Origin of the sequence: Halorussus amylolyticus (assembly GCF_004143485.2) — an archaeon.
Taxonomy (GTDB): Archaea; Halobacteriota; Halobacteria; order Halobacteriales; family Haladaptataceae; genus Halorussus; species Halorussus amylolyticus.
Genome location: NZ_ML974131.1, coordinates 566,348 through 621,311, shown reverse-complemented (window position 1 = coordinate 621,311; position 54,964 = coordinate 566,348). Strand labels below are relative to the sequence as shown.

Sequence of the window (54,964 nt, the reverse complement as noted above, 5' to 3'; positions counted from 1 at the left end):
CCTGTTTCTCCACACCGGCGGTTCGACGGGCGTCCCGAAGGAGACGGTCGTGACCCACGGCTCGATTCTCTGGAACTCCTTCAACACCATCACCGCGTGGGGGCTTCGGCCCGAGGACGCGACCCCGATGGTGTTCCCGATGTTCCACACCGGCGGGTGGAACGTCGTCACGGTGCCGCTCTTTCACCTCGGCGGAACCGTCGTCATCGCCCGCGAGTTCGAACCCGCGGAGGTCCTCGACCTCGTGGAATCCGAGCACGCGACCGTTCTCGTCGCGGTTCCGGCGGTCCTCCGGATGATGGCGGCCCACGACGACTGGGAGACTACGGACCTCTCCAGTCTGCGATTCGCCAAGTCGGGCGGCGGCCCTTGCAGGGAGGCGGTCATGGACGCGTGGTGGGACCGCGACGTTGACCTCTCGCAGGGCTACGGCCTGACCGAGTGCGGCCCGAACAACTTCACGATGCCCGACGGGTGGCCCCGCGAGAAGGCCGACAGCGTCGGCGTCCCGGCGATGCACGTCGATGCGCGCATCGTCTCGGAATCGGGCGACGAACTCCCGCCGGGCGAAATCGGCGAACTCGAACTCGCGAGTCCCCACGCCGCCGACCGCTACTGGCGCAACGAAGCCGAGACCGAGGAAACGTTCGGCGATTGGGTCTCGACCGGTGACCTCGCCCGCCGGGACGAGGAGGGCTACGTCTACATCGAGGGCCGGAAGAAGAACATGTACGTCTCTGGCGGCGAGAACGTCTACCCGCCCGCAGTCGAGGACCGCATCGCGGACCACCCGAAGGTCGATGAGGTCGTCGTGATTCCGGTCTCCGACGACCAGTGGGGACAAGTCGGTAAGGCGGTCGTGCAGGGCGACGAGTCGCTCACCCTCGACGAACTGACCGATTTCTTGGACGGCAGGCTCGCGCGGTTCAAGCGACCCCGACACCTCGCGTTCGTCGCCGAGATGCCGACCTCGGGACCGTCGAAAATCGACCGGCAGGCCGTCGAAGAGGAGTTCGGTGACGGGAACTGAGCGCGTGTGTCAGTCGTCGCCGGGCGCGGCGGATTCGGTCCCGTACTTCCCGGTGAGGTCGGCGTCGCGCCACGTTCCGCGCCGGAACCACAGATAGCCGATGACGCCGCCTACGACGTTCGAGATGGCGAACGCGACCCAGATACCGTTCGACCCCATCAGGTCCGCGCCGACCCACGCGATGGGGAACCGAATCACGCCGAGGGTCAGAATCGAGATGGCCGCGGCGATGAGCGTCTTTCCGGCCCCGCGGAAGCCGCCGCTGTACGCTCGGAGGACGCCGATGAAGCCGAACGTGAGCGCGGTGTAGCGCATGAACGTCGCGCCGATTTCGACCACCTCGGCGTCGGTCGTGAACACGCCGACCACGGGTTCGGCCACGAGGAACACGACTGCACCGAGACCGGTGAGACCGACGAGCATCACCTTCGCGCCGTAGTGGTTCGTGCGTTCGGCGCGGTCGATTTTCCCGGCACCGATGTTCTGGCCGGTCATGGTCTCGATGCCCTGCGAGAACGCGATGGCGGGCAGGAAGATGACCGAGAACACCCGAGTCCCGATGCCGAACGCCGCGATGACCGTCTCGGGGAACGCGGCCACGATGACGAGCATGAGGTTGACCGAGAGCGCGCGTCCGGTCCCTTCGACCGAGGCGGGCAGGCCGATGCCGACGAGTCGCCGGGCGTAGCCGAAGTCGGGGCGCATCTGCGAGAGCCGAATCCGGACCCCGCGATTCCCGCGGAACATGATGACGAGTCCGACCACGAGCGCGAGCGTCCGCGAGAGGACGGTGGCGATGGCCGCGCCCGCCATTCCCGAGCCGGTGTAGCCGGTGGCCGTGAGGAGTTGGCCTTCGAGTCCTCGCAGGCCGACGTAGCCGAACAGGGGGTTGCTCTCGAAGCCGAAGATTAAGAACGGGTCGAGGACGATGTTGAGGACGACCGACCCGAACATCACGACCATCGGCGTCACGGTGTCGCCGTACCCGCGCATCAGCGCGATGAACACCGCGAATCCGAACACCGACAGCAGGCCGAGCGAAAACACCTCCATGTAGACGGTCACGAGCGGGACGATGCTCTCGGACGCGCCCATCAGCGCGAGGAACTCCTCGATGAACAGGTAGCCGATGCCGCCGAGCAAAATCGACGCGACCACGGTGAACGAAATCGTCTGCGAGGCGGCGTACTCCGCCTGCTCCTCCTCGCCCGCGCCGACGTGCTGGGCGACGAGGACGCTCCCCGCGACCGACAGGCCGAGCGCGAGCGCGATGAGCAGGAACACCATCGGGAACGCGAAGCTGATGGCCGCGAGCGCGGTGGTGTCGTACTGGCCGAGCCAGAAGGTGTCCGCGAGATTGTACACCGTCTGGAACAGGTTCGTGATGACGATGGGAATCGAGAGGTAGACGAGCGGCTTCGCGATGCCGCCGGAGGTCAGGTCGAGGTCCTCGGGCGATTTGAACACCGCGCTGAGGTGGTCTCGGATGCTCACTCCGACACCACCCGGTCTGTGGCCGCGTCGGTGAGCAACTGCCGGGTGACGTAATCGGTGAGCGAGTCGCGTGCGCGCTCGACCGGGTGGCCGACCGAGACGTACCGGGTCTGCGCGCCATTGACCGCGGTCACGAAGAAGTCGGCGGTCTCGTCGGGGTCCACCTCGGCGCGGACGTCGCCGTCGCGCTGTCCGGCTTCGAGCAGCGATTCGAATCGGTCGTGGAGGAGTCGGTCGAACCGCAGAAGCTGTTCGCGAAACTGGTCGTCGTAGGGTCCTTGGGCCTTAATTTCGAGGAGCGCGGTCTGGAACCCTCGGTGGGTGTCCTCGTCGCGCGGAGTCAACACCACGTCCACCAGCGCGAGAAGTCGGTCTACCGGGCGTTCGCCGTCGAGGTCGTCGAGTCGCTCCGCGAAGCCGTCGTATAGGTAGTCGAGGAACGCCGAGAGGAGTTCGCGCTTGCTCTCGTAGTGGTAGTGGAGGGTGGCTTTGCTCTTCGAGGACTCGTCGGCAATGTCCTGCATTCGAAGTGAGGCGTACCCGCGCTTGCAGAGCGCGGTGTACGTCGCCCGCATGAGTTCGTTCGGTGTCTCGGTCATGGTGAGTGGTTGACTGACCGGTCAGTCAGTAGCTGTCGTAACTAACTGGCCGGTCAGTCAAATACGTTGCGAAGCCGGACGACTCCGTCCGGAGTCGTCCGGCGGGGAAAAAGTCCGATAAAAGGGGTTTCGGTAAAACGGTGACGAAACCGGGCTACTCGGCGAGTCGTTCGCGCGCGAACCGCATCAACAGCGGCACGTCGCTGAGGTGGAACAGCTTCGCGAGCGCCCGCTTGTCCCCGGCGTTCGCGTTGCTTAGGGTGTCGAAGCCCACGCGCTTCAGGTCGGACATCAGCTGGTCGTAGCGCTCGTTCGGCGCGAGATACAGGAGCTGAGTCATCAGGAGGCGCGTCCGCATCTTGGGCGCGACTCTGGTGTGCCAGAGTTCGTCGTACACCGACATGGCCTCGGCCGAGGTGTCGGGGTCGTCGGGCGTGAGACACCGGTCGGCGGTCGCGGCCGCGATGCGTCCCGACTGCATCCCCTTGTGGATGCCCTCGCCCCAGAGCGGGTCGATGGACGGCACGGTGTCGCCGACCGCCATGAAGTTGTCCGTGCTCATGTCGGTCGGCATCTGGATGTGAGCCGACCCCCGGTGGACCTTCCCCTCGATTCGCTCGGCGTTCTCGAATCGCGGGTCGGTGTCGAGCCAGTGGTGGAGGTAGTCGTCGATACCCATCCCGTCGCGGGCGTAGTCGCGGTGGGCCTCGTTCTGGATGTAGCAGAGGCCGACCTTCGCGGTGTCCCCGCCGGTGTGGAAAATCCACGAGTAGCCGCCCGGCGCGAGTTCGTGGTCGAGTCGGAGCATCATCGCGTCGTGGAGGTCGGCGTACCCCTCGCGGTCGATTTCGATGCCCTCCATCTCGTACTCGACGCCGATGGCCTGATGCTTCCGTTTTAAGTCACAGACGCCGAGTTTCTTCGCGAGCGGCGCGGCCGGACCGGTCGCATCGACCACGATGTCGGCGTACACCTCTTGGTTCCCGCCGTACCAGACACCGACGATGTCGCCGTCCTCCATAATCGGCTTCGAGACGCGGGCGTCGAACCTGAACTCCGCGCCCTTCTCGCGGGCGTCTTTCACTAGATACCGCTTGAAGTCGCCGAATTCGAGCACCGCGCCGGGTTGGTACTGGACGAAGTGCTCGTTCGGCGATTCGAGGACGACGTTTTCGGTGTACTGCATCACCACGTCCTCGGGAATCCCGAACGAGGTCATCATCGAGGGGAACGTCCCGGCCGTCGATTTGTTGCTCTGGCGCGGGAACTCGGCTTCCTCCTCGGCTTCGAGGACCACGACGTCGTAGCCCCGTCGAGCGATGTCGCGGGCGCACTGCGCGCCCGCCGGGCCAGCGCCAGCCACGATGACGTCGAAACGGTCGGTCATGGCGTCGCCTCGGGAGGGGTGGAGTCCGGCGTGTCCGTTCCTGTTTCGGCGGGTCGAATCGGCGGGTCGGTGGCGAACGAGCCGTCGCTCGTTCCGCGGCGTCGGTCGGCGTCGAAACCCGCAGTCGAAGGAGTCGTCGGGGTGAGGGGACCTCCCGCGTCTCTCCCGACGAGAATGTCATATTCGTCCGCAGTCATCTCTACCGCGACTAAACGCCACTCCCATAAAAAACGGACGCAAACGCGCTGGCTCGCCAATTATGTCGGACTGTCGCGGGCAAAACCAATCGGCGGTCGTTCGTGACTTTCGACACTCCCCGAACGCGGAGCTTTTTACCGCAGGCGGTTCGAACCTTGTCCATGACGGAAATTCACCCCCACCAGCGGGTTGCGGTCCTCGCCGACGCCCAAAACCTCTACCACACCGCTCAGAGCGTCTACAGTCGGAATATCGACTACTCCGCCCTCCTGGAAAAGTCCGCACAGGACCGTCAGCTCACGCGCGCCATCGCCTACGTGATTCAGGCCGACAGCCCGGACGAGGAGCGATTCTTCGAGGCGCTGGCCGACATCGGCTTCGAGACCAAAATAAAGGAGCTCAAGACGTTCGGCGACGGCTCGAAGAAGGCCGACTGGGACGTCGGGATGAGCCTCGACGCGGTGACGCTCGCCAACCACGTCGATACGGTCGTGCTGTGTACCGGAGACGGCGACTTCTCGCGGCTCTGTTCGCACCTCCGCCACGAGGGAGTCAGAACTGAAGTGGTGAGCTTCGAGGAATCGACGTCCGACGAGCTGATTCAGGCCGCCGACACGTTCGTGGACATGTCCGAGCGGCCCGAGACGTTTCTGCTGTAGACCGGCCCGATTACACCGGGCGGCCTTCTTCGCCAGCGGTACCGAGCAGGAGCGCGCCCGCCGCGAGGCCGAGGGTCGCCACGGCCGCGAGGGCGTTGTTCACGAGCGTCTGTTCGCCCGCGACGGCGAAGATGAGCACTCCCGCCGCCACGAGGAGGAACGCACCGAGTTTCGATTTCATCGTACCAGTCGGTAGTGGCTCAAGGAGCATAAATCGCACCGTCCCCGCCAGAGAGATTAATGATTAAACATTAAATAGACAGGACCTATCACGGTCAATGGTATCTCATAACGCGGGAGAGAGCGAAGCCTTTTCGCCGGGCGACCCGAACCCGGAGCCAATGACTGCGAGCGACGACGAGCGACGAGAGTCTCGAAGCGCGGACGGCCCGCGAGGTTCGGCGGCCGCGTCCGATTCGGCGGCCGGTCTCCCCGCGCTCCGGACGACCGCCGACTACCAGTTCGGCGCGGGCGCGGGCATCGCGCTGTTCCCCGAGAACGAATCGCTGGAGGTGAAGCGGTCGTCGTCGGGCCGTCCACAGCAGGTCATCGCCGACGAGGGTCGGGTCGTGACCTACGCCACCGACGGCCGGTTCACGCTCGGTCTCGCGGGCGGTCGGCGACTCTTGGAGGCGCTCGAATCGCCCGCTGGCCGGGTGGTGGTCGGCGACGAGAGCGAACCGTTCGTCCGCGACGGCAAGAACGTCTTCGCCAAGTTCGTCGCCGCGGTCGGTTCCGAAATCCGACCCGGCGACGAGGTCGCGGTGGTCCACGACGATGGCCGCCTGCTCGCGGTCGGCCGGGCGGAACTCTCCGCCGACGCGATGGCCGACTTCGACACCGGGATGGCGGTGATGGTCCGCGAGGGCGCGGGCGACGCCGAGTAGATTCACGCGCCGATTCGGCCTTCCACCGGGAAAGGGCTAATGGGTCAGCCCACCGTGGTTGGGACTGAAAGGGGCCGCCTGCTCGCGTGCAGTTCAGTCGCCTCAGCGACCCCTATTCGGCGCGGGCGGTGGTCACGCGAGCGGAGCGAGGGTGACCTCGGAAGACGCGGTTTGTCTTCCGGCGCGGAGAGCGCCGAATATGTCGGTGAGCGACCGCGAGCAGGCGGGGGCTTTCTGGCTGTTTTAGATTCCAGTGTTTGTGGTGCAAAGCGACCGGGCGGGAGTTTTCTAACCCAATATCGTACAAGCGGACGCGTTCGTGTATCCGAATTCGGACACGAGGTCCAACACGCTTATCCTCTCGGCTTCCGACGGTTCGAGTATGTTCGGAGGAGGCGGCGGCGGACTAGATCCGCGCAAGATGCAGCAGATGATGAAGCAGATGGGTATCGACGTGGACGAACTCGACGCCGAGGAAGTCGTCATCCGCACGAGCGACGGCGAGGAGTTGGTGTTCGACAGTCCCGACATCACCGTGATGGACGCTCGCGGCCAGCAGACGTACCAAGTCGTCGGCGACCCCGAGACTCGCGACTCGACCGCTGGCGCGGTCGAAAGCGGTGACGAGGAGGACGCGGGCGGGAGCGATATCCCCGACTCGGACGTCGAAATCGTCGCCGGGCGGACCGGCGCGAGCGAGGACGAAGCCCGAGACGCCCTCGAAGCGACCGACGGCGACCTCGCGGCCGCAGTCGAGCGCCTAGAGTGACGGTCCTGCTGGTCCACGGCGACCGGGAGTACCTCCGCGAACCCGGCGAGGAACTCCAGACCGACCTCGGCGTGCTGGACGTGCCCGAGGACGTGACGCCGGGCGAGACGCTGGAGACCCATCTGGGCGAACCGTTCGAGGTCCGGGGTCTCAGGGGTCCCGACCTGTTCAATCACTTCGAGCGCACCGGCGCGCCGATGATGCCCCGCGACGTGGGTCTCATCGTGGGCCACACCGGCGTCGCGGCGGGCGACCGCGTCCTCGACGCCGGAACCGGGACCGGCGTGCTGTCGGCGTACCTCGGTCGAATGGGCGCGCAGGTCACGACGTTCGAGCAGGACCCCGAATTCGCCGGTGTCGCGCGCGAGAACATGGAACTGGCCGACGTGGCCGACGCGGTGGACGTTCGCGCGGGCGACGTGCTCGACCACCTCGACGACCTCGGAGCGTTCGACGTGCTGACCCTCGACACCGCCGACGCGGCTGATGTGGTCGCGCGCGCGCCGGACCTGCTGGTGCCGGGCGGCTTCGTCGCGGTGTACTCGCCGTTCGTCGAGCAGACCCGCGAGACGGTCGAGGCCGCGCGCGAAGTCGGCCTGACGGACGTTCGAACCCTCGAAACCATCCAGCGCCGGATGGACTTCGACGAGCGAGGGTCGCGACCCTCGACTGCGGGCGTGGGTCACACGGGCTATCTGACGTTCGGGCGTCGAACGTAGCGCCGCTCCCGGTACGCTTCTCCCGGAAACGTGTCCGGAGACGGACGATAGGTTGCCCATAACAAAGGCCGCCCCGGCCGTTCGGGCGAACAGTTGCTGATTTCACCATGACGGCGACACAGCTACAGGTCGGTCTACTGGTCCGGGGGTTCGACGTTCCGGCGTGGCAGGCGCGCGCGGTCGAACGCATGGTCGCCCGAACGGGCGCGCGAGTCACTCACATCGTTGTCCAAGAGGGCGGAACGGGCGTCGGCGAACGCGACGCCAGCGACTACGTCCGGCGCGTCCAGGAGAATCCGCTCTGGTCGTCGGTGGGCGCGGCGCTCCGACTCGGCGGCCTGCCCGAGTACTTCCGACCCCGACAACTCGGTTCCATCGCGGGACTCGACGACCCCGAAGTCGTCCGATGCGAACCCGAACCCGCCTCGGACTTCGGCAACGTCCTCCCCGCCGAGGGCGTCGAGGCGCTCGAAGCGACCGACGTGGGGGTGCGGTTCGCGTTCGGCATCCTCAAGGGCGAAGCGCTCGACGCGCCCGAACACGGCGTCCTGAGCTTCCACCACGGCGACCTCCGGGAGTACCGCGGCCAGCCCTGCGGCTTCTGGGAGTTTCTCAACGACGAGGACACTGCGGGCGTCACGCTCCAGCGCCTCTCGGAGACGCTCGACGGCGGCGAAATCGTGGCCTACGAACCGGTGGACATCGCCGACGCCCGGACGTGGCCCGACGTTCGAAAACGGCTGTTCGAGGCGTCCGACGACCTGCTCGGGAAGGGCGTCGAGAACGTCGCGTCGGGGTTCGAACCGCGTTCGCCCGACGGATTAGGCGACCTCTACTCGATTCCCGAGGGCGAGGACGTGCTGAAGTACGTCCTGAAGGAGGGGAAGGGCCGGGCGCGAAAGGTCGTGGAGTGACCTCACACTCGTCGCTCGGCGACACCTTCCACGAAGGGACACCGCAATCCACCGCGACGACCGCAGGGAGGAGCGGACCAAGGAACCTTCGAAGGAAGAATGCGGCGGCTTCGCCGCCGCATTCTGACTGAGGAGGTGACGCCGTGTTTTTCATCAACGTTTTGCCAGCGAAGAAGCCCGAAGCCGACGGCTTCGGGCTTCTGAGTGCAGCAAAAGGTTGTTAGTTATCGTCCTCGCGCCACTTGTGACTGCACTCGGTGCAGATGAAGAATCGCGTCTCGCTCTCGTCGGCCGCGCGAATCTGTTGCATGTACCACCGGGCGCGGTCGTTGCCACACTCCGGACAGAACGCGTCGGTAGTGGGAAGCGGGCTGTTCTCTCCGTCGCCGGACTCGATGATTTCGCTGACCTCCTGGTCTTCGGTCACGACGTAGCTCGCGTCGGGGTCCTTCGGTTTCTTGGAGCCACAGCTCCCGCAGACCCACAGCTCCTCCTCGGCTTTCATCATCGAACCGCACTCGTCACAGAACTCCATTCGTGTCGCGCCGTAGCCGTCGTGGGCAGTTAAGCCCCCTGTTTCGTCGCTCGGTTCGCCCGAAACGGGCGAACCGAGCGCGTCTCAGTCACCCCTCGCCCTCCGACTGATAGGGTTCGCCCACCGCCTCGCGCGGCACGGTGTTGTTGATTTCGTCGCGCAACTCCTCGAACGACTCGTACTCGTCGGCCGGCGTCTCGGCGACGAGTTCTCCCAGATTGGCCTCCCCGTCGGAGAACGTCACGGTCACGTCCTCGAACTCGCGGGCCGCCGTCTCCCTGCTGGCGGGGTAGGAGAGTTCGGTCAGCACCGAATCGACGCGGCTGAGTTTGACCTCTCGTGCCATGCCACCGTCGTACGACGACCTGCTCCTTAGGTGTTGTCGCGACCCGGTCGCGCTATCGAAGCTTGAACTCGAAGCCGTCCACGCGGTTGCCGTCCTCGCCCACGAGCGCGCTCGCCACGCCCGCACCGAGCGCGTACGCGAGCGCCTGCGAGCCACCGCGGAGTCGCTCCATCACGTTCCGCTGGGGTTCGAACTCCCGGACTTCGACCTCGTCCTCGCCGATGTCGGCGGCGAGGCGGTCTTTCACCGCCTCCTTCGTTCCGAGTTCGTCCACGAGACCGATGCTCAGGGCGTCCTCGCCGAGGTAGACTCTGGCCTCGGTGTCCCGGACCTGCTCGTCGCTGAGTTCCCGGCCGTCGGTCACGCGCTCGACGAACTCCTCGTAGTAGCCGTCGATGATTCCCTGGAGGTACTCGCGCTCGTCGTCGGTCATCTCCTTCAGCGAACTCCCCGCGTCTTTGTAGTCGCCCGCGGCGAGTCGCTCGTACTCCAGACCGACCTTGTCGGCCAACTTCGCGGCGTTGACCTGCGACCCGATGACGCCGATGCTTCCGACGATGCTGCCGTCGCGGGCGTAGATGGCGTCACAGCCGCTGGCTATCCAGTAGCCGCCCGAGGCGCACACGTCGGTCGCGTAGGCGACGGTCGGGCCGTCGAACCGCTCGGCCGCGAGTCGGATGTCGTCGCTCGGCACGACTTCGCCGCCGGGGGTGTTGAGCCTCAGCAGGAGTGCGCGCGCCGACTCGTCCTCGTCCGCGTTCTCGATTTGCTCTACGATGTCGTCGGCGGGCGTCCCGCCGGGTCTGGCCGGGAGGCCGCGACCGCCGCCGTCGCGGGTGATGGGTCCCTCGACCGCGACCTCGGCCACGTCGTACTCGGCGAACCGACTCGCCGCGATTCGGCCCGCGAGTCGCGCGCCGACGACGCCCGTGAGAACTGCGAGTGTGACCCCGAGCAGGCGCGCGAGATTCCCGCCGGGCACGACGACGAACAGGAACCACCCGAGTCCGACCGCGAGCGCGACGCCGACGAGGACGACGACTACTTGGACACCCCGCGAGCTATCGGCCACCGCGTCCCACCTCGATACTCTGCATACGAGCGACTGTCACGCCGCGTCCCGTTAAGCCTTCGCTCGGATGCGGGGAGTGCGCCGAGCGGGCCGCTCGGCGCACTCGCCATCGTTCTGCACTGTCGTCCCGCTCGGTTCCGTACCGGCCGTTCGGCCGCGCCGGCGTCTCAGTCGCTCGGGACGCCAGTCGCGTTTTCGGGCGCGGCCTCCGTGCCGAACAGCCACGCGAACGTGACCGTCGAGACCACGATGAACCCCGCCGCGGTCCAGAACGCCACGAGGACCGAAGTGGCGTCCCAGATGGCCCCCACGAGGACCGGGCCGCCGACCTGTCCGACCTTCCACGCGATGGACCGGAGCGAGAGGCTCGACCCGACGGCGTCGAAGTACTCGCCCTCCTCGACGAACAGCGCCATGCTCGCCGGAAGCCGGAGGCTGTCGCCGATTCCGAGGACGGCATAGGCCGCAAAGAGGACGAAGAAGGCTCCGGGGAGCGCCATCTCCCGGCCGAAGGCGGCGAGGGTCACGCCCGGAACGTACCCCTCGGCGAACCCCGCCATCGGGATGAGCGCGGTCCCGAGCGCGTAGACGAGCGCGCCCGCGAGGATGAACCGGGATTTGTCGCCCACCCGGTCGGTCCAGTCGCCGACCCACCCCTGCGTGAGTCCCTTGGTGAGCTTTCCGCCCGCCATGATGCCGCCGATGAGGAAGGGATTGATGCCGAACCCGGTTCGGGCGTAGATGGGGAGGAAGATGATGACCGCCATCTTGCCGACGCTGAACGACCCGCGGAAGAACACGAGCGCCTGAATCGCCCGACGGTCGAGCAGGTCCCGAATCGTCTCGTAGCCCGACGCCTCCTCGGGGTCGGCGGTCCCGCCGGGATTGTCCCGGAGGAAGACGAACACCGAGACGAACGCGCCGACGGTGACGAGGCTGAGCGCTGCGTACGTCTCGTGGAAGCCGTAGACGAACAGCAGCGCCCCGCCGAACACGTCGCCGAACAGGCTGGAGAACGCGCCGACCTGATTGTACGAGCCTATCCACAGTCCTCGGGACTCTTCGGGGCTGATTTCGCCGACGACAGTCGTCCCGGTCAGCCAGAGGATGCTCGCGCCGAGTCCCTGCACCGCCCGGAGCAGGATGACGTGTTCGACCGTCGTGACGAACATGAACCCGACGAACACCGCGACGTTGAGCGCGAGGCCGACGAGGAGGAACTTCTTCGAGTCCTTGAGGTCGATGTACCGACCGAGCGGCAGGACGATGACCAACTGGACCGCCGCGAACGCCGTGCCAAAGAGGCCCTCGACGGTGCCGGAGGTCTGGAACATGTCGGCGTAAAGCGCCAGCGCGATGAGAATCGTGGAGTAGGCCTGACTCCGCGCGAACGAGGTGCTGGCGAGCGCGACGAACTCGCGGTTCCTGAACAGATGGAGAGTGCCACCGGTCGAGTCGGCCACTGTTACGATTCGAAATCGGGCGACTGACGCTAATAAATCCACTCGTACCGGAACGCGAACGCCGGGAAAGTGGTCGCATAGCGGTTACGACTGGCGGGCGCATCCGCTCGATAAATTTTGAGAGTAGAGCTTTCGAATCGCCGATTGAGGCGGTTTCGGCCGAGTCGGAGCCGTTCGGTTCTGGCCGATTCTGCGCGGCCGCGCCGCGCAGAATCGGCCCGGACCGTGTCGCGGCAGAGTTACGGAAGCCGAACCGGTCGGAAATTCCTCCGACGTTCGACCCGACCGCGATGCCACTCTCCGTGGGACGGCCTCCACAAAAAACGACGCCCGCGTATCGACTCAGTCTTCGAGCGCGTCGGCGATGCGCTGGAGCTGTCGGGTCGCGTCCCGAACTTCGTCGCGGAGTTGTCGGACCTCGCGGACCAGTTCCTCGTTACCGGCGCTCTCGCTCTCGCCGGGTCTGCCGCCGGGACCGCCCGGTGCCCCGCCGGGGCCGCCCGGTCCCGCTCCGGGACCGCCGCCCATCATGCCGCTCATCATCTGGGCAAAGGGGTTGCCGCCGCCCATCCCGCCGGGGCCGCCACCGCCGCCCATCATCTCTTCCATCTTCTCGCGGCGGTCGTCGTCGCCCTCGCCCTCCTCGGCGCGCTTCTCTCGAATCTCCTCGACGCGCTCGCGGAACGACTTCTCTTCCTCGCCGTTCTCGGACTCGGCTTCGGTGTCGTCGGTTGGTTCGTCGTCTGCCATGCGTCGGCGTTCGCGGTCCGGGTGGAAAAGCGTGGTGTCTCAGTCACGAGACGGAGTCGAGAGACCGGCGTTTCGAACTCGCGGGAGAGGTGACAAAGTTCCGAATTTTTCGAACCGGACACCTCGCCGACCATCTTGCGAGCGTCTGACGCAACGTTTACTTGTTGGGGCACTATGGCACGCACATGACAAGCCTCGCGGAGGCCTACGAGGAGAACGTCGGCGAGGTGGGGAGCCTTCCGCGACTCTATCTCGGAGTCGGCCTGTTCGTCGCCGGGGCGCTTCTCGTCGTGGTCGGCATCGTCGTCTCGACGACCGACGCGTACACCGCGTTCGGTCTCGAATGGTGGCAGGCCCGCGAAATCGCGGGGGTCCTCGCGGGTCTCGGCGTCCCCGCGGTATTCGTCGGCGTGTTCACCGTCCTGCCCGCGAGCCAGCGCGTGCGCGCTGCGGCCGCCATCGGCGCGGGCATCGCGGTCCTCGGGGTCGCGCTGTTCACCTACGCCTACCCGCAAGACTGGGCGGGCTACGGCGCGGACCTCACCGCGCAGGTCGCCGCGGTGTACTTCCTCGGCGTCCTCGTCACCTTCTGGTGTCTGTTCGTCGCGGTCGCCAACTTCAAGACGCGAAACGACCCCGGCGGGACGGTCACGCTCGAAATCACCCGCGAGGGCGAGGTCCGAACCCTCGAAGTCGGGAAAGACGAACTCGCCGACTTCGACCAGTTGGACGACCTCCGCGCGCTCCGGACCGAGTTGGCCGACGCCGCCCCCGGCGAGTCGGGCGGACAAACGACCGGACTCGGCGGCGTGGGCTTCTTCGGCGAGACCCCCGACGGCGAGACGCCGACGCAGACGAACGCGCCCGCCGACGCCGGTCCCGGCGCGACCCCGACCAGCGACGGCGGCACCGCGACGAACGACATCCGCTCGCCGCTCGACGACGCGCCCACCGACCCGCCCCGACAGCGCACCACCGACACCTACTGCGGTAACTGCCGGTACTTTGAGTACGTCCAGTCGAGCGAGGGGATGACTCCCCGGTGTGGCTACTTCGGCCGCACGATGGACGACATGGACGCCTGCGAGGAGTGGGAACCGAACAATTAGGCGCGGTTCGGGGCGCACGGATACAGATTTTTGACCCTCGGCCACCGAGTGAGAAGCGTGCAGGAGTACGAACGCAAGCAGTTAATCGAGCGCGTCGAGCGCGAGGGTGCGACCGTCGGCGCGGACATCCCCGAGACCATCGACGTGCAGGACGAGACGGTGAACCTCCGGGAGTTCGTCTTCGAAATCAAGCGCCGCGACACGGTTCCGTCGGGCGAGCGCGACCGGGTCGAGCAGGCGAAGCGAAACCTCCGGCGTGAGCGCATCCAGCGCAAGCAGCGCATCGAGGAGGCCGACATCTCCCGCGAGGAGGGCGAGGAACTGGTCCGGGCCATCGTGGGCATCGACCGGGCGCTCAACGCGCTCGAAAGCCTCGGGGAGACCGACCTCGAACGCGAAATCGCGGCCCAGGAGACCGCCGACCAGAAGCGGTGGATGTCGTTTCTCAAGCAGGCGCTCGGTCACGACGACGCGAGCAAGAGCCGTCGGGGCGGCTACTGACTCTCCCCGGAATTTCGAACCCGATGGGCCATTCGCCGAGATAACTCACCCTTGTGGGTCGTCAACCAACTCGTAGAGTCCACTCTCGTGTACCTTTTCTACATGCTCGGCTGCCACGAGAACGTTCAATCGGTTATGAATGGTTTGCTTGGATAGACCAGTCCAGTCAACGAGAGCGGCCGGTGTGCATCGACCGTCTCGGAGTTGCTCCAAAATTTTCTTGTCGCTCTCAATCAGCTCTTCCGCTTTCATTGTTGTTGTTTCTATGTCTGACTATAAACATAGGTATTCCGGATATGCTATTGTACATAATCTATAAATTCTACCACCTACATTAACTAGTAGTAAATTATAAGTCAACGACGACGACAGTAGGTAACGAGAAGCGCGGGACACCGGCCAAAAGGTGGCCGGGGCGTGTTAGAGCACGCCCGACCGTGCTTCGCCACGAGACGAAGCATGTCAACGAAGACATCCACCGGACTTCAGGATTCCGGCACAGCAAGAGAATCGGACACCGAAAACAGTGAGCCTAATTTCGCGCTCTTGAGACTAATCAAGGCACGCGACCGTACCTCGGAGGGGTTGTGATGCAGCGCCGTCAGTTCCTCACGACGGCTACCGCACTCGCCGCAGTCCCACAAACGACATCCACCGAGACGATTGACCCGGATACCGTCATCGAGGACCGGAACGTAACGAACGACGGGACGTACTCAGTCACCGACTGCGGGTCCGTTTCTGGCGGTCTCAACAACGTCAACATTACGGCGGACATGAACGACGGGCCACTCGAAGTCGAAGGCGTCTACGAGGAGAACGGTTGGAGTGGCGTCGGTCTCCAGTGGACATCTGGCCCGATAGAGGTTGGTACCGGCCTAAATCCCGAAAACGCCCGCGACTTAGCCGCCCGGCTTGTCGTCGCCGCTGATGCAGCCGAGGGAAAGTTCGATAACTGACAACGTCTGCGTCACGGCCCGCATCGTCCGCACGAAAGACGGCACCACTCTTTCGGAGAGACGAAGGTCGGGGCCGTCGCTCTGCTCGCCGAGGCCGTCGGTTTTGACGCACACAGGACCGCCGACCGACAACTGATAAGCCCGGATTCCGAAGTATCGACCATGAGACGGAACGCCGAGGTCGCGAGTCTGCTGGAGGAGTACGCCGACCTGCTCGAAGCCCAGGACGTGAGCTACAAGCCCAAGGCGTACCGGCGGGCGGCCGAGAGCGTCCGCGACCACCCCGTGGCCATCGAATCGCTCGCCGAGCGCGGGACCGACGCGATTCAGGAGATTCCCGACGTGGGGAGTTCCATCGCCGCGAAAGTCTCGGAGGCCGTCGAGCGCGGCACCTTCGAGCAGTTGGACGACGAGCGCGAGAACCTCCCGGTCGAAATCGCCGAACTCACGAGCGTCGAGGGCGTCGGCCCGAAGACGGTCGGCGACCTCTACCGCGAACTCGGCGTAGTGGACTTAGACGACCTCGAAAACGCCGCCCGCGAGGGCAAGATTCGGGATATCTCGGGCTACGGCGAGAAGAGCGAGCAGAACATCCTGAAGGGCATCTCGTTCGCCCGCCAATCGCAGGAGCGCGAACTCCTCGGCGACGCCAGACCGGTGGGCGAGGAGGCGCTCGAATTCTTCGAGACCATCCCCGAGGCGGGCCGGTGCGAACTCGCGGGGTCGCTCCGGCGCTGGAAGCCCACCATCGGCGACATCGACGTGCTGGTCGGGACCGACGACCGCCAAGCCGTCATCGACGCGTTCACCGAGTGGGACCGCGCCGACGAGACCATCGAGGCCGGGAGCGACAAGGCCAGCGTGCGCTCGAACGGCCAGCGCGTGGACCTCCGGGTCGTGGTGCCCGAGGAGTTCGGGAGCGCGCTCCAGTACTTCACCGGGAGCAAGGAGCACAACGTTCGCCTGCGGAACTACGCCATCGAGCGCGGCCTCAAGCTGAACGAGTACGGCGCGTTCGACGTTTCCGAGCTACGCTCGGACGGCTCGTCGGACGAGTCCGACGGCGTGTCGGACGTAGACGACCCGGACGCGGGTGAGGGAACCGACGGTTCGCGAACGTCGTCGGACGAGTCCGACGGAAGCCAGCGCATCGGCAAACGAGTCGCGGGCGACACCGAGGAGGGGATGTACGAAGCTCTCGACCTCCCCCTAATTGCGCCCGAGATGCGCGAGGACCGCGGGGAAATCGCGGCCGCCGCATCCGGAAATCTGCCCGACCTCCTCGAAGAGGGCGAAATTCGGGGCGACCTCCACCTCCACACCGAGTGGTCGGACGGCGACCTTTCCATCGAAGCGATGGCCGAGGCCGCCGCCGAGTTCGGCCACGAGTATATCTGCGTCTCCGACCACGCCACCGGGCCGGGGATGGTCGGCGGCGTGGGACTCGACGACGGCGAACTCCGCGAGCAGCTGGCCGAGATTCGAGAACTCGCCGACGGCCTCCCGCTCCGCGTGTTCGCGGGCGTCGAAGCCAACATCGACGCCGAGGGCGGAATCAGCGTGGCCGACGACCTGCTCGCGGAACTCGATTGCGTGGTCGCCTCGCCACACAGCGGTCTCGAAGGCGACGCGACCGACCGGCTACTCGCGGCCATCGAGCACCCGAGCGTGGACATCGTCGGTCACCCGAGCGGGCGCATCCTCAACGGTCGGCCCGGACTGGAGTTCGACGTGGACGAAGTCGCGGCGGCGGCCGCCGCCCACGACACCGCGCTCGAAATCAACAGCAATCCCCACCGCCTCGACCTCTGGGGAAGCGCGGTCAAGCAGGCGGTCGAAGCGGGCGCGACCGTCGCCATCGACACCGACGCCCACTCGCCCGCCGAGTTCCGCAACATTCGGTACGGCGTCCACACCGCCCGGCGTGGGTGGGCCGAGACCGACGATGTGCTCAACGCGCGGGACGCCGACCGCGTGGCCAAGTTCCTCCACTAATCGCCCGACACCTGCTGAATCCTGCCTCGTTTCCTATGACCCGTCGCGGACCGTCGCCTTCACCTCGTCGGCGTACGAGTCGGCCCGCCGAGTTGGTTCCGGAAGCTTGTAGCCCGCGCACAGGCGGCCCACGATGTCGGTCGCGGTCTCCGCGCTCACTCGGTGGCCGGGGCTGACGTACAGCGGATTGACGTGGCGCGTCTCGGGGTTCGGATACTGGCGCGACTGGTAGGCGTGGCCGATGACGGTCCCCTCGGGCGCGGTCACGCTCTCGTCGGCTTCGATGGCGACCCGCGCGCCCGCCGGAAGCGGGTCGGCGAGCGACTCGCGCGGGCGGCCGCAGAGCAGACTCTTCGCGACACCGACTGCTGGCAGGTCGAGCGTCACGCCGATGTGAGTCGCGATGCCCGCCTGTCGGAAGTGGATGCGACCGCTCCCGTCCACGACCGCGAGGTCGGGTTCGACCGACAGTTCCTCGAACACCGCCAGAATCGCGCCGCCCTCGCGGAACGAGAGCAGGCCCGGAATGTAGGGAATCTCGGTCGGCGCGACGGCGTGGACGCGCTCGATTACCTCACCGCCCTGCGAGACGACGATGGCGCTGACCGCGCGGTCGCCGACGAACGCTTGGTCCACGCCAGCGACGACCGGCGATTCGACCCGCCGGGTCGAATCGCCGGATTCGGTTCGGCCGTCGAGTTCGGTTTGACCGCCGGATTCGGTCCGGTCATCGAGTGTTGTCTGGCCGTCGAGCGCCGTCTGGCCGGGGTCGCGGGTCTCGGCCGCGACCGCTTCGGGGTCGAACGCGAAGTCGTCGGCGAAGACGGCCTCGTCGGCGATGTCGCGCTGGAGGCGCTCCATCTCCTCGCGCGAGAGCGATGCGTCGGGGACGAACTCGGGACGAACTGGAATCATGGTGGATGAACTGGCGTCGTGAAAATCGAAACCCGACCGGTCTCAGAACCGGCCGCCGGGGCCGCCGGGACCGCCCGGTCCGCGACCCGGCCCGCCCGGTCCGCCGCCCAACTGCAACTGCTGTGGGGCGCGCTCGCCGTCGCGCCTGAGCTTCTCGCCGTAGGCGAGACCGATGGCGACTCCCGCGAGGTGGGCCAACTGGGCGACCCCGCCCGCGCCGATGCCCCCGGCCGCGCTCACGAACGCCGAGTAGCCGACGAACAGCGTGGTCGCCAGCCAGAGTGGCATCGGGATGATGAAGTAGATGTAGATGGTGAGCTTGGGGTTCAGGACGGTCAGCACGCCCATCACGGCCGCGGCCGCGCCGCTCGCTCCGAGGACGCCCGACGACTCGCCCATCAGTAGCGCAACGCCGACCTGCGCGAGTCCGGCGGCCGCGCCCGCAATCAGGAACAGCGCGGCGAACTTCTTGCTCCCGATGCGGCGCTCGACCACGGGACCGAAGAAGTACAGCACGATGCTGTTGAACAGGATGTGGAAGAAGCTGGTCGGACTGTGACTGAAGATGGACGTGAACCACGTCCAGACGTGCGTAATTTGGTCGGACCGAAGCACGAACAGGAACTCGTGGAGCCCGGGCGCGACCAGCAGGACGACCCACTGGAGCGCGAACGTAATCCACATCAGCCCGAGGAACACGAACGTCATGTTCCCGCGGAAGTAGCCGAGCGGACCGCCAGCGCCGGTGTTGATACCGATTCGGTCGGTGATACCCGACGACCGGCCACCGTCGTTCACGCTGTCGTCGAAACCGCTGTCGAAGACGCCCTCGGGGTCGTTCCACTCGTTCAGCCCCGGACAGTTGTGGCTCTCCGGAAGCCGGTGCGCCGAGCAGTAGGTGCCGCCGCACCGCCGACACTTGTACGGCATGTTTTCGTGCTCGCCGCACGCGTCACACTTCGCCATTGGTGGCTCTTTGGGTCGGGTCTTGAAATGGATTTGGGTCTCGGGATTCGCGTTGCAGGTCTGGGGTCCGGGCGGTGGGATTTTTGAGAGCTGACGGATGGTCTCGGCATCGGACTGGGGATTTTAGAAGTAGTGCGAGTCGGATTCGGTGTGAGTCAGATTCGGTGTGAGTCCACGAGAAGCTAGCTACTTCCGGTACAAATGAGAACCGCACAGCACCGCAGGCCACGCCCTCCCCAACCGATTCGCTCACTTCGTTCGCTTCATCCCTCGCGCGAAAATGTCGGCCCACGAGGCACCGGCGGACACACCGCGTCCGCCGAGCCTGCGCTCACTTCGCTCGCGCAGAGGCCGACAGCGCGCGCCACATTTAAAATGCAAATTCGCGAAACCCCGTCCGTAGGTCACGGCGCGCGCTGGCGCGGGTCGTTGTTTGACCCGCGCCCAAAGCGTGCGAGGGATGAGCGAACGACCAACGGGAGTGAGCGAATCGGCTGGGGAGGCGTGTGGCTCCGGCGGTTGCGGTGCGGTCGCAGTGCGGTCTCATAGGTACCGGGAGTCGCTAGCGTCACGTCGTACCGTCGCGTCGTCGCATCACCTCGTACCGTCACCTCGTACCGTCACGTCGTCGCATCACCTCGTACCGTCACCTCGTACCGTCACGTCGTCGCATCACCTCGTACCGTCACATCGTACCGTCACCTCGTTCAAATTCGCACCCGCCGTCTTTCCCACACCAATCCACAACGCAGAACACCGATTACTCGGGCTTCTTCCCGCCGTAGACCGCGAAGTTGTAGTACTGCCAAATCGAAGTCACCGACTCGAAGCCCGCCTCCCGGAGCCACACCAGTTGGTCGGTCAGCGTCGAGGGGTCGTCGTAGTCGTCGCTGGCCTCCCAGATGTCCATGAACTCCTGTTCTTCCCACCCTTTCGAGCGCACCCAGTTCGCTATCATGTCGCTCGACAGGGCTTCGAGGTGGGGCGCGTCGAACCGAATCACGTCGCCGTTGAGAAACCACCCGCCGGGGACGAGCGCGTCGCCGATTGCGTCGAACAGCGCGCGCTTGTCGGCGGCGTCGAGGTGGTGGATAGCGAGCGACGAGACGACGAGGTCGTAGGCGTCCGACTCCTCGGGGTAGTCGTCGGGGAACGCCCCTTCCTCGATGGTCGCACGGTCGCCGAACGTCGCGAGCTTTCGGTCGGCTTCCGCGAGCATCCCCTCGCTGTGGTCCACCGCGACGACGGAACTCTCGGGGAATCGGGTGAGAAGCTTCGCCGTGAGTTCGCCGGTCCCCGCACCGAGTTCGAGTGCGCGAATCGACGCCCCGCGGTCGTGGGGCGGCGCGTTCAAGAGTGCGTCGTGGAGTTCGTCGTACCGCGGCACGATGGCCTCGATGCCGGGGTCGTAGACGCTCGCGTCCTCGAAGACCTCACCGGGCTTTTTCATGACGTGTCGTAGTCGGCCCACGCACCTATGCTTTTCACGGAGTCATACCCCGGCGAGAAGAATATGCGCGAAGGGTATCCGGTCGGCCGATTTCCCGGTCCTCCCCTCAAGTAGACAGGCGTTCCGAAGGGCGAAACACGTCCGCGAACTGTCCTGTTCCGGAGCGACGAAATTTAACTGTCCGCGCCGCGACAGTGCGAACGTGACAGAAACCGTTCTCATCACCGGCTGTTCGTCCGGCATCGGGCGAGAGACCGCGCTCGCGTTCCTCCAAGACGGCTGGGAGGTGTACGCCACCGCGCGCAACCCCGCCGACATCGAGGCGCTCGGCGAGAAAGGATGCAACATCGCGACGCTCGACGTGACCGACGAGGGCGACATCGAGCGCGTCGTCGAGCGCATGATAGACGAGGAGGGTCGCATCGACTGTCTGGTCAACAACGCGGGCTACGCCCAACTCGGCCCCGTCGAGGACGTGTCGCTCGAAAGCGTCGAAGACCAGTTCGACGTGAACGTCTTCGGTCCCCACCGACTCGCCCGCGCGGTCCTGCCCCACATGCGCGAGCGCCGGACCGGCCGCATCGTCAACGTCTCCAGCATCGCCGGACGGCTCTCGGTTCCGGGCATGGGAATCTACTCCGGGTCGAAGTTCGCGATGGAGGGCATCACCGACGCGCTCCGGCCCGAAGCCGCCGAGTACGGCATCGACGTAGTGTTGGTCGAACCCGGTCCTGTGAACACTGCGTTCGTCGAGCGCGCCGCCTCGGAAATCGAGGGTCTCGACCGGTCGGGTGCCTACGAGAAGCTCTACGGAATCCTCGACGACACGCAGGCCATCGGCGGCGGCGGTCCCGGCGCGATACACCCCCGCGAAGTCGGCGATACGATTCTCGACGCCGCGAACGTCACCGACCCGGCGGCCCGGTATCCCGTGGGACAGGTCGCGAAACTCTCGCTCCTCGCCGGGTTCGTGCCCGCGAAGATACGCGACAAACTCTACGGACTCGTCGTGTCGCTCGCGTCGAAGAATCCGCTGAGTCGCGGCGACGAGGACGATTAATCGAGGAGCGCTTGCGCCCGCCGATAAATCGGCGCTTCGAGCCAGTCCCGTCGATTCGCGATTCGCCGTAACTCCGACTTGGCGCGGTCCCGCGTGAGCACGTCGCGCCTGACCAGCGCTTCGAGGACGATGGGAGAGATTGCGACCTTCGACGCCGCGACTGTTTGGAGTTCGGGGAGCGCCCGAAGGTCGTCGGTCACGAGGAAGTCGGCGTCCAGTTCGTGCGTGAGAACTGCACAGCGGCCCTCCCCGCGGTCGATTCGCGACGATTCGAATTCGGACGCTTCGACTTCGTGAATCGTCATCTGGGCGAACTGGTCCAACACGGACTGTGCCGCCTCACCCGAAACGTCGTCGTACTCCGCGGTCGCCCGCAACTCCTCGGCCACCGCCTCGGTCGTGTGGCAGTCGAACTCCTCGCAAAGTATCGGAACGAGACCGACCGTGGCGAGCGAAACCAACGCGCTCGTATCAGCGACTATCACCGTCGGTCACCTCAGAGGTCGGCGAGGTCGGCGGCGAGGTCGTCGCCTTGGTCGAGGAGCGTCTTCGACGCCCTGACGGCTTCGGCGTCCTGTCGGCCCACGAACTCGCGGAGCGTCTCGAACTCGATTCGGTCGTCGAGGTAGAGTTCGACCACCGCCTCCCGAAACGCCTCGTCGTCTTCGACCGCTTCGAGGTACTCCCGAAGCGCCTCCTTGACGATTTCCGTTCGGTTCTTGTGGGTGATTTCGGCGGCGATATCCGCCCTATCGAGAAGCTCTTCCGGGATTCTGAAATTGACGCGAGTCGTTCCCATCACGGACCACTTCTGTGCAGACGTTGTACGTACACAGCCATAAACGCTTCCGTCGGTGCTACTCCAGACACGCCGCGACGAGTCGGAGCATCTCCTCGCCCCGAACCTCGTCGGCGAACAGCGGCACGCGCTTCACGTCGTGGCCGCGGAACACGTCTTGCGCCTCAGCAAGCGCGTCCTGTTGAACCTTCCACCGTCGCTGGCAGAACTCACACGAGTCGAGGTTCGGCGCGACGAACGCATCCGTGTCGGCCCCGGCCGCAACGTCGGCCAGATTCTCCATCACCTTGTTGACGACCACGGTGCCGACCGGAACCTCGAACTCCCGGAGTCGGGCGAGCAGGCGCTGGGACTCGAAGACGCTCATCTCCTCGGGCACCAGCACGACCCGGAAGTCGGTCTTGGTCGGGTCGCGCAACGTCGCTCGGAGTCGCTCGATGCGATTCGAGAGTTCTTCGAGGTCGTCGAGTCCCTGCTCGGGTTCAACGTCCTCGCCGCCGAACATCCCCTTCATCCCCTCTATCATGCCCTGAAACCGCTGTTTGAGCTTCATGATGCGGCCGACCATCGTGTCCATGAGTTCGGGGAGTTCGAGCAGGCGGAGGGTGTGGCCGGTCGGCGCGGTGTCCACGACGACGCGCTCGAATCGCTCGTCGTCCATGAATTCGAGTAGCTTCTGCATCGCGGCGGCCTCGTCGGACCCCGGCATCGGTCCGCCGAGCAGCGCCTCGGTGGGGTCGCCGCCAAGCAGACCGCCGAGACCGCCCATCGGGCCGCCCGTCTCGCCCGTCTCCGCGTCGGTCCCGAAGGGGTCGGTGTCGTCGCCCGCGAACCCCTCGTTCGCGTCTCCGCCCGCGCTCCCGCCTGCGCCCCCACCTGCGCCCCCACCTGCGCCCCCGAACAGTCCCTGCCCGTCATCCAGAGCGTCGTCGGGGTCGATTTCCGCGGCGTAGAGCGGGGCGTCCTCGCGGATTCGCTCGGGGTCGGCGGGAATCTCGGTCTCGAAGGTGTCGGACAGCGAGTGGGCGGGGTCGGTCGAGACGACCAGCGTGGGCGTGCCGTCGCGGGCGCTCGCGAGTCCCGTCGCGGCCGCCATCGTGGTCTTGCCGACGCCGCCTTTCCCCCCGTAGAGGACGTACTCGGGGGCATCGACCCCCACGGGCACGTCGGCCTCGTCGATTCGCTCGACAGCCTCAACGTCGAGTTCGGTCATGTGTCGTGGGTGGTGTCGGGGACTTGTGTACCCGTCGGTCTCTCTCAGCGGCTTTGGATCGTATATTCGTGGACGCACTTCGGTGAGTATCGCGACCCGCTTTTTCTGTCGGGCCGAAGCTAGCTACACCCGGTACCTATGAGACCGCATTGCAGTGCAATACAACGCATTGCACTGCGCCGCCACCGCACCGCGCCGCCCCGCGCCCCCGTGCCTCCCCGCGTGCGCTTGCGCCCTCGTGAGGGCGCAAGCGCGGCGCGTCCCGTAGTCTGCGTAGCCTCCGAAACGCCAGACTCGTCCGGGCTTCTGCGGTTGGATGCACCGCGCACCGCAGGTGCGCGCGTGGGGAGGTGTGGGGACCCTGGCGGATGAAGGGCGAAGGAGGCGCGAGCGACCGATAGGGAGCGAGCAACGACTGAGGGCTTCTTTCTCATAGGTACCGGGAGTAGCTAGCTTCGATGCTGTGGAGATGAATTTCAGCGTCGGTACTGTGGAGATGGATTTCCATACCGATACCGTCAAAACGTCGCTCGTTTGCTCACCAAATCCCTCACTCGTCACGAACAGCCAGAATATCCGCTTCAGACGCGCCCAAAACCTCGTCCGGCGAAAGCTCCACCGCGTTCCACGCCGGAAGCCGCTCGTCCTCGCCCGGCGGTTCGATGGCGTCCGAATACGTCTCGACCTGCTCGCGCTCGGCGGCCGAATCGTAGTCGAGTCCGTTGAATCCCGCGTCGGCGGCGTACTGCTCGACCAACTGGCTCGCCGCCTCGCGATACCGTCGGGGAAGGTCGTCGTAGTCGGGGGTCACGCCGTGGGCCTCCACCGCCCGGAGGAGGGCGTCGGCGACGTGTCGGCTCATGTCCGAGAGACCGGTCGGTCCCGAGACCGCGCGGTGGTCGTGTTCGTACCGGCCCAGGTCCACCTGCGCGGTGGCCTCGAACCCGGCGCGGGCGAACGCTTCGCCGAGTGTGCCGACCTCCAGCCCCCACCGGCGCTCGACCCTGATTTCGCGGGCGAAGTCGGCGGTCGCTCCGAACTCGCCAGCGAGCGCGTATCGGAAGGCGTCGAGGTAGTCGAGAATCGGCGCGTCCGGGTGGGCGTCGGCGAGCGCCCGGACCAGCGGCGCGTAGAACAGCCGACAGAGCCGCCCGTAGAGCTTGCCGTTCTCGACGCGGGCGTAGTACCCCTTCGAGAAGTCGTAGCCGCTCGCGAGGGGGTAGAGCAGGCGAGCCACGTCCGCACCCTCGTAGGTCTTGGCGTCGGCGTCGTGGACGACCACGTACTCGTGGGTCGCCGACGCGATGCCGAGCGCGAGCCACACGTCCCGGCCCTTGCCCGCCGCGCCGTCGAGACCGCTGTCGGCGAGCAGGTCGCGGACGCCGGGGCCGTTGCACCACACCACGTCGAGCAGGAGGTCGAAGCCCGCGAGCCAGTCGCAGAACGCCGCGACCTTCTCGGCCGGCGCGCGGAGCGGGACGACGACCCGACCGGGCGCGAGCGACTCCAGTTCCGAGAGGACGCGCTCGGCGGCGAGTCCGGCGTACTCGCGCTCGGTCATCGGCACGACCACCGCGGCGCGGTCGGCGGGCGCGTCCGGCACGCGCCCGGTCAAGTCGTGAAGCGTGGCGATTCGCTCCTGTCCGTACTCCATCGCGTTCGAATTGGGCGGGGAGATTGAAAAGCCGAGGGAATCGGCACGGCGGTCCGAGAGCAACGTTGTACTTCGCTTCGGAATACTCGGATTAGTACGGACAGATACACTGATAGGTCTCTATTCGTGTATATCAAATATGGACCCTCGTCACGCGACTGACCTCGCGAACGCTCTCGAATCCGACATCGGCGATGGCCTGCGGACCGTGGCGGTCGGAAACGTCTCCGAGCGCACCTACGACATCTTCTACATCCGCGACGACATCGACGAGATGTACACCGACGAGATGCGCGAGGAGATATTCGGTGAGATGGTCCTCGAAAACATCGCCGAAGCGCGCCAGAACGACCTGTTCCCGCCGCTCGGACGCCTCCGGTTCACCGCCCGCGTCTTCGAACACGGTATCAACGTCGTGGGATGGGACGAGAACGTGGCAGTGTTCGTGGGTCTCGACGGCGACGAGGAACTGATCTCGCAGGCGGTCGAAACGTGTCGTGAGACGCTCTAAATCGGGGGTCGATTAGTGGTTTCGGTCGAGAGGCACGAGACCGAGCGCGTCGTCTCGCAGTTTCCCGACGTGCCCGGCGACGACTGACCGGCGCGAAATCGGCGGTCCCTTTCTCACCTCTCGGTAGGAACGACGCTCAGTTCCCGGAAACCGAGGGGTCCTCGCCGCCCTTCGGGAGCGCGTCGGTCGCGTAGAGGACGACCAGCACCGCGAGAATCACGACGAGACCCCCGCTGAACGTCCGAAACACCGCGTCGTAGGCGTAGCCCGCCTCGATGAACGCGCCGAGGACCGAACTTCCCGACGCCTGCACTATCATCATCGACCCGCTGTAGAGCGCGTAGGCGCTGGCGCGGTTCTCGTCGGGGAGCGAATCGAGGAGGTAGGTGTCCATCGCGGGGAACAGAGAGTGGACGACGTAGCCCAGAATCGCGGTCACGACCGCGACGGCGACCACGCCCTGGACCGCGGTCAGCGCGAGCAACGACGCGATGAATCCCGCGAGAATGGCGAGCAAGAGGGGGACGTGGGGGACCCTGTCGGCGAGTCTGCCCGTAAAGAGGAACGCCGGGACGCCAGCGGCGAACACCACGGTCAGGAGGGTCCGCGCGGTCGCGGCGTCCACGCCCTTCGTCGCGGTGACGTAGGTGACGTAGAAATTGAAGAAGCCGTTCCAGACGAAGCTCGCCACGCCGAGGATGGCGACCCCGGTGACGATGATGGGCCACTGGCGGCGCGCGGCCGCGAGCAGGTCGCGGTCCGCGCTCCCGGCGTCGGGGAGGTCGGTCCGGCGAGCGGTCCGGTAGAAGACGGCCGTCGTAATCGCCGCGACGACCGCCATCGTGGCGAACACGGTCCGCCAGTGCGGCCCGGTCAGCAGCGCCGCGCCCACGAACAGCGGGGCGACCACCGCCGCCACCTGACTCGCCATGCCGTGGATGCCGATGGCGCGCCCGACCCGGTCGGGGTACAGTTCCGTGACCAGCGGGTTCGCGGCGATGAAGTACGCGCCGCTGGCCATCCCCATCAGGAACGCGCCGACCGCGAGCATGACCACCGAATCCGCGAGCGCGGTGAACGCCGACGCGGCGGTCAGCACGCCGCCGGTTCCGAGGATGACCCGGTGGCGCGGCACCCACGTCAGCAGATAGCCGGTCGGAATCCGAGGGAGCGCGCTCCCCAACCAGACGAGCGTGGCGATGAGACCTGCGGTGCCCTCGGTCAGCGCGAACTCGGCCGAGAGCGGGTCCAACAGCGGCGCGAACACCACTCGGGCGAGGTTGACCAGAAACACCATCGAACTCAACGAGACGAGGAGCCGACCACGTGACACGCGTGGGACTACTCGTACCCGATAGTCAAACCTTCCGAAACCGGCGCGACAGCCCCCATACTTTTCGTCCTCTGGCTACAAGCTCTATCGGGATGAAATCAATTCGCCGCGGACTCCGGGCAGGGGAGGTCGAGAAGGACACCTACGGCCGACTCTCGTGTGCCGAGTGCGGCCAATCGCTCTCGACGCGCGACGACGAGGACGTGGTCGGGAAAGTCAAATCGTGTCCCGGGTGTGGGAGCGAGTGGAAGGACCTGTAGGACCGAAACGGACGCCGACGGAGACGAAAGGCTCTACTCGAACACCGCGTCGAACGCGTCGGCCCCGAGCGGATCGAAGCGACCGGCCTCGACGTTCTCCTCGACGTGTTCGGGCCTGCTCGTTCCGACCAACGAGGAGGTCACGCCCGGCGCGCTCCGGGCGAAGTTGATGGCGCGCTGGACGGTGGTGTCGCCTTCCAGTCGGTCGGCAACGTCCTCGGGAATTCCCTCGGCGAGGTCGCCCTGCGCGATGCTCGCGCTGGTGAAGACGTTCAGGCCCGCCTCGTGGGCGAACCAGAGCGCGCTCTGCGGACCCTCGGGACCCTCGTGGGACTCGACGGTGAAGGCGTCGGCCATGAAGACGTTGAAGGGCAACTGAATCGCTCTGAGGTGGGTCGCGGTGTTCTCGGCGGCCTTCGCGGCCTTGCGAGCGCGCGAGACGACTTCCGGAAGCGAGAGGTACTGGTCGTCGCTCTCGGGCACCCGGAACGCGTTCCACGTCGCCACCCCGTAGTGTGAGATGTCGCCCGCGGCGGCGCGCTCTTCGAGTCGAGTGAAGGCGGCTTCGAGTTGGTCGTACACCGCCTCGCGCGACCGTTCGTGAAGTTGTGCTTCGGGATTGTGGACGTAGTAGCAGTCGATTTTGTCGAGTCCGAGATTGTCGAGCGACCGGTCCAACTGGGCGTCGAGGAAGTCGGGCGCGATGCAGTGGCTCCCGCGCGCGAGGCCCTCGCGCTCTACGAGTCCCGTCTCCAGAAACTCCCGGCGGACGTACTCGCCGGGGTCGTCGGGGCGCTCGCCGTCGAACGGCAGGAAGCCGCCCTTCGTGGAGACGAACACCGCCTCGCGGTCCACGTCGGCGTTCTCTATCGCGTCCCCGACCGCGCGCTCGCTCCGCTGACACCGGTAGTTTATCGCGGTGTCCACGACGTTGACCCCGGATTCGAGCGCGGTCGCGATGGCGTCGCGGTACCCGGCATCGACGGCGTCGGTCGGGTCGCCGAGGTACGTTCCGACCCCGAGCGAGGAAATCGCGAGGTCGCCGAACCGCCGGAAGTAGGTCCGGCCGAAGTTGTCGCCGTGTTGGAGTTTGTACTCGTACGTTCCGTCGGCACTCGCCATACTGGGAGGTAGCCCGGCTATCGGGATAAGCCCGCGGGAATTATCCGGCCTCGCGCCAACTTCCACGCATGGACGTGGCGATACTCGGATGCGGATACGTCGGTCTCGAGCTCGGTCGCCAGCTAACCGCGTCGGGCCACCGCGCAATCGGAGTCAGGCGCTCCGAATCCGGCCAGCACGAAATCGAGGAGGCGAGTTTCGAGGCGGTTCGGGCGGACGTGACCGACGCCGACGAACTCGCAAATATCCCCGACGTTGACGCCGTGGTGTTCGCGGCGAGTTCGGGTGGCCGGGACGCCGAGGCGGCCCGCGAGGTGTACGTCGAGGGACTCCGAAGCGCAATCGAGGCGTTCGGGTCGCGAGAGTCCCCGCCCGAGAGATTCGTCTACACCTCCAGCACGGGCGTCTACGGCGACCACGGCGGCGACTGGGTAGACGAGGAGACGCCGCTCGACCCGACGACCGAGAAAACCGAGGTCCTCGCGGAGGCCGAGCGCATCGCACGCGAACTCCCGAGCGAGTACGGCATCGCAGGCACGGTCGCCCGACTCGCCGGGATTTACGGCCCGGGCCGAACCCGAATCGAGCGGTATCTGGAGGGACCGGTCACCGAGGGCTACCTCAACATGGTCCACCGCGACGACATCGCGGACGGGATTCGGTTCCTGCTTGAGCAGGACCTCGCGCGCGACGACGTGGTGCTGTTCGTGGACGACGAACCGGTGTCGAAGTGGACGTTCGCCGATTGGCTCGCCGACGAGTGCGATGTCGAGCGTCCGGCCAAGCAGACCGTCGAGGAGCGACTCGCCGAGGACGACCTCTCCGAGCGCGCCACCCGACGGCTCACGACGAGCAAGCGGTGTTCGAACGCAAAGCTCCGGGAACTCGGCTACGAGTTCGCGTATCCGACGTATCGGGAAGGGTATCGCGACGAAATCGAGGCGCGCCGGGGTGAAACCGATGCACATCGGGGCGAAACCGAGTGAGACGCCCAGTTTCGCGTGTCGGGAAAATTTCTTGTCGGTCGGCGTAGTCATAGAGTGACATGGAACTGCCGGTCGTCCCGGAACCGCTGGTTCGGCAGGTCGCCGAAACCGCCGAAGCCTACGGTCTGGCCTCGCCCGAACTCGCGGGGGCCGCCGCCCTCGGCGCACTCGCGCTGGTGGCGTCGGTCTGGCTGGTCGTGCGCTGGATTCGCCGACCGATGGGCGCGCGACTCAAGCGCGCGCTCGCCAAGCGCGACGAGGTCGCGGTCCTGATGCACCCGAACCCCGACCCCGACGCGATGGCGTGCGCCATCGGCGTCGCCCACCTCGCAGCGGAAGCGGGTACGGACGCGACCCTCCAGTTCGCCGGACAGATACGCCACCAGCAGAACCGGGCGTTTCGCACGGTCCTCGACCTGAACCTCGGTAAAATCGACCACGAGAGCCAACTCGCCGCAGAAGACGTGATTTTAGTGGACCACAACACCCCGCGAGGGTTCCAGGGGGCCGAGTACGTCGAACCCTACGCCGTGGTGGACCACCACCCCGGAAACGGGACCGGCGAGGTGTTCACCGACCAGCGGACCGACTACGGGGCCTGCGCGACCATCGTGGCCGAGTATCTCGAAGACGTTGGCGGCGTTCCGGTCGGCCCCGACGACTCGGAGGCCGACGTAGACGACCTCGTCGTCCCCGCCGAAATCGCCACCGGCCTGCTGTACGGCGTCCAGTCGGACACCAAGCATCTCACGAACGGGTGTACCGAAGCCGAGTTCGAGGCCGCGGCGTACCTGTATCGAGGCGTAGACGAGGACCTGCTCGACCGCATTGCCAACCCCCAGGTCAGCGCCGAAGTGCTGGAAATCAAGTCTCGCGCCATCACGGGCCGAGACGTGCGCGGGTCGTTCGCGGTCAGCGACGTGGGTCGCATCGACAACGCCGACGCGGTGCCCCAGGCCGCCGACGAACTCCTCCAGTTGGAGGGGGTGACCGCGGTCGTCATCTGCGGCAGGCGCGACGACACCATCCACCTCTCCGGGCGGTCGCGCGACGACCGCGTCCACATGGGGAAGGCGCTCGAAGCCGCGGTCGAGGACATTCCCGGCGCGAGCGCGGGCGGCCACGCTCGGATGGGCGGCGGCCAAGTTCCGGTCGAGGGCGCGGCCTACGCGAGCGGGTCGGAAGCCCAGATGTGGTCGCAGGCCGAACTGACCGGCGACATCTTCGCCGCGCTCAACGGCGACGTGTGACCGCGCCGCGGTCACACGTCGCCGGGGGTTGGCGAATCAGGGTCTCAGCGTCGGGTATTGGCGAATCAGGGCCTCAGCGTTGCCGACTCGCGATGAACCGATTGAGCCGCGAGAACTCCGCGAGCGTCATCGGCGCTCGACCCTCGATTTTCTGCTGAATCTGCTTGGCGTCCATCCCGTCCATCTCGGCCGCGATGGTGTCCACGTCGAGGACCGCGGTCGTCATCCCCATCAGGAGGTGGTCGCGGGTCTCCAGCAGGATGGCGTCCTCGGGCGGCGTCTCGTCGTCCGTCGCCAAGATTGCGGCCGCGTCCGACACCTCGATAGTCGGTTCGTCGCCCGCCGCGATGGCGGCTATCGTCTCGCGGTCGATGTCGGTCGCGTCCGCGACCGCATCGACGCCGACCGCCTCGATGACCGCCGTGAGTTCCGAGAGGTACTCGGCCCGGAGTTCCTCGTCCGTGACCGATTCGGGGTCCGCGATGTCGTCGTAGAGCATACCCGAACGCACGCCCCGGCGGTTCAAAGGGGTTTCACTCCGGCTTCCATCCCGGCGAGCGCTCGTCGCGCGTCCCGTCGGTGTCGCCGACGCCCGAGGGGCCGGGCGGGACGGCCACCACGACGACCGTGTCGGTCTCGAACGAGAGACGCTCGTTCCGACCCAGTCGCTCGGTCGCACCGTCGCCGTCCACGTCGAGACGGACCGTGCGATTCTCCCGGAGGTACGTGACCGACCCGTGGCCCACCCCTGACGCTCCGGGCGACCCCTGCGGCGCTCGAACCGCGAACCGCTCGTACTGCCCACGAACCGACACGTCCCAGACGTTGAGCGTGGCGGACCAGTAGCCCGGAACCGGCGCGACCGGCAACCCCGCGGGCACCGACGAGAGCACTTCGCCGAACCACCGGTCTTTCACCCGCTCGCTCGCGTTCTCTGCGGCGTCCGAGAGCGCCTTCTCGGCCGCTTTGCGGGCCAGCTTCCGGGCGACCGTGGCGGTTTCGTTCACCGCCGATTGGGTCGGGTTCTCGGCCTCCGTCCGACTCGTTTCGAACGCGAGTTCGGTCCGGACCCTCACCCAGTCCTCGCGGTCGGCCCGCCGGAGCGGGGGGCGCTCGTCGCGTATCTCGGCCGCGACGGCGTCGGCCGCCGACCCGTTCGTCACCGCGAGCGCGCGCCCCGCGGTCGTGTTCCAGCGCGCGAGTCCGGCCCGGACCGCGCGAGTCCGCTCGGTCTCGGTGAGGTCGAACCGGGGCATCGCCAACTCCGCGACGAGGCTCCGGCGGACCGCTCGCATCGACGCCGACACCTCCGAGTGAAGCCGGTCGCGGCGCTCCGCGAGCGTGTCGTTCGCCCGAGCGTCGAGCGTCCGGTTCGCGGCCCGGAGCGCGAGCGCCGCTGTTCGGAGGTCGGTTGTCTCGGAATCGCCGCCCCCGTTGTCGAGAACCGACGCGACCGAATCGGCGGCGTCGCCGTACGGTACCGAGAAGACGTTCAGATTCCGGGCCGCGAGCGGATATCGGCTCTCGCCGTCGGGTATCGCGGAGACGTGTTCGCCGTCGAGTTCGGCGAGCGTGAGGTACGGCGGCCCGCCCGTGACGCGCAGATTTGCGGGTCTCCCCGGTCCGTCGGCGGGCATCGGTTCGGCTGGCGGGGTCGCGGGTCGCGACCGCTCGCGGAGGATTCGCCGAGCGCGGTCGAAGTCCACCCCGGCGTCGGCGAGCGCGTCGCCGACGCCCGCCCGCGTGTCGTTGGTCCGGTCGGCCCTGTCGCGAAGTCGGGCGACCACCCGGTCGAGGTACGCCGCGCGCGTCGCGACCCGCGCTCGGTCGGCCGCACCGTCGTAGCGGTCGGGCGCTCTGACCAGTTCGTCCCGACGGTTTTCGAGTTCGCGCGCGAGGTGGGTCGCCGGGGGAGCCTCGTCGGAGACCGCCGCCGTCGGCGACGCTTCGACCGAGACGTTCCGGACTCGTTCGCGGAGCGCCGCGAGGTCCCGGTAGGTCCACTCCCGGAGGTCGGCCGGGCGCTCTCCGGTGATGTCGTGCGAGCGCACATCGAGCGTTCCGTCGGCCGCCCGGCGAGCCACCGCGTCGAAGCCGCCGCGGTCGGCGACCAGTTCCTCGGTCGCAGTCTCCGGAACGTCCCGGAGGTTCGGGCCGTCGAGCGCGCCAGCGCGCTCGTGGACGCCCGCGACCGGTCGCGGCGGTGCGGTGACGGCGCTGGCGACGCCAGCGCCGTCACCGCTGTCGCTGCTATCGCCGAGGCGGTGGTCGCCAGCGACACCCACGCGCACGACGAACGTCTCGGTCCAGCGTTCGACGGTTCGCCGGGTCTCGTTGCCCTTCGACCAGGTCCCGACGAGCGAGTGAGTGTGCTGGACGCGCCGGGTCTCGTGTGCCAGCAGATGATACCCTGCGGGCGCGTCGGGCGGCGGGCCGGTCGCGTCCTCGACGCGGGCGTCGGTCTCGACTCGCCGTTCTTCGAGCGTCCAGTTCTCGCCCGGCGAATCGAGCGACGGGCGGGGTTCACTCTCGGTCTCGCGGACCGCGGAGACGAGTCGCGTCTCGACGCGATAGGCCGCTCGCAGGGTCGCGTCGAAGCCGGGGTCGCGCTCTCCCGCCACGAACTCTGCGAACGCCCTGTCGGCGGTTCGGTTCACGCCGACCGGTCGGGTCTCGGGGGCCTCGGCGAGGTCGGCGGCGACGCCGCCCGGCATCGGATTCTCGCCCTGATACCGCTCGTTCGCGGCTTTGAGGAGCTTCGTCCGCCTTGTTCCGCGCTGATTGTGGACGCCCGCGAGCAGGTCCGTGGCTCCCGTGCGGGCGGTCGCCCACGCCAGCGCGCCGCGACCGCCGGGGTCGGCGCTCCCGAACGTCTCACGCTGTTCGCGGAGCACCGCGCCGTTCGTCGCGAGTTCGACGTGGCGGTTCGCGACCACGTTCTCGATGGGCGCACCGCCGTACTGGGCGTAGCCGCGACCCCACGCGAGCGCGTAGAGTCGGGCGGTGAGTCGCCTGCCGAGTCCGGGTTCGAGCGGGGCGCGGTTCAGTCGCGATTCGAATCGCTCGGCGCGCTCGTGGAGCGCCAGAGCGGGGGTCGCGACGGTCAGGTCCGGTGAAATGTCGGCGCGCTCGACCGACCTCCCGTCTCGACTCGCGGTGACGGTGACGTTCTCGATTCGGACCGCGAGTCCCGCGCTTTCGGAGTCACCGGCGGGACTGATTTCGACGCGACGCTTGGCGGTCCGGAGCGCGCTCTCGTTCGGCGTCGCCGGGAGCGAGGCGGTCCCGCGCACGTCGCCCGAGCGTACCGCGACCCCGTCGAGCGCCGACCGAGCCGCGAGATAGATTCGGATCCGGAGGGCGTCGCGGTACGGCGTCGAGTCGTTCAGGACGCCCCCCACCGGTGTGTCGGCGGGTTCGACGACCGGCGCGCGGGCGGCGTCGCGTCCGGCGCTGGCGACCGCCCCGCGAAGGGCAGTGTTGGTCGCGGCGGTCGTTCGGTCGATGGCGGTGCCGACCGAGTCGTCGGTTCGCGGTTCCGGCCCGCCCGAGAGGTTCGCGGTGATGACCGCGCTCCCGACGAGCAGGACGACGCCCACGAGCGCGAAGGGGACTCGACCGCGGCGGTCCTCGGCCAGCCTCATTCGGACCACGCTCCGACTGTCACGCCGACCACGTCCTGACGGTCACGCGGACCCGCCCCACCGAGAGTTCTCGGGCGGCGTCGGTCGGCGTTCGAAACTCGGCTCTGAGGTCCGATTCGACCGCGGGCGCGAGTCCATCGGCGAGCGCCCGGTTCGCCTTCGTCGCGTTCTCGGCCCGGAGCGCCCGCCGGACGCCCGGTGCGCCGCCGAACGCTCGCGCAGTTTCCCGATATCGAGTCGCGGCGCGGTCGGCGCGCGCCGACCGCGCCGCGAGCGCCGTTCGGGTCTCGCCCGGCGGGAACAGTCCGCGAACGACGCCCTGCGCGACCACGCGGGCGACGCCCGCGAAGCCGTCTCGGCGGGCCGCCGAGACGGCTTCGCTCCGAACGGTCGGCAGGTCGCTCGAAACCGAGAGGGTCGCGGCGTGTACGTCGGCGTCAGGTGGCGGCGTCTCGCCCGCGACGACTTCGCCGCCGAGCGTCGAATCGGAGTGCGGTTCCCAGTCGGCGCGAACCTGCGCACTCGTCTCCGAGCGCCGCAGCGTCCGATTCACCCGGTCGGCGACTGCTCGCTCGAAAGCGCCCGCGTCGGCGATTCGCGAATCGCCGACGCGGGCGCTCGTCACCGCGACGGTCGCGAGCAATCCGGTCAGCGTGTCGTGGACGGTTCGGGACGCGACGCGGTCGCTACTCGCCGAATCGCCGACTTCGTACTCGACCTGCGCGGTGCTCGTCGCGAGCAGTTCCGCGGTCCGGTCGGCCGTGTCCGGGTCCGAACGCTGGTCCACCGGCGCGCTTGCGAGCGCGAGCGCGCTCGCGCTGACCAGTAGCACGCAAACGGAGGCGTCGAGGACCGTGCTGATTGCGCGGGTCACGACCACACCGCCACCCGGAGCCGTCCGGGTTGAACGCGTCCGGGACCGACGCGGACGCTCACGACGAACTCGGCGGTGTCGAGAGCGTCGGGAGCGTCGGCACGGTCCGGCACGGGCGGACCCTCGCGCCACGTCTCGCCGTCCGCGGCGAGGGTGAGGTTCAGCCGATAGCCGTCGGGTCCGGCGTGCAGACCATCTGCGAGTCGGTCTGGTTCGACCACTCCGGCGTCCGTGACCGCGCGCTCGACGCGCTGGCCCGTCGGTTCCGCCACATCTCGGTCGGGCGTCGGGAGCGCGGCGTCGAGGACTCCGGCGTAGGCCGACACCGCGAGTCCGACCGCGAACACCGCGACCAGCGCGGCCAGCGGTTCGACCTGCGCCCTACCCGACCAGCGTGACATCGACGCCCTCCCACGAAATCGTTCGGACCGTCAGTTCGTCGGTCGTTCGCCACTCGGGAGTGCGGTTCTCGGCGTTGGCGGCGGCCCGCCGGAGCGCCGCCGTGTCGCCGAACGCGGTTTCGGGCGGCGCGCCCCGGAGCACGTCCCAGAGCGCGGTTCCCCGGCGAACGGGCGTCACCGGTCCGTAGGTGACGGTCGCGTGGCCGGTCTCGCCGTCGTCTCGGAGCCAGATTCGGTACGAACCCACGCGAATCGCGTCGGCCGAGAGCGGGTGGACCGCGGTGGCGGGCCGGTCGCTCGCGGCGACCGAATCCACCGTGTCGGCGACGCTCGCGGCGTCCGGCGGCGGCGCGCGGGGGAGCGTCGTCGCGACGCCGAACGCCACGGTGCTCGCGACCGCGACACCGACCCAGAGATACCACGCATCGACTGGTGCGTCGAACATGGGCCGGGTTGGTCCCGGCTTCGGATTTAAATCTACGCCCGCGAAAGCCGGTCGTCCTGCAGGGCGTCAGTCGCGCTCGAAGCGGTCGATTTCGAAGGCGTCGATGGGGTGGTCGGTCGCTCTCTCGGTGGTGAGGTCGGCGAGAATCGACCCCACGACGCTCGAAAATTTGAAGCCGTGGCCCGAGAACCCCGCCGCAATCGCGACCTGCGGGTGGTCGGGATGGGTGTCGATGACGAATCGGCTGTCGGGCGTGTTCGTGAACAGGCACGTTTCGAGTCGCATCGTCGGCCCGGCGGCGTCCGCGAAGTACGCGTCGAGCGGGTCTCGGAGGACGCGCTCGTCGGTCGGCGTCGGCGTTCGGGACATCTCGTCGGGGTCCACCGCCTGCTTTCGGTGATTGTACTTGCCGATTTTGACGCCCGGCGTGTCGTGGACCGGGAAGCCGTAAATCTCGGTGTCGTCGGTGGCGACTACGAATACGGGGAACGAATCGGGCGCGAATCTATCGGGCGAATCCGGCTGAAACCACCCGACGACCTGACGCTCGGGCGTCAGCACCGGGTCGAGTTCGGGGACCATCGTCCCGGTCCACGCGCCGGCCGCGAGGACGAGCGAGTCGGCCTCGAATCGCTCGGTTTCGGTTTCGACCGCGACCCCGCCGTCGTCGAGGGGCGTCCAGTCGCGGACCGGCGTTCGGGCGCGAATCTCGGCTCCCCGAGCCTGCGCGCCCTCGACGTGGGCCACGATGCAGTCTTCCGGGACCAGGAAGCCGCCCTCGGGCTGGAACACCGCGCGATAGTCGGCTGGCACGTCGTAGCCGGGGAATCGCTCGTTGAGTTCCGAGGCCGACAGCACCTCGTGTTCGAGGTCGTGTTCCCGACACGACCGGCGCGCGCCCTCGAAAATCTCGTCGCCGGGCGGTCCCGCCGCGACCGACCCGGTCTCGTGGAGAAGCGTCCTCCCGGATTCGATTTCGAGCGCGTCCCACTCGTCGTAGGCCGACTGGAGTAGCGGGACGTACGACGGGTGTTCGTGGTACGCGAGTCGGATGATGCGCGACCCGCCGTGCGAGGACCCCTGTGCGTGTGGGATGTCGTACCGTTCGAGACCCAGTACGTCCAAACCCCGGTCGGCGAGGTGGTACGCCGCGGCGCTTCCCATCCCGCCGACGCCCACGACGATTGCATCGTATCTGTCATTGTTTGCTGTCGTCATACCTCGAATCTGAGTCGCCCGAACTATAACTCTACGCGAGAGCGAAGCGCGCTCGACGAGCGCGCTACACCGCGAATCCGGCCCCCGCGAACCCCGCGAGGAACGACCCGACGGCGGCGAGGAGCGCGAGACCCACCCGATAGCCGACGAGCGCGCGGTCGAACCCTCGCGCCAGCGCGGTCGCGAGCGCGGCCAGAATCGCCGCAAGCAGGATGACGTACCCGCCGACCGCGAGGCCGAGCGCGGCCGTGGGGAACGGTTCACCGAGCGACCCGCCCGCCATCGCGTCGGCGAGCGCGACGGTCGCGCCGCCGACAAGCGGGCCGAAAATCGCGGCGGTGTTCCGAAGCGTTCCGGTCACGCGCGCAAGCTCTCTTCCAGCCTCGCGCTCGACGCGCTGGAGGTCGTCTACGTGGTCTGCCATCGAGACGATTGCCCGTCCGGCGGGGCGGCCCTCGCGGGCGGCCAGCGCCAGCAGCGAGGCCACGCTCCGGGCCTGCGGACTCGGCACGTCGGCGAGCGCACCGTACTCGCCGAGAAACGCCTCTCGAACCCCGATTCGGAGTCGTCGCTGGACACTCGCGGTTTCGCCGAGCATCTCGCCGGTCCGTCCCGCAACTTCGGGGGCGGCGTCCTCGATAGCCGACTCGACGGCCTTCCCGTCGCTCACGCGTCGTCCGACGAGGTAGAGCGCGTCGGTCAAGTGGGCTTCGACAGCGCGGGCGTCGTCTCGGACCAGTTTGACCGGACGGAACCACGCGACCAACGTGGCACCGAGCGCGGCCCCCGGAACCCCGAGCCAGCGCGTCCACGCCGGAAGCGGAGCAGTTCCGGCGAGCGCGACGAGTCCGGCGACCGCACCCGCGACGAGAGCGGGCCAGCGTCGGTCGGGAACCGAAGGATGGCTCCGAGACACCTCCGGTGGGGGGAACGCGGCGGGCCGCCGGACCAACAGCCACGCGCCTGCGGCGACGAGCAGACCGGGCAGGAGCAGGTCGTAGACTGTCACCAGCACGGGAACCGAAATCGGGAACCCCGCGACTCGCGCCGCGGGAAGCACCGCGACCAGCGCGAGGGGGAGCAGGACGCCGAAGGCGTACAGCGCGGTCGTCGGACCCCGAACGCGCTCGGCGAACGTCGCCATCCGGTCGCGGGTGCCGTCGAGGATGGCGTCCATCGCTCGGTCGAGAGTCCGGTTTCGGTCACTCGCGGGGGCGTCGGCCGCCGCGGCCACGAGCAGGACCGCCCGCCGAAGCGGCGGATTCCAGTCGGCCCACGTCGAACCGAACGCCGCCAGTCCCGACTGCGGCGTGCCCGACGCTCGCCGGACGTGTTCGCGGAGGCTGGCCGCGAGCGGGCCGTGCGAGCGCGCGGCGAACGCCGCCGCGCGCTCGCTCACCGGTTCGATTCGCATCCGGAGGACGAGTCGAGCGACGAGCGCGGGCGCGGTCCCGAGCGCCGCGGTCCGTCGCGCTGTGGCCAGCGCGACGGGGCCGCGCCGGGCGGCGTATATCGCGCCGAGCGAGACCGACCCGACCACCGCCAGCACGAGGATTCCGCAGAGTCCGAGAAGCACGGCGGTCCCGTACCCCGCGCGAACGACGGTTTCGGCGGTCACACTCGCGCCGAGGTACGCCAGCGCGCGTTCGAGGTCGGCGTCGGTCTCGACCGGGAACGGGTAGAGCTGAGCCAACTGTCGGAGGGTCACGATTCGCTTCCCTCGCGGTGGGCCTCGCGCTCGGCGGACGCCCTCGTCACGTCCTCGGGGGTCGTCCGACCCTCGCGCGCCAGCGTTTCGAGTAGTTCCGCGCGGTCGGCGAGCGTCTCGCGGACGCCCGCGTAGCGTTCGTCCGGACGAGCGAGCGCGGCGACCAGCGGACTGTCGCCCCGGTCGATTCGGTCCGTCGATTCTACGGTCCCGTCCCGAACCTCGTACAGCGCCTCGAATCGGTCTCCGTCCACGACCTCCTCGATGCGCCGGACTCGACGACGCTTCCCGTCCGAAGTCCGAGTCGTTTCGAGCGTCACCACGAGGTCGGTGGCAGCGAACGACGACGCCGGGACGCCGAGGTCCGAGACGACGCGCTCGCGGACCGCCGCGCCGCCGTCGCCGTGGATGGTGCCGAGGACCGCGTCGCCGCTCGCGCCGACCCGCATCGCCTCGTAGAGGACTGCGGCCTCCTCGCCCCGAACCTCGCCGACGACCAGCGCCCCCTCGCCGAGTCGAAGCGCGGCCCGGAGCGCGTCCGCCGGGTCGAGTCCCGGCCCGTCGCCGGTCGTCGTTCGGAGCGCCTGCACGTCGCGCCCGCCGCCCTCGCGCTGGAGCGCCGCGACCGGGAGTTCGGGCGTGTCCTCGATGACTACCGTCCGAGTCGGCGCGGGAATCTCCCAGAGGAGCGCCGAGAGGAGCGTCGTCTTGCCAGCGCCGCGCGGCCCGGCCACGAGTCCGGCGGCCGCGCGCTCGACCGCGAGCGAGAGGAAGGCCGCGGCGTCGGCCGGAACGGTTCCGTTGGCGACCAGCGCGGGGAGCGTCCACGCCGTCTCGTCGTGCGCCCGGAAGGCGAACCCCGGCCCGTCGCTCACGGGGTCGGTGACGCCCGCGACCCGAACCGTGCCGCCCGCGGTTTCGGCGGTCGCGTCGAGGGTCGGGGCCGCCCGCGAGAACGCCCGACCGCTCGCGCGCCGGAACCGGGAAGCCAACGTCTCCGCGCCCTCGGGGGTCAGCCTGACGTTCGTCCGCATTCGCTCGCCGTCCACCGTCGCTCGGAGGGGGTTGTCGCCGACCGGCGCGGTCGCGAACACGTCTGACACCGCGGGGTCGGCGAAGAAGTCGGCCAACACGCCGTAGCCGCGGGTGTGCTTTTCGAGGACCGCGGAGAGGTCCGCGACCGGGACGTCGCGGTCGTCGCGGCTTTCGTCTCCGTGGCCGTCGGACACCCGGCGAACCGCTCGTCCGGGCGCGCGCTCGTGGTCGCCCGACACCGCCCCCTCCGCGAGCAGGCCGTGAGCGCGCGCCAAGAGTTCCAGCGCGGTCGCGTCGAACGTGTGTTCGACCGGTTCGAGGTGGTAGGTCCGGAGCGCGCGCCCGGACTCGGCGTAGATTCGAACCGTCGCGCCGGTCGAGAGGGTGCGAGTGGCCGAGAGTGCGGCGTCGGGCGGCGGACTCGCGGCGACCCGCGCCTTGGCTATCGGCGGGCCGACGAACGCCCGGAGCGCGTCGGCGTAGTCCTCGCCTCCGTTTCGGTGGGCGGCTTCCGCTATCCCCGTCTCGGCCGCGATGTCGCTCACCGGACCCGCGCGCCCGATTGCGGCGCGCGCGGCCCCGAGGGGGTCGCGCGCGGCGCGGTCGGCGAGCGCCGCGTCGTAGAACGCGGCGCGCTCGACGAACCGTCCGGCCGCGACGAGGAGCGCGGCGGAATCGCCTTCGTAGGCGCGTTCGAGCGCGCCGGTTCGGGTCACGACGGAATTGGCCTCGCGGTCGGCGAGCGCCCGGATTGCGGTCGCTCGGCAGTCCAGATGCGCGACGAGGTCGCCGCGGCCCGGACACCCCTCGGCGTCGAGCAGGAGGCGGTCGCCCTCGAAGACGGGGTCACAGGTGCAGGCGGCATCCTCGCGGTCACGAAATCGCGCCAGCAGGTCTCGCATGGGGCGAGGTGGTCCCGTCTTCGGATTTAAATCTCCGGGCGCTCGCGACCACGGTCGGTCGCCCGTCGATTCGGACGAGTCGGAGGACGACCCGGTGGGTCTCGCCACCTCGAAGGACGAGCGGTCCGTCGTCGGGAGCGAGTCGCCAACCGCGATTGTTCTCCGTCGGGACCGCCGCGCGCAGGTCGAACCCGACTCGGCGGACGCGATGGCGACCGCCGTCGATTCGGGAGGCGAACGCGTCGCGCTCGTCAGTGTCGGCCGCCGAATTTCCTCCGGGGATTCCGCCGAGCGCGACGAGCGCCACCGGGGCGGTCGTGAGCGACTCGCCCGGAAGCGAGACGGTCAGCGTGCGCCGAGGACCGGGAGTTCCGGGTTCGGCAGGACTCTCCTCGCTGACGAGACTCTCTGCGGCCGCTTCGATGCGGTCGAGTTCGGCTTCGGTGAGGCGCTCGCTTCGGGCGGTCCGGGCCGAATCGAGCGCGCTCGTCGCGGCCGCGACGAGCGCGACGGCGAGCGCGACCGCGAGAACCGTGCGGAGCACTACAGGAGATTCCCGACGCACGCGAGCAGGCCGTCGTCCCCGTCGTCTCGGCCGGGGTCGGTATCGGAATCTGAACCGTCCGAGACGGCAGGGCGGCGACGGGGACGTTCGTATCGACGCGCGGAGTCGCAGCGACAGTCGGAATCGCGCGGTTCGGCGTCCGTTTCGAACGGTGCGGCGTCCGTTTCGAGCGATTCGGCCTTCGCCAACGCGGCGTCGGCCCGTCGCTCGACCGCCTCGTTGACCGCGCGAACGTTGCCGACGTAGCCCCGGAGCGCCTGAGTCGCGGCGTCGAGGTCGTCGGCCCGATTCTCCAGTTCGTCGAGTCGCTCGGCGAGCGACTCGACTTCGCGCGCGAGGTTGGCGGCGTCCCGGAGGTCAGTCAAGTCGCGGTCGGCGTCGGTGAGCGCGCGCTCGACCGCGCGAAGTCGCTCGTCGAGCGCGTCGAGGTCGGACATGCGCCGAACTGGTCCCGGTTTGATACTTAAATGTACGCGTCGTGACCATCGCGCGTCGTCCCCACGCCGCAAAGTTGATTGTGCGTGAATGAAAGGAACCGTGCATGAAAGTCGTCCTGATTGGTGTCGGGCAGGCTGGCGGTAAATTAACCCAGAAGCTTGCCGAGTACGACCAGCGGATGGGGTTCGGGGCGGTCAAAGGTGCGCTCGCGGTCAACTCCGCGAAGGCCGACCTCCGGGAACTCGACCTCGAAACGGTGCTCATCGGGCAGTCGCAAGTGAAAGGCCACGGCGTCGGCGGCGACAACGAACTCGGCGCGGAGGTGATGCAGAGCGACGCGACCGAGGTGATGGACGCCCTAGATGGGCGCATCACCGCCGAAGCCGAGGCCATCTTCGTCGTCGCGGGTCTCGGCGGCGGCACCGGGTCGGGCGGCGCGCCGGTCCTCGCGCGCGAACTCAATCGCATCTACCAGATTCCGGTGTACGGTCTCGGCATCCTCCCCGGACAGGGCGAGGGTGCGATGTATCAGGCCAACGCCGGACGCTCGCTCATGACCCTCGTTCGGGAAGCCGACGCGACCCTCCTCATCGACAACGACGCGTGGCACACCTCGGGCGAGAGCGTGGGCGAGGCGTTCGACAAAATCAATCAGAACATCGCCCAGCGGGTCGGTTTGCTGTTCGCCTCGGGCGAGGCGGTCGAGGGCGTCGGCGAGAGCGTGGTGGATTCGAGCGAGGTCATCAACACCCTCCGGTCGGGCGGCATCGCCACGCTCGGGTTCGCCAGCGCAGAAGCCAGCGAGGACGCCGAGGAGAACATCAACACCGTGACCTCGATAACGCGGCGCGCGCTCCTCAGCAATCTCAGCCTCCCGAACGCCGTCGAAGCCGACTCGGGACTGCTCGTGGTAGCCGGGAAACCGGACGCGATTCCCCGGAAAGGCGTCGAGCGCGCCCGAAAGTGGATGGAGGAGGAGACCGGGAGCCTGCAGGTCCGGGGCGGGGACTTCCCGCTCGACAGCGGTCGTCTCGCGGCGCTCATCCTGCTCGGAGGCGTCGAGCGCTCCGCTCGGGTCGAGGCGTTCATGGAGCGCGCGAAGGAGGCGAGCAAGCAGGCCGAGGAACCCCGCGAAGACCCGGCCGAGATGTTCCACAACGACGAACTGGAAGACCTGATTTAGTCCGCTTTCGTGCGACCTTCTCAGACGGCCGCTTTCGCCAACCGAACAGACCACGACGTAGCTATCTGACCAGCCGACAGGATGCGCCGCGTCTGCGCGCTCGGTGAGCTCGCAGACGCACGCGGGGAGGCACGGGGGCGCGGTGCGGTCGCGGTCGCTGTGCGGTTTCACAGGTACCGGAGATAACGGACGTTCTTGTTGCGGGTGATAGCGACTCTGCGGTCAGTTGCCCCCGAGATCGTAGTCCGAAAACACGAATCAAAAACGAATCGTCTCGGCCGACCCCGAATCGCCTCAGACCAGACTCTCGCCGTCGAACTCGCCCGCGTTGTAGTCCAGTTCCATCAGGTCGAGAATCGTGGGCGCGATGTCGTAGAGGTCCACGTCCAGAATCGTCGCGTCCGGGTCGTCCACGAACAGCGACGCGTTGTCGAAACTGTGCATGCCGTTCCGCGGGCCGTGGCCGAACGAGTCGTCGTGGCCCTTGAATCCGGCCTTGAGGTCGAACCCGTGGTTCGGGATGGCGACGAGGTCGGGCGCGATGTCGTCGTGGTCGCCGTGGAACGCGTCTTCCTTCTCGACGACGCGCTCGCAGACCTTGTTGCCGTCGGGGCCTTCGAGATTTTCGAGGGCCTCCTTTAGCTGGGCGCGCTTGTCCTCGTACTCGCTCTCGGGGACGCTCCCGCGGGGTTCGCGGCCTTCGAGGTTGATGTAGAACCGGCCGGGAATCAGCGAGTAGGCTTCGGTGTCGGTGCTGATGTCGCCGAGTTCCTCGTGGTCGTCGTCCTCGAAGGAGAGCCAGCCCTCCTGTTCGAGCCACGTGTTGGCGTAGAACTCGTAGTCGAGGCTGGTGAAGCCGTGGTCGGAGGCGACCAGCATCGTCACGTCGTCCGGGAGGTTCTTCCGAATCTCGCCGAGGTAGCGGTCCACCTTCCGGTAGAAGTCCACGAACTCCTCTTTGTACTCGCCGTCGTCCTCGTAATGTTTGAAGAGGAAGTGGTTCACCCGGTCGGTGGTCATGAACACGCCGAAAAAGAGGTCCCAGTCGTCCTCCTGAATGTAGTGTTTGAACGCCTCGTACCGGGCGTCGAGCGTCTCGTGGGCGTTCTCGATGAACGCCGATTTGTCGTCTTTGTGACCGAGTTTGGCGTTGGCGTCGATGCGGTAGTCGGTCGAGTCGAGATACTCACGGACGTCGTCCGGGTACGCGCCCTTGTCGATGCCGGGCGAGAGGAACCCCGAAACCATGCGCTGGACGTTGCGCTGTGGCGGGAAGGTGACGGGGACGTTCATCACCGTCGCGTCTCGGCCCGCTTCCTGCACGCGGTCCCAGAGTCGGGTCGCCTGCACGTCTCGACCCATCGGAACGTAGGTGTCGTACGAGCCGATTTCGCGGTCCTGGAAGCCGTAGACGCCGGTCTTCCCGGGATTGACTCCGGTGGTGAGGGAGGGCCAGCACGCCGAGGATTCGGGCGGGACGATACTGTCTATCTTCCCGGCCGAACCCTCGTCGGCGAGCGCGGCGAGGTTCTCGAACTCGTCGAAGTGGTCTTCGAGAAAACTGTACGGCACGCCGTCGATACCGAAGAAAGCAACGCGGGGCTTGTCGTCGCCACGAAGTCGGTCGAAGAGACCCATGTGGCTTCGTAAGACGACCCCCTACATGAAATTTCTTTTCGTAAGGAGCGCCTTCGGCACGAACGATGATGAAGGATTCGCGCCGGAGGCGCACGAGCGTCCGACCGCGCGAGGGTCGGACGGGACGAACTGGCTGTTTCGGAGGCTAGTCAGACCACGGGACGCGCCGCGCGCTCTCGCTCGCACATCGCGAGCGAGAGCGTGCACGCCGTCGGAGCACGCTCCGACGAGCCTGCGTTCGCTTCGCTCACGCAGACGCGGGGAGGCACGGGGGCGCGGTGCGTCAGCGGTGGCGGATGCGGTGCTGTGCGGTCTCATATGTACCGGGAGTCGCTAGCGTTCGCGTTGCGGTCGTTCTACTTCAGAGGAATTAGCATCGCACTGCCGCCATCCTTTCCAGAGCAATTAGCGTTCACACTGCGAACGCCCGCTCTCGAAACGACGAACCGAGCGGACCGGTCCCGAGAGTATTCTATTACGAACTCTCAAACGACTCGAACAGCGCCTTCCGAGTACTCGCGTCGATGAGCATGTCGAGCGTCTCGGCGTGCTTGTTATCGACCTGCCCGAACAGACCGAGCGGCACCCGCGCGGTCGCGGCGTCGGTGTTGCCGCCGGTCGTCTCGCTCGTCTCGAACGCGGTGTCGAGGATGTCGAACGCGTTGGTCCGCACGTCCTCGGCGCGACACGACACCACGATGGTCTCCTCGTGGATGCCGAACACCGCGGCGGTCGAGACGCCCTCCAGTCGGAGCATGGTGTCGGCGGCCTCCTCCAGTGCCGACACCGCCGGGACCGACCCGACGTTCGTGACCGCGAGGCTCGCGCGGCGCTCGCGGTTCGCGATTGCGTCGCTGATAACGTCGAAGGTGTCGCCGCTCATGCCCGGCGAGCGGAGGTCCTCGATGCGGCCGAGGTCGGCGTAGGCGTGAAGGAAGCCCGCCGCCTCGTAGTCGTGCTGGCCGTTCGCCCGGCGGAACTCTCGGGTTCCGGCCCGGACGCCGTGGAGGAGCGCGGTCGCGATTCGCTGGTCGGGCACGACTCGCTCCTGCTGGAGGAGCCGGGCCACCGTGGTCGAAGTCGCGCCGTCGTCGGTCGGCGTGACGGTGAGGATGTTCTCCTCGGCGGTAGGTCGGTGGCGTATCACCGCGACGACCGGGGGGTTGTTCGAGAGTCGCGGCACGCCGCCGCCGCCGCCGACAGCGATTGCGGCGTCGCAATCGGTGAGTTCCTTGGGGTCGTCGGTGATGACCGTGAGTTCGAGGTCGAAGATGTTGGAGAACGTCTTGCTGTCCTCGCCCGTGACCGCGCCCTCGGCGAACAGGCGCGCGGTGACGCCCCACTCCTTGCAGAGCGCCTGCAGGCCGACTGCGGCGGCGAGCGCGTCGATGCTCGGTCCCTCGGGGACGACGAGCGCGACACGGTTCTGGCCCGCGACCGTGTTCTTGAGCGCGTCCACGAGGTCCGGGTCGGGGTCGCGCCGCCATCCGTTGACCGACTGTGCGGCGTACAACACGAACCCCCCCGAGAGCAGCAACAGCGTGGCTGCCATCACTACCATCTCGACACTGTCGAACGGGGACCCGAGCGCCATCGATTCGGGGTGTCTGGCCCAGCATCAAATAGTTTCGGGGTGATTTGGAGAGCTATCGGGGGAGGCAGATTTTGAATACGGAGGGGATATAAGTCGGTATCGTTATTATGCCAGGAGGCATACTCTGAACTATGGGACTGAACAGGGATGCTGAGGACGACATGGACCGGGACGTTCGTGACAACCCCGGCCTGTATGAGGCGTTGGCAGCGAACGCCGACTCGGACGACGACGAGTAGCGGTTTTTAGCGGTCTGGCGTTGGAGTTGAGTACTGCAGTACACCTGCGAAGTAGAGTCGCCAGACGAGGAAGAGTCGGTCTGTTCTATAGAGTGTATCTAACCGAATCTCAGGAACCTTCCGGCGCACCTCATGAGAGCGGATAGACGCTTGTCGAGTCCGAGTTATTGGCCAATCGCCAAGTACGATGCCGTTGTCTCGAAGCAATTTCCGCAGGAGAACCATCGCCGTTCGATGGTTTGCATCAGGGAAGAAATGCTTCCCAACGACCGCGTGCATCCACCCAGCACACTGATCGCATAGTGAAGCAGTAGTTGGGAATTGGGAGAGAACACGCCGGAGATCGTGATTCCGTACCACCGAGATTTGATGATGGAGTTCTTGCGTCGATTCGTGGCCCAGACGTTCATACTCCGTGTCTCCGTTGAGGAATTTGTGGTTCTGGGATTTGAAGTTCTCCGCGTCGAGAGATGAGAGGTCGGTGATTCGAGGTAACTCCACCGGCACAGCGCCGAGTACGCAGGACGTACTCTTGAATCCGACCCTTCGAAAGAATCCATGCTAGAAACCAACGTCCTCGAACGGATTTTTCAGAGTCGAAACCTCGAACCTCGTCGTTTTCGAACCCCTTCAACCACGTCGAACCTGAAACAGCTAAATCATGTCTTCAAGTGCTATCTTACTGTCACAACGCTCCAATAGAAACACTACCGATGCGGTCTGCCGAGACGAAAAACGACCCGCCAAGAAACGGGTTTTCGAGGGCGACGAAACTACGCGAACTGCTCTTCGTAGAGGTCCATCGCGTGTTCGATGGCGTCCTTCGCGGCCTGCTTGTCCTCCCAGCCTAGCGTCTCGACTTCTTTGCCCTCCTCCAAGTTCTTGTAGGTCGAGAAGAACTCGTCTATCTCGTCGCGGGTCTGCTGGGGGATGTCTTCGAGGTCCTCGATGTGGTCGTACCGGGGGTCCTCGATGGGGACCGCGATGACCTTGTCGTCCTGCTCGCCGTCGTCGTCCATCTTCATCAGCGCGACCGGACGGGCCTCGATGACGCACCCGGGGAACGTCTGGTCCTCGACGAGGACGAGCACGTCGAAGGGGTCCTCGTCGTCGTAGTACGACTGGGGAAGGAAGCCGTAGTCGCTCGGGTAGTGGACGTTGCTGTGGAGGACTCTGTCGAGCATCACGCCCGGAATGTCCTTGTCGTACTCGTACTTGTTCCGCTCGCCCTTGAGACACTCCACGACCGCGTAAATCTCCTCGGGTGGGTTCGGTCCGGTCTCCAAGTCTTCCCAGAGGTTCGTCATGTGCGCTCTGAATTCGGTCCGAAGTCGGGAAAGTCCTTTCGGCATCCGCCCGAAAGCCCGGCGACCAAAACCATAAAATCGACAGATAGGTAGCCGTAATTTTTGGAGACCTATTTAAAACACGCGACGGGTCGCGGTACAAATCAACGATAAACTCCGGAAACTCCGACCGAGTTGGGAAAGATTAAATACCATGGTGACAAATCCGCGGGTGTCAGAGTCTATGTCAGAGGCACAGACACTCACAGAGACGAGTACCGCACGCAACCTCACTGCGTTCCAGCACAACATCCTGACCATCCTCTCGAAGGAGGCGATGTACGGTCTCGCCATCAAGCGAGAACTCGAATCGTTCTACGACGAGGAAGTCAACCACGGCCGCCTGTACCCGAACCTTGATACGCTGGTCGAGAAGGGGTACGTCGAGAAGAGCGAACTCGACAAGCGGACGAATCAGTACGAACTCACCGAGGAAGGGCTGGCCGTCGTGGTCGATGCCCTCCAGTGGACGCTCTCGAAGTTCGTCACCGACGACGACCGCGCCGAGCAGATTCGGGACCTCGTCGCCGACAACGAGTAACTACTCGTCGGCGACTTCGAACACGAGTTCGACCGACTCCCCTACGACCGACCGCTGTTTTTTCGTCGGCCACGCGTTCCGCGGGAAGTACTCCGTCAGAAATTCGGTTACGTCCGCGTCGGTCGCCGACTCGACCCGCCGAGCGTAGTGATTTCCCATGAAGTCCGCGAACGCGGCCGCGTTGTCGCCGTGGACGTCGCCGTGGGCTTCGCGGACCCTCGACGCAACCTCGCGGTTGTGTGCGTCCACCGCGTCCCAGTCGTCGGGGTCGCCCGGTCCGGACAGCGACACTTCGACCGCGCGGGACGTGTCGTCGATTCGCTCGACCTGTATCCGCCCGTCCGCGGTCCACTCCGCGGGGTGGAGTACCAGCGTCTCGCTCGCGTCGTCCTCGCGGACGCGCGCGGTGTAGTCGTGTTCGCCGAGCAGGGCGTCGCGCTCGGCGCGGTAGGCGTCGGCCTCCGCGTCGTCCACCGCCTCGCGCGCGAGGCGAGTGAGTCGTTCGGCGCGCTCTACGATGTCCTCGGGAAGGTCGTCGTCAGGCATGGTCGAGCGCCTCGTTCGCGAGTTCGTCGGCCCGGTCGTTTATCTCCCGCGGAACGTGGCGTAGCTCCCAGTCGTCGAACTCGGTCAGGAGTTCTCGGACGGTCACTCTGCGCTCGCGGAGTTCGGGGTCGTTGGTGTTCCACGCGCCCGTGACCTGCTTGACGATGAGCTGTGAATCGCCTTTCACTTCGATACTGTCGAAGCCGTAGTCGCGCGCCGCCCGGAGCGCGCGAATCAGCGCGTCGTACTCGGCCTGATTGTTGGTCGCACGGCCGATGCGGTCGCTCCCCTCGCCAGCGATGCCGTCGCTGGTGACGATGACCCACCCGACCGCCGCCGGACCGGGGTTCCCGCGACTCGCGCCGTCGAAGTAGACGTAGGCGTGGCCGCCCTCCTCGCGCAGGAGCGCTTCGATGTCCGGGGGGTTCGACCCCTGCACGACGACTTTTCCGTCGTAGGCGACCGCGACCGCGCCGCCGTACTCCGCGCGCCACCGCTCGTAGTCCGAGCCGCCAGCAGAGATATCGGCCCCGGCGTCGAGCAGTGTCTCGCGTGCGGCGTCCACGTCGCACTCGATAACGGGCATGGGGTCACGTCCGCGTCACCCGCATAAACGCTTTCCGATGGGGTCTCGTCGGGCGATTCGGCGGGAACGCCCGTCTCCCGTGCCGAGGCGGTTCGCGGCGGCTTCTGTTGGATTTAGAACAATACAATGCCGGCCAAAGCTTTATGTTCGTTGGCAGTACTACTATAAAAGTGCGATGACACGGTCCACTCGCCAGCGGGAGCGCCAAGCCGAGGCGGAGCAAGGGGACGAGGCCAAAGAGGGCGTACGGGAGTGCCCGGAGTGCAACTCCGATAACCTCGTCAAGAGTTCCGACAGGGCGGAACTCGTGTGCGACGACTGTGGTCTGGTCGTCGAAGAAGAACAGATAGACCCGGGTCCGGAGTGGCGCGCGTTCAACCATCAGGAGCGCCAACAGAAGTCGCGCGTGGGAGCGCCGACGACCCAGACCATGCATGACAAGGGGTTGACCACGACTATCGACTGGAAGGACAAGGACGCCTACGGCCGGTCTATTTCTTCGAAGAAGCGGAGTCAGATGCACCGCCTGCGAAAGTGGCAAGAGCGCATCCGGACGAAGGACGCGGGCGAGCGGAATCTCCAGTTCGCGCTGTCCGAAATCGACCGGATGGCGAGCGCGCTCGGCGTCCCGCGGTCGGTCCGCGAGGTCGCGTCGGTCATCTACCGACGCGCGCTCAAAGAGGACCTGATTCGGGGGCGTTCAATCGAGGGCGTCGCCACCAGCGCGCTCTACGCCGCGTGTCGCAAGGAGGGCATTCCGCGAAGCCTCGAAGAAATCTCGGAGGTATCGCGCGTCGAACGCAAGGAAATCGGGCGAACGTACCGCTACATCTCTCAGGAACTCGGACTGGAGATGAAGCCGGTCGACCCGAAGAAGTACGTCCCCCGATTCTGTTCCGAACTCGAACTCAGCGAAGAGGTCCAGACGAAAGCCAACGACATCATCGAAACCACGGCCGAGGAAGGCCTCTTGTCCGGCAAATCGCCGACGGGGTACGCCGCGGCCGCGATTTACGCTGCATCGCTACTCTGTAACGAGAAGAAGACCCAGCGCGAGGTCGCCGATGTCGCGCAGGTCACCGAAGTCACCATCCGAAATCGGTATCAGGAGCAGATCGAGGCGATGGGTATCCACAGCTAATCTCGCGGTTCTCGCTCACTCTTCTGCGATTCTCCGGTGTGCCTCTCGAACGCGGCCGCCCCGATTCGTCGAGCGGCGCGCTCGGCAAATTGTGACCGACTTCGGCTCAGAACCCGAATATCGGAACGAACCGGAAGGTGAGGTACGCGCCGAGCGTGGCTATCGCCGGGACGACGTTCTGCATCAGAACGACGCGGGCGGTCGTCGCGGGGTCGAACAGCGCCCCCGCGTGGGGAACGTCCTCGGGGTCCTCCTCGCCGATGGGCGGGAGTTCCTCGCCCTCTTCGTCGGAGGCCAGCGCGTTGACCGAGACCGGCGAGTCGCCTTCGCCGGTGACCGCCTCGGGGAGGGTCATCGGTCGGGTCGCTCGACCCCAGCCGAGTCCGATAATCGAGGTCGTCGCGATGATGACGAAGCTCGCGGGAATCCCGAGCGCCGAGAGGAAGACGACGAGCGTGGAACTGACCGTGGCGACGACGATGGCCGCGGTCAGCGGGAGTTCGGTGATGTCGCTCCCCATCGTCTCCAGCGTCCGGCGCGCAATCGTGAACGCGCCGACCACGACCGCGACACAGCCGATGAGTATCGCGGGGTTCATCGCGAGTTCGCCGCTGCCGACGAGCGGCGCGACCGCGTTCGCGATGTTCGACGTGCCGGAGCTAAACGCCATCAGGCAGCCGATAGCGACCACCGTAATCGTCCCGACTACCTCCCGGCGATTGGTCGTCCGGTGGAGGCGCGGAATCGGGACGAGTCCCGAGCGGTCGATGTCGAGCAACGGCCCCTCGCTCCGCTCGATTGCGACCATGCGATTGAGTCGCGCGTAGAAGTATCGGCCGATGATTAGCGACACCCAAAAGCCCACGATGGGCGAGACGACCCACCACGTCACGATTTCGCCCATCACGGCGAGGTCGAGCGCGTCGCCCGCCAGACCCAACCCCGCGATAGCCCCGACGGCCGTCATCGAGGTCGAGGCGGGCACGCCGAAGACGTTCCCCACGAACAGCGCGATGCCGATGAAAAACAGCACCGCGATGGACGACTCGGGCGTGAACACGCCGGTATCGACGACGAGTTCGCTCCCGAGTTTCGTCACGACGTTTCGGCCGATTGTCCAGGCACCAATGAAGAAGAACAGGCCCATCAGCGCCGCGGCGGCCGTCTTCGAAATCGCGTCCGCGCCGACCGCGGGACCGAAGGCTGGCCCGGTCGTCGCGCCGCCGATGTTGTACGCGACGAACATCGCGACGACGACGCCGACGATGAGGAGAACGTCCACCATCAGTCTTTCCCGTCCGTCGCGTCGTCTTTCTTGGGAGCGTCCTCCGCGGATTCGAGTTGCTCCTCCAGCGTCTGTTCGACCGTTTCGCCGACCTTCTCCTCGACCGTTTCGCCGACTTTCTCTTCGACGGTTTCGCCGACTTCCTTTTCCACCGTCTTCCCGACGGTCTCCTCGACCGTCTCGCTGACCTTCTGCTCGACGGTTTCGCCGACTTCCTTTTCCACCGTCTTGCCAACGGTCTCCTCGACTGTCTCTTCGACGGTTTCGCCCACTGTCTTCTCGACCGTTTCGCCGACCGTCTTTTCGACCGTCTCTCCGACTGTCTTCTCGACGGTTTCGTTCACCTTCTCCTCGACGGCGGTGCCGACCGTCTCGTCGACGGTCTCGCCCACGGTTTCGCCGACCGTCTTCTCGACCGTCTCGCCCACTTTCTCCTCGACGGTGTCACCGACGGTCTTCTCGACAGTTTCGCCCACCTTCTCCTCGACCGTGTCGTTGACGGTCTCCTCCACGGTTTCCTCGACCGTCTCCTTGACGACCGTGGTCATCCACTCGGGGTCGAATCGCGCCATCTTCCACACGACGTGGAGGAGGTACGACAGCAGGATGCCGAACCCGAACGCGAGTCCGATTGCGTAGTCGGTGACGACTATCAAGCCCACCGAAATCGCAATCAACAGGCCGTACGCGAGGTCCACAATCGTGTCGACGCGCGTCGGATTCATTGGCCTCCGAATAGTTCTTCGCAGCGTTCACTTGTAGGAGCGTTCCGCTGGCCACCACGTCTTAGAAAATACATGCGTATCTCTACAGAACGGTTCTCGGTTCAAGTACTTTGCCAAAGACGGCGTCACCACCGTTCGCCGACTTCGAACTCGGGGTTTTATCTGCCGGTCGGACGAACGAAACGTGATGCTCGTCCTCGGAGACGCTCACGCCGACGACCCCGACAACCGCCGCGCGCTCTTCGCGGCCTATCGGGATGCCGACGCCGACGTGGCGCTCCAACTCGGCGACCTCATCTACTACGACCTCCCGATTCCGACCTACTTCATCGGCGGGAACAACGAGGACTTCGACACTATCGACGCGCTCCGATACGGCCGGGTCGAGAGTTCGGACGTGACGAACGCCTTCCTGCTCGCGAGCACCGCGGCCGAAGTCGAAGGCCTCCGAATCGCGGGGCTGTCGGGCAACTACGCCCCGACCCAGTACGACCGACCGCGGCCGAACCTCCACGGCGAGCGCCGCCGCCACTTCGTCCGCGACGACGTAGAGCAGGCGAAGCAAATCGAGGATGTGGACGTGCTCCTCGTCCACGAAGCGCCCCACGGACTCCCCGTGGACGAGGAGTACGACGTGGGGTGTCCGCACATCGACGAACTGCTCGACGCGGTCGAACCCCGACTCTGTCTGGTCGGCCACCACCACCAGCACGCCGAATCGACGTTCGGCGACACTCGCGTCGTGGGCCTCGCGCCCGTGTGGGAGTCGTACTACACGCTCGATACGGAAACGCTCGAAGTCACGGCTCACGACACGCCGTCGGCGTAGTCACGCCGACGGCGTGAGCGTTGGTCGAAAGGCGACGAAAACCGAACTGCGAAATCGTCTCGGTGGCTCTGCCAGCGAGTAGATTACGGGTCCGAAAGGCTCGCGCAGATAGACTCACAGATGGCGGATTCTAACCCCGTGTTCCGATAGCCTGCAGCGAGATTGAGGTCGACGGCCCAGAATCGGCCTTCGTCGTCCCGGACGAAATCCACCCCGACGCCTCGAAGGTCAGCGCGTTCGACGAGGCGTCGGAGGCTGGCGGTGAGTGTCGGTCTGGCCCGTGCCCTGCCGAGGAATCGTTTGGGGCCGTACAGCTTCGAGGTGACGCGCCTGCCCGCCGTCTGAATGCGCTCCCCGTCGTCGACGGCGTAATACTTGTAATCGACCGGTTCCGTCGAGATTAGTTCCTGGTAGAAGTCCCCCTCGCCGTTCAGTTCGGGCTCCCCGCTCCAGATGGAGTAATCCTTTGCGACGTACTCCCCCGCGGGTTTCTCGAACGTCACCGTCGGCGTGCGAAATCCCACTTCTTCAAGCGCTCGCTGACAGATAAGGCGTGAGCTAAACGCAATCGTCGCAGGGAGATTGTTCCACAGGGGGATTCCCGCTCGTCGGGCGTGACCGAGCGCAGGGAGCGTGACCGGGAAGACTTGCTTGTTGACGAGCAACGAAAGACCGTCGAGGTGATTCCGCGAAATGGTGGACCGAGGGTCGAAAAACCGAACAGTACAGCCGAATTTTCGGAGTCGTTCGGCGACCGCGACAAAAACTGGCTGGTCCGACGCACACAGAATGCCGATTCGGTCTGGGTCGTCCTGCGCCATCCTACCGTCAAATAGTGACTGAACGGGATAGGACTTGGCCCCAAGCGTGAGGGGTTCAACGAGGCCCGAAACCGCCTCAGTAGAACTCTCGAACGAGGTCCATCGCGCCCTCGGGCGCGCCGTCCGGAATCTCGGTCATGTCGCTCGACAGGCCGTGGAGTTCGCTGTAGGGAACGCTCTCCTCGTTCTGGTAGAGGACGCCCTGATACTCCTTGTCGGCGTCGAGAATCTTGTCCTTCGCGGCGTCCCGGTCGGTCGGGTCGTGGTCCTCGTCTGCGAGGTCCACGATGGAGTCACGGAAGTAGTCGTAGGTGTCCACGTCGTTGAACGTCACGCACGGACTGAAGACGTTCAC

57 protein-coding genes (2 of these 57 cut by a window edge) are annotated in these 54,964 nt (G+C 66.7%); 19 read left to right on the top strand and 38 right to left on the bottom strand.

Going from position 1 to position 54,964, the window contains the following annotated elements:
- On the top strand, positions 1–1,030 hold the 3' portion of the coding sequence (locus tag EKH81_RS07085; protein WP_132057461.1) for an AMP-binding protein. 521 nt of this gene lie to the left of the window's left edge; only the last 1,030 of its 1,551 coding nucleotides appear in the window; the start codon falls outside the window, past its left edge; it ends in the stop codon at positions 1,028–1,030.
- A 9-nt stretch (positions 1,031–1,039) separates the two neighbouring features.
- Here EKH81_RS07085 and EKH81_RS07080 read toward each other — a convergent pair whose 3' ends face one another.
- From EKH81_RS07080 to EKH81_RS07070, 3 genes are all read right to left on the bottom strand, one after another.
- Positions 1,040–2,524, bottom strand: a complete 1,485-nt coding sequence (locus EKH81_RS07080) for an MATE family efflux transporter (protein ID WP_132057460.1) — start codon at positions 2,522–2,524, stop codon at positions 1,040–1,042.
- Positions 2,521–3,123 (bottom strand): TetR/AcrR family transcriptional regulator, encoded by a 603-nt coding sequence (locus tag EKH81_RS07075; RefSeq protein ID WP_238392138.1) that lies wholly within the window; start codon positions 3,121–3,123, stop codon positions 2,521–2,523. Before EKH81_RS07075 ends, EKH81_RS07080 begins: the two co-directional genes overlap by 4 nt.
- Positions 3,124–3,277: 154 nt before the next feature.
- Positions 3,278–4,510: a digeranylgeranylglycerophospholipid reductase gene (locus tag EKH81_RS07070; protein ID WP_132057459.1), complete on the bottom strand. Its 1,233-nt coding sequence runs from the start codon at positions 4,508–4,510 to the stop codon at positions 3,278–3,280.
- A 359-nt stretch (positions 4,511–4,869) separates the two neighbouring features.
- Between EKH81_RS07070 and EKH81_RS07065 the strand changes: the two genes are divergently transcribed.
- Complete coding sequence (locus tag EKH81_RS07065; RefSeq protein ID WP_132057458.1) at positions 4,870–5,367, top strand: LabA-like NYN domain-containing protein; 498 nt, start codon at positions 4,870–4,872, stop codon at positions 5,365–5,367.
- Positions 5,368–5,377: 10 nt separating this feature from the next.
- On the opposite strand, the gene EKH81_RS07060 is transcribed toward EKH81_RS07065, so the two are convergent.
- Entirely contained in the window at positions 5,378–5,548 is a 171-nt protein-coding gene (locus EKH81_RS07060) for a hypothetical protein (RefSeq protein ID WP_162224514.1), read from the bottom strand.
- Positions 5,549–5,708: 160 nt separating this feature from the next.
- On the opposite strand from EKH81_RS07060, the gene EKH81_RS07055 reads away from it, so the two are divergent.
- From EKH81_RS07055 to EKH81_RS07040, 4 genes are all read left to right on the top strand, one after another.
- Positions 5,709–6,254, top strand: a complete 546-nt coding sequence (locus EKH81_RS07055; protein WP_132057457.1) for a PUA domain-containing protein — start codon at positions 5,709–5,711, stop codon at positions 6,252–6,254.
- 382 nt (positions 6,255–6,636) lie between these two features.
- Positions 6,637–7,023: a nascent polypeptide-associated complex protein gene (locus EKH81_RS07050; protein ID WP_132057456.1), complete on the top strand. Its 387-nt coding sequence runs from the start codon at positions 6,637–6,639 to the stop codon at positions 7,021–7,023.
- Positions 7,020–7,742 carry a tRNA (adenine-N1)-methyltransferase gene (locus tag EKH81_RS07045; protein ID WP_132057455.1) on the top strand — a complete coding sequence of 241 codons (723 nt, stop codon included), beginning with the start codon at positions 7,020–7,022 and terminating at the stop codon, positions 7,740–7,742. Before EKH81_RS07050 ends, EKH81_RS07045 begins: the two co-directional genes overlap by 4 nt.
- 107 nt (positions 7,743–7,849) lie before the next feature.
- The gene (locus tag EKH81_RS07040) at positions 7,850–8,656 is read left to right on the top strand and encodes a formyltransferase family protein (RefSeq protein WP_132057454.1); all 807 of its coding nucleotides are present in this window, start codon (positions 7,850–7,852) and stop codon (positions 8,654–8,656) included.
- A gap of 220 nt (positions 8,657–8,876) precedes the next feature.
- On the opposite strand, the gene EKH81_RS07035 is transcribed toward EKH81_RS07040, so the two are convergent.
- From EKH81_RS07035 to EKH81_RS07015, 5 genes are all read right to left on the bottom strand, one after another.
- Positions 8,877–9,191, bottom strand: coding sequence for a transcription factor S (locus tag EKH81_RS07035; protein ID WP_132057453.1), 315 nt, complete (start codon positions 9,189–9,191; stop codon positions 8,877–8,879).
- 88 nt (positions 9,192–9,279) lie between these two features.
- A complete protein-coding gene (locus EKH81_RS07030) occupies positions 9,280–9,537 on the bottom strand; it encodes a DUF5789 family protein (protein ID WP_132057452.1) in 258 nt (85 codons plus the stop codon).
- 52 nt (positions 9,538–9,589) lie between these two features.
- Positions 9,590–10,609 (bottom strand): signal peptide peptidase SppA, encoded by a 1,020-nt coding sequence (sppA, locus tag EKH81_RS07025; protein ID WP_132057451.1) that lies wholly within the window; start codon positions 10,607–10,609, stop codon positions 9,590–9,592.
- A 167-nt stretch (positions 10,610–10,776) separates the two neighbouring features.
- Positions 10,777–12,072, bottom strand: a complete 1,296-nt coding sequence (locus EKH81_RS07020; RefSeq protein WP_132057450.1) for an MFS transporter — start codon at positions 12,070–12,072, stop codon at positions 10,777–10,779.
- Positions 12,073–12,414: 342 nt separating this feature from the next.
- Positions 12,415–12,822: a hypothetical protein gene (locus EKH81_RS07015; RefSeq protein WP_132057449.1), complete on the bottom strand. Its 408-nt coding sequence runs from the start codon at positions 12,820–12,822 to the stop codon at positions 12,415–12,417.
- A gap of 185 nt (positions 12,823–13,007) precedes the next feature.
- On the opposite strand from EKH81_RS07015, the gene EKH81_RS07010 reads away from it, so the two are divergent.
- Positions 13,008–13,931: a cell division protein CdpA domain-containing protein gene (locus EKH81_RS07010; RefSeq protein WP_132057448.1), complete on the top strand. Its 924-nt coding sequence runs from the start codon at positions 13,008–13,010 to the stop codon at positions 13,929–13,931.
- A 57-nt stretch (positions 13,932–13,988) separates the two neighbouring features.
- Positions 13,989–14,432, top strand: coding sequence for a DUF5788 family protein (locus tag EKH81_RS07005; protein WP_132057447.1), 444 nt, complete (start codon positions 13,989–13,991; stop codon positions 14,430–14,432).
- A gap of 45 nt (positions 14,433–14,477) precedes the next feature.
- Here EKH81_RS07005 and EKH81_RS07000 read toward each other — a convergent pair whose 3' ends face one another.
- Positions 14,478–14,684, bottom strand: a complete 207-nt coding sequence (locus EKH81_RS07000; RefSeq protein ID WP_238392137.1) for a helix-turn-helix transcriptional regulator — start codon at positions 14,682–14,684, stop codon at positions 14,478–14,480.
- Between the two features lie 338 nt (positions 14,685–15,022).
- Here EKH81_RS07000 and EKH81_RS06995 point away from each other — a divergent pair, with 338 nt between their 5' ends.
- Both EKH81_RS06995 and EKH81_RS06990 read left to right on the top strand, forming a co-directional pair.
- A complete protein-coding gene (locus EKH81_RS06995) occupies positions 15,023–15,391 on the top strand; it encodes a hypothetical protein (RefSeq protein ID WP_132057446.1) in 369 nt (122 codons plus the stop codon).
- Positions 15,392–15,553: 162 nt separating this feature from the next.
- Entirely contained in the window at positions 15,554–17,386 is a 1,833-nt protein-coding gene (locus EKH81_RS06990; protein WP_132057445.1) for a DNA polymerase/3'-5' exonuclease PolX, read from the top strand.
- Between the two features lie 33 nt (positions 17,387–17,419).
- On the opposite strand, the gene EKH81_RS06985 is transcribed toward EKH81_RS06990, so the two are convergent.
- The 3 genes from EKH81_RS06985 to EKH81_RS06975 form a co-directional block, all read right to left on the bottom strand.
- On the bottom strand, positions 17,420–18,301 hold the full coding sequence (locus EKH81_RS06985; protein ID WP_132057444.1) for an endonuclease V: 882 nt from the start codon (positions 18,299–18,301) through the stop codon (positions 17,420–17,422).
- A gap of 42 nt (positions 18,302–18,343) precedes the next feature.
- Entirely contained in the window at positions 18,344–19,267 is a 924-nt protein-coding gene (locus EKH81_RS06980; RefSeq protein ID WP_132057443.1) for a rhomboid family intramembrane serine protease, read from the bottom strand.
- Positions 19,268–20,027: 760 nt separating this feature from the next.
- On the bottom strand, positions 20,028–20,717 hold the full coding sequence (locus tag EKH81_RS06975) for a class I SAM-dependent methyltransferase (protein ID WP_132057442.1): 690 nt from the start codon (positions 20,715–20,717) through the stop codon (positions 20,028–20,030).
- Positions 20,718–20,919: 202 nt separating this feature from the next.
- Between EKH81_RS06975 and EKH81_RS06970 the strand changes: the two genes are divergently transcribed.
- Positions 20,920–21,777 carry an SDR family oxidoreductase gene (locus tag EKH81_RS06970; protein ID WP_202935075.1) on the top strand — a complete coding sequence of 286 codons (858 nt, stop codon included), beginning with the start codon at positions 20,920–20,922 and terminating at the stop codon, positions 21,775–21,777.
- Here the strand turns inward: EKH81_RS06970 and EKH81_RS06965 are convergent.
- The 4 genes from EKH81_RS06965 to EKH81_RS06950 form a co-directional block, all read right to left on the bottom strand.
- Positions 21,774–22,262 carry a PIN domain-containing protein gene (locus tag EKH81_RS06965; RefSeq protein ID WP_132057440.1) on the bottom strand — a complete coding sequence of 163 codons (489 nt, stop codon included), beginning with the start codon at positions 22,260–22,262 and terminating at the stop codon, positions 21,774–21,776. The two genes, EKH81_RS06970 and EKH81_RS06965, sit on opposite strands and share 4 nt — an antisense overlap.
- Positions 22,263–22,273: 11 nt before the next feature.
- Positions 22,274–22,576 (bottom strand): CopG family ribbon-helix-helix protein, encoded by a 303-nt coding sequence (locus tag EKH81_RS06960; RefSeq protein WP_132057439.1) that lies wholly within the window; start codon positions 22,574–22,576, stop codon positions 22,274–22,276.
- Between the two features lie 58 nt (positions 22,577–22,634).
- Positions 22,635–23,789 (bottom strand): ArsA family ATPase, encoded by a 1,155-nt coding sequence (locus EKH81_RS06955; RefSeq protein ID WP_132057438.1) that lies wholly within the window; start codon positions 23,787–23,789, stop codon positions 22,635–22,637.
- 550 nt (positions 23,790–24,339) lie between these two features.
- Positions 24,340–25,443, bottom strand: a complete 1,104-nt coding sequence (locus EKH81_RS06950; RefSeq protein ID WP_132057437.1) for a glycosyltransferase family protein — start codon at positions 25,441–25,443, stop codon at positions 24,340–24,342.
- Between the two features lie 139 nt (positions 25,444–25,582).
- Between EKH81_RS06950 and EKH81_RS06945 the strand changes: the two genes are divergently transcribed.
- A complete protein-coding gene (locus EKH81_RS06945) occupies positions 25,583–25,954 on the top strand; it encodes a DUF7522 family protein (RefSeq protein ID WP_132057436.1) in 372 nt (123 codons plus the stop codon).
- A gap of 136 nt (positions 25,955–26,090) precedes the next feature.
- Here the strand turns inward: EKH81_RS06945 and EKH81_RS06940 are convergent, their stop codons facing one another.
- Positions 26,091–27,251, bottom strand: coding sequence for an MFS transporter (locus EKH81_RS06940; RefSeq protein ID WP_132057757.1), 1,161 nt, complete (start codon positions 27,249–27,251; stop codon positions 26,091–26,093).
- Between the two features lie 128 nt (positions 27,252–27,379).
- Here EKH81_RS06940 and EKH81_RS19285 point away from each other — a divergent pair, with 128 nt between their 5' ends.
- The gene (locus EKH81_RS19285) at positions 27,380–27,547 is read left to right on the top strand and encodes an HVO_0758 family zinc finger protein (protein ID WP_202935074.1); all 168 of its coding nucleotides are present in this window, start codon (positions 27,380–27,382) and stop codon (positions 27,545–27,547) included.
- 33 nt (positions 27,548–27,580) lie between these two features.
- On the opposite strand, the gene EKH81_RS06935 is transcribed toward EKH81_RS19285, so the two are convergent.
- Entirely contained in the window at positions 27,581–28,669 is a 1,089-nt protein-coding gene (locus tag EKH81_RS06935) for an aldo/keto reductase (RefSeq protein ID WP_132057435.1), read from the bottom strand.
- Between the two features lie 68 nt (positions 28,670–28,737).
- Here EKH81_RS06935 and EKH81_RS06930 point away from each other — a divergent pair, with 68 nt between their 5' ends.
- Together EKH81_RS06930 and EKH81_RS06925 are read left to right on the top strand one after the other, a co-directional pair.
- Positions 28,738–29,655, top strand: a complete 918-nt coding sequence (locus EKH81_RS06930; RefSeq protein WP_132057434.1) for an SDR family oxidoreductase — start codon at positions 28,738–28,740, stop codon at positions 29,653–29,655.
- A gap of 59 nt (positions 29,656–29,714) precedes the next feature.
- Positions 29,715–30,905: a DHH family phosphoesterase gene (locus tag EKH81_RS06925; protein WP_132057433.1), complete on the top strand. Its 1,191-nt coding sequence runs from the start codon at positions 29,715–29,717 to the stop codon at positions 30,903–30,905.
- A 73-nt stretch (positions 30,906–30,978) separates the two neighbouring features.
- On the opposite strand, the gene EKH81_RS06920 is transcribed toward EKH81_RS06925, so the two are convergent.
- The 10 genes from EKH81_RS06920 to EKH81_RS06875 form a co-directional block, all read right to left on the bottom strand.
- Positions 30,979–31,404 carry a DUF5791 family protein gene (locus tag EKH81_RS06920; RefSeq protein ID WP_132057432.1) on the bottom strand — a complete coding sequence of 142 codons (426 nt, stop codon included), beginning with the start codon at positions 31,402–31,404 and terminating at the stop codon, positions 30,979–30,981.
- A 34-nt stretch (positions 31,405–31,438) separates the two neighbouring features.
- Positions 31,439–34,549 (bottom strand): DUF7286 family protein, encoded by a 3,111-nt coding sequence (locus tag EKH81_RS06915; RefSeq protein ID WP_132057431.1) that lies wholly within the window; start codon positions 34,547–34,549, stop codon positions 31,439–31,441.
- 19 nt (positions 34,550–34,568) lie between these two features.
- Positions 34,569–35,429, bottom strand: coding sequence for a DUF7284 family protein (locus EKH81_RS06910; protein ID WP_162224513.1), 861 nt, complete (start codon positions 35,427–35,429; stop codon positions 34,569–34,571).
- Positions 35,420–35,824 (bottom strand): DUF7285 family protein, encoded by a 405-nt coding sequence (locus EKH81_RS06905; protein WP_132057429.1) that lies wholly within the window; start codon positions 35,822–35,824, stop codon positions 35,420–35,422. The genes EKH81_RS06910 and EKH81_RS06905 overlap by 10 nt, the downstream gene beginning before the upstream one ends.
- Positions 35,805–36,269: a DUF7283 family protein gene (locus EKH81_RS06900; RefSeq protein ID WP_132057428.1), complete on the bottom strand. Its 465-nt coding sequence runs from the start codon at positions 36,267–36,269 to the stop codon at positions 35,805–35,807. Before EKH81_RS06900 ends, EKH81_RS06905 begins: the two co-directional genes overlap by 20 nt.
- Before the next feature lie 66 nt (positions 36,270–36,335).
- On the bottom strand, positions 36,336–37,487 hold the full coding sequence (gene solA / locus EKH81_RS06895; protein WP_132057427.1) for an N-methyl-L-tryptophan oxidase: 1,152 nt from the start codon (positions 37,485–37,487) through the stop codon (positions 36,336–36,338).
- A 64-nt stretch (positions 37,488–37,551) separates the two neighbouring features.
- The gene (locus EKH81_RS06890) at positions 37,552–39,195 is read right to left on the bottom strand and encodes a type II secretion system F family protein (RefSeq protein ID WP_238392136.1); all 1,644 of its coding nucleotides are present in this window, start codon (positions 39,193–39,195) and stop codon (positions 37,552–37,554) included.
- Entirely contained in the window at positions 39,192–41,132 is a 1,941-nt protein-coding gene (locus EKH81_RS06885; RefSeq protein WP_132057426.1) for an ATPase, T2SS/T4P/T4SS family, read from the bottom strand. Before EKH81_RS06885 ends, EKH81_RS06890 begins: the two co-directional genes overlap by 4 nt.
- Complete coding sequence (locus tag EKH81_RS06880; protein ID WP_132057425.1) at positions 41,104–41,676, bottom strand: DUF7311 family protein; 573 nt, start codon at positions 41,674–41,676, stop codon at positions 41,104–41,106. The genes EKH81_RS06885 and EKH81_RS06880 overlap by 29 nt, the downstream gene beginning before the upstream one ends.
- Complete coding sequence (locus tag EKH81_RS06875; RefSeq protein ID WP_132057424.1) at positions 41,676–42,134, bottom strand: DUF7310 family coiled-coil domain-containing protein; 459 nt, start codon at positions 42,132–42,134, stop codon at positions 41,676–41,678. The genes EKH81_RS06880 and EKH81_RS06875 overlap by 1 nt, the downstream gene beginning before the upstream one ends.
- A gap of 104 nt (positions 42,135–42,238) precedes the next feature.
- Between EKH81_RS06875 and EKH81_RS06870 the strand changes: the two genes are divergently transcribed.
- Positions 42,239–43,318 (top strand): tubulin/FtsZ family protein, encoded by a 1,080-nt coding sequence (locus EKH81_RS06870; RefSeq protein ID WP_132057423.1) that lies wholly within the window; start codon positions 42,239–42,241, stop codon positions 43,316–43,318.
- Positions 43,319–43,612: 294 nt separating this feature from the next.
- Here EKH81_RS06870 and EKH81_RS06865 read toward each other — a convergent pair whose 3' ends face one another.
- The 3 genes from EKH81_RS06865 to EKH81_RS06855 form a co-directional block, all read right to left on the bottom strand.
- On the bottom strand, positions 43,613–44,956 hold the full coding sequence (locus EKH81_RS06865; protein WP_132057422.1) for an alkaline phosphatase family protein: 1,344 nt from the start codon (positions 44,954–44,956) through the stop codon (positions 43,613–43,615).
- A gap of 475 nt (positions 44,957–45,431) precedes the next feature.
- The gene (locus tag EKH81_RS06860; protein WP_238392135.1) at positions 45,432–46,550 is read right to left on the bottom strand and encodes a DHH family phosphoesterase; all 1,119 of its coding nucleotides are present in this window, start codon (positions 46,548–46,550) and stop codon (positions 45,432–45,434) included.
- Between the two features lie 1,012 nt (positions 46,551–47,562).
- Positions 47,563–48,096 (bottom strand): inorganic diphosphatase, encoded by a 534-nt coding sequence (locus EKH81_RS06855; protein ID WP_132057420.1) that lies wholly within the window; start codon positions 48,094–48,096, stop codon positions 47,563–47,565.
- Between the two features lie 223 nt (positions 48,097–48,319).
- On the opposite strand from EKH81_RS06855, the gene EKH81_RS06850 reads away from it, so the two are divergent.
- Complete coding sequence (locus EKH81_RS06850; protein ID WP_132057419.1) at positions 48,320–48,676, top strand: PadR family transcriptional regulator; 357 nt, start codon at positions 48,320–48,322, stop codon at positions 48,674–48,676.
- Here EKH81_RS06850 and EKH81_RS06845 read toward each other — a convergent pair whose 3' ends face one another.
- Entirely contained in the window at positions 48,677–49,222 is a 546-nt protein-coding gene (locus EKH81_RS06845) for a DUF7108 family protein (protein WP_132057418.1), read from the bottom strand.
- Entirely contained in the window at positions 49,215–49,808 is a 594-nt protein-coding gene (rnhA, locus tag EKH81_RS06840) for a ribonuclease HI (RefSeq protein ID WP_132057417.1), read from the bottom strand. Before rnhA ends, EKH81_RS06845 begins: the two co-directional genes overlap by 8 nt.
- Before the next feature lie 175 nt (positions 49,809–49,983).
- Here rnhA and EKH81_RS06835 point away from each other — a divergent pair, with 175 nt between their 5' ends.
- The gene (locus tag EKH81_RS06835; protein ID WP_132057416.1) at positions 49,984–50,949 is read left to right on the top strand and encodes a transcription initiation factor IIB; all 966 of its coding nucleotides are present in this window, start codon (positions 49,984–49,986) and stop codon (positions 50,947–50,949) included.
- Between the two features lie 106 nt (positions 50,950–51,055).
- On the opposite strand, the gene EKH81_RS06830 is transcribed toward EKH81_RS06835, so the two are convergent.
- Together EKH81_RS06830 and EKH81_RS06825 are read right to left on the bottom strand one after the other, a co-directional pair.
- Entirely contained in the window at positions 51,056–52,234 is a 1,179-nt protein-coding gene (locus EKH81_RS06830; protein ID WP_132057415.1) for an inorganic phosphate transporter, read from the bottom strand.
- The gene (locus EKH81_RS06825) at positions 52,234–52,959 is read right to left on the bottom strand and encodes a hypothetical protein (RefSeq protein WP_132057414.1); all 726 of its coding nucleotides are present in this window, start codon (positions 52,957–52,959) and stop codon (positions 52,234–52,236) included. Before EKH81_RS06825 ends, EKH81_RS06830 begins: the two co-directional genes overlap by 1 nt.
- A gap of 184 nt (positions 52,960–53,143) precedes the next feature.
- Between EKH81_RS06825 and EKH81_RS06820 the strand changes: the two genes are divergently transcribed.
- Positions 53,144–53,788 (top strand): metallophosphoesterase family protein, encoded by a 645-nt coding sequence (locus EKH81_RS06820; RefSeq protein WP_274380486.1) that lies wholly within the window; start codon positions 53,144–53,146, stop codon positions 53,786–53,788.
- A gap of 83 nt (positions 53,789–53,871) precedes the next feature.
- Here EKH81_RS06820 and EKH81_RS06815 read toward each other — a convergent pair whose 3' ends face one another.
- Together EKH81_RS06815 and EKH81_RS06810 are read right to left on the bottom strand one after the other, a co-directional pair.
- Positions 53,872–54,291 (bottom strand): hypothetical protein, encoded by a 420-nt coding sequence (locus EKH81_RS06815; protein ID WP_132057412.1) that lies wholly within the window; start codon positions 54,289–54,291, stop codon positions 53,872–53,874.
- A gap of 394 nt (positions 54,292–54,685) precedes the next feature.
- Positions 54,686–54,964, bottom strand: partial view of a 2-oxoacid:ferredoxin oxidoreductase subunit beta gene (locus tag EKH81_RS06810; RefSeq protein WP_132057411.1) — the end only. Its footprint extends 585 nt past the window's final position; only the last 279 of its 864 coding nucleotides appear in the window; its start codon lies off the right edge, out of view; the stop codon is at positions 54,686–54,688.

Bases quoted from the DNA above. Each gene is read 5' to 3' on its own strand.
- rnhA (WP_132057417.1), bottom strand. From the start codon at position 49,808: ATGCCCGTTATCGAGTGCGACGTGGACGCCGCACGCGAGACACTGCTC.
- EKH81_RS07010 (WP_132057448.1), top strand. From the start codon at position 13,008: ATGACAAGCCTCGCGGAGGCCTACGAGGAGAACGTCGGCGAGGTGGGG.
- EKH81_RS06975 (WP_132057442.1), bottom strand. From the start codon at position 20,717: ATGAAAAAGCCCGGTGAGGTCTTCGAGGACGCGAGCGTCTACGACCCC.
- EKH81_RS06920 (WP_132057432.1), bottom strand. From the start codon at position 31,404: ATGCTCTACGACGACATCGCGGACCCCGAATCGGTCACGGACGAGGAA.
- EKH81_RS06990 (WP_132057445.1), top strand. From the start codon at position 15,554: ATGAGACGGAACGCCGAGGTCGCGAGTCTGCTGGAGGAGTACGCCGAC.
- EKH81_RS06875 (WP_132057424.1), bottom strand. From the start codon at position 42,134: ATGTCCGACCTCGACGCGCTCGACGAGCGACTTCGCGCGGTCGAGCGC.
- EKH81_RS07000 (WP_238392137.1), bottom strand. From the start codon at position 14,684: ATGAAAGCGGAAGAGCTGATTGAGAGCGACAAGAAAATTTTGGAGCAA.
- EKH81_RS07065 (WP_132057458.1), top strand. From the start codon at position 4,870: ATGACGGAAATTCACCCCCACCAGCGGGTTGCGGTCCTCGCCGACGCC.
- EKH81_RS06865 (WP_132057422.1), bottom strand. From the start codon at position 44,956: ATGGGTCTCTTCGACCGACTTCGTGGCGACGACAAGCCCCGCGTTGCT.
- EKH81_RS06830 (WP_132057415.1), bottom strand. From the start codon at position 52,234: ATGGTGGACGTTCTCCTCATCGTCGGCGTCGTCGTCGCGATGTTCGTC.
- EKH81_RS07015 (WP_132057449.1), bottom strand. From the start codon at position 12,822: ATGGCAGACGACGAACCAACCGACGACACCGAAGCCGAGTCCGAGAAC.
- EKH81_RS06985 (WP_132057444.1), bottom strand. From the start codon at position 18,301: ATGATTCCAGTTCGTCCCGAGTTCGTCCCCGACGCATCGCTCTCGCGC.
- EKH81_RS06915 (WP_132057431.1), bottom strand. From the start codon at position 34,549: ATGAGGCTGGCCGAGGACCGCCGCGGTCGAGTCCCCTTCGCGCTCGTG.
- EKH81_RS06855 (WP_132057420.1), bottom strand. From the start codon at position 48,096: ATGACGAACCTCTGGGAAGACTTGGAGACCGGACCGAACCCACCCGAG.
- EKH81_RS06925 (WP_132057433.1), top strand. From the start codon at position 29,715: ATGGAACTGCCGGTCGTCCCGGAACCGCTGGTTCGGCAGGTCGCCGAA.
- EKH81_RS06850 (WP_132057419.1), top strand. From the start codon at position 48,320: ATGTCAGAGGCACAGACACTCACAGAGACGAGTACCGCACGCAACCTC.
- EKH81_RS07050 (WP_132057456.1), top strand. From the start codon at position 6,637: ATGTTCGGAGGAGGCGGCGGCGGACTAGATCCGCGCAAGATGCAGCAG.
- EKH81_RS06995 (WP_132057446.1), top strand. From the start codon at position 15,023: ATGCAGCGCCGTCAGTTCCTCACGACGGCTACCGCACTCGCCGCAGTC.
- EKH81_RS06930 (WP_132057434.1), top strand. From the start codon at position 28,738: ATGGACGTGGCGATACTCGGATGCGGATACGTCGGTCTCGAGCTCGGT.
- EKH81_RS06980 (WP_132057443.1), bottom strand. From the start codon at position 19,267: ATGGCGAAGTGTGACGCGTGCGGCGAGCACGAAAACATGCCGTACAAG.
- EKH81_RS06935 (WP_132057435.1), bottom strand. From the start codon at position 28,669: ATGGCGAGTGCCGACGGAACGTACGAGTACAAACTCCAACACGGCGAC.
- EKH81_RS06870 (WP_132057423.1), top strand. From the start codon at position 42,239: ATGAAAGTCGTCCTGATTGGTGTCGGGCAGGCTGGCGGTAAATTAACC.
- EKH81_RS06940 (WP_132057757.1), bottom strand. From the start codon at position 27,251: ATGGTGTTTCTGGTCAACCTCGCCCGAGTGGTGTTCGCGCCGCTGTTG.
- EKH81_RS07030 (WP_132057452.1), bottom strand. From the start codon at position 9,537: ATGGCACGAGAGGTCAAACTCAGCCGCGTCGATTCGGTGCTGACCGAA.
- EKH81_RS07040 (WP_132057454.1), top strand. From the start codon at position 7,850: ATGACGGCGACACAGCTACAGGTCGGTCTACTGGTCCGGGGGTTCGAC.
- EKH81_RS19285 (WP_202935074.1), top strand. From the start codon at position 27,380: ATGAAATCAATTCGCCGCGGACTCCGGGCAGGGGAGGTCGAGAAGGAC.
- EKH81_RS07035 (WP_132057453.1), bottom strand. From the start codon at position 9,191: ATGGAGTTCTGTGACGAGTGCGGTTCGATGATGAAAGCCGAGGAGGAG.
- EKH81_RS07060 (WP_162224514.1), bottom strand. From the start codon at position 5,548: ATGAAATCGAAACTCGGTGCGTTCCTCCTCGTGGCGGCGGGAGTGCTC.
- EKH81_RS06900 (WP_132057428.1), bottom strand. From the start codon at position 36,269: ATGTTCGACGCACCAGTCGATGCGTGGTATCTCTGGGTCGGTGTCGCG.
- EKH81_RS06945 (WP_132057436.1), top strand. From the start codon at position 25,583: ATGGACCCTCGTCACGCGACTGACCTCGCGAACGCTCTCGAATCCGAC.
- EKH81_RS06860 (WP_238392135.1), bottom strand. From the start codon at position 46,550: ATGGCGCTCGGGTCCCCGTTCGACAGTGTCGAGATGGTAGTGATGGCA.
- EKH81_RS06825 (WP_132057414.1), bottom strand. From the start codon at position 52,959: ATGAATCCGACGCGCGTCGACACGATTGTGGACCTCGCGTACGGCCTG.
- EKH81_RS07070 (WP_132057459.1), bottom strand. From the start codon at position 4,510: ATGACCGACCGTTTCGACGTCATCGTGGCTGGCGCTGGCCCGGCGGGC.
- solA (WP_132057427.1), bottom strand. From the start codon at position 37,487: ATGACGACAGCAAACAATGACAGATACGATGCAATCGTCGTGGGCGTC.
- EKH81_RS06950 (WP_132057437.1), bottom strand. From the start codon at position 25,443: ATGGAGTACGGACAGGAGCGAATCGCCACGCTTCACGACTTGACCGGG.
- EKH81_RS06960 (WP_132057439.1), bottom strand. From the start codon at position 22,576: ATGGGAACGACTCGCGTCAATTTCAGAATCCCGGAAGAGCTTCTCGAT.
- EKH81_RS06885 (WP_132057426.1), bottom strand. From the start codon at position 41,132: ATGCGAGACCTGCTGGCGCGATTTCGTGACCGCGAGGATGCCGCCTGC.
- EKH81_RS06835 (WP_132057416.1), top strand. From the start codon at position 49,984: ATGACACGGTCCACTCGCCAGCGGGAGCGCCAAGCCGAGGCGGAGCAA.
- EKH81_RS07075 (WP_238392138.1), bottom strand. From the start codon at position 3,123: ATGACCGAGACACCGAACGAACTCATGCGGGCGACGTACACCGCGCTC.
- EKH81_RS06905 (WP_132057429.1), bottom strand. From the start codon at position 35,824: ATGTCACGCTGGTCGGGTAGGGCGCAGGTCGAACCGCTGGCCGCGCTG.
- EKH81_RS06955 (WP_132057438.1), bottom strand. From the start codon at position 23,789: ATGACCGAACTCGACGTTGAGGCTGTCGAGCGAATCGACGAGGCCGAC.
- EKH81_RS07055 (WP_132057457.1), top strand. From the start codon at position 5,709: ATGACTGCGAGCGACGACGAGCGACGAGAGTCTCGAAGCGCGGACGGC.
- EKH81_RS06845 (WP_132057418.1), bottom strand. From the start codon at position 49,222: ATGCCTGACGACGACCTTCCCGAGGACATCGTAGAGCGCGCCGAACGA.